Source organism: Belnapia mucosa (genome assembly GCF_016775475.1).
Classification (GTDB): Bacteria; Pseudomonadota; Alphaproteobacteria; order Acetobacterales; family Acetobacteraceae; genus Belnapia; species Belnapia mucosa.
Genome location: NZ_JAEUXJ010000001.1, coordinates 496,650 through 553,565, shown reverse-complemented (window position 1 = coordinate 553,565; position 56,916 = coordinate 496,650). Strand labels below are relative to the sequence as shown.

Below are 56,916 nucleotides of genomic sequence, written 5' to 3'. Positions count from 1 at the left end.
CCGAGGCTCCGCAACTCGGCCAACTCCCGCGGGGTCGGCGCGCTGCGGCCGAGCCGCCCGGCAGCGGCGCGCAGCAGCCGCGCCGCGCTTTCCAGCCGTTCCAGGTAGCGGCCGAGCCAGAAGAAGTTGTCGGCGACCCGGCTTGGCAGGTCGGCGGTGGTGCGGCGGATCGCCACCGCCCGCACCGCGCTGCCCCGCGGGCCTTGGATGGTCGCAGCATCCTCGGCCGGCACCCAGACATCCTTGGACAGCGCCGCGCCGCGACCGCCATCGAGCACCCGCGCCAGCCCGCCCTGGAGGCCGCGCCAGCGCTGCCCGTCCCAGACCAGGAACAGCCGCAGCATCACCGGCCGCGGCACCAGCCCCGCCGGCCCGGCGCAGGGGGCGACCGAGGGCCGCAGCACTTCGGAAAGGGCGAATTCATGCGGCGCCGCGGCGATCCGCCTCAGCAGCGCGGCGCGCGCTGGCGGATCAAGCGCGGCGGGGCGGATGGAGCGGATGGTGCCGTCGGTGGCGCAGCGGACCAGCCAGCGATCCAGCCCCTCCCCCAGCTCCGCCCGGGCGGCGGGATCGCCGAGCCAGAGGGTGCGGGCGCCAGGGATGCGCAACTCCTCACCGAGCAGGCGCCCGGCCAGGTCGGGCAGGAAGGCGGCGAGGCCGGGCGCCTCGGCGCAGCCGGTGCCGGGGTCGTTGACGATCTTCACCGCCCCGCCCCGCGCCGCATCCAGCAGGCCGGCGATGCCATGGGCCATGCTGGATTCGAGCTCCAGCGGGTCGATGGTGCGGCCATCCTGGCGGCGCAGCAGTACATCCACCGGCTCCAGCCCACGCAGCGTCTTCAGATAAAGCGCGCCGTCGCGCACGGTGAGGTCGCCGCCCTCGACCAGGGCACAGGACAGTTCCCGCGCCAGGATCACCTGCTCGAACCAGAGCGGGTTGGCATGGCCGGTGGCCAGCAGGGCGACGGCGGGATTGCCCTCGACGGAAGCGGGCGCCAGGGCCTGCAAGGCTTCCTGCCAGATATCGAAGAAGGGCCGGTGCCGGCGCAGCTCCAGCGAGCGCAGGAATTCCGGCATGTGCCGCGCCAAGGCCCGACGATTCTCCAGCACATGGGCGAGGCCGGTGGGGCTGGCGGTGCGGTCTGCGACCACGCGCCAGCTGCCATCCGGGGCCCGGGCGAGGTCGGCGGCATAGAGATGCAGCAACGGCCCCTCGCGCCGCCCTTCCGGGTTGCGGCAGGGGCGAAGGAAGGCCGGATTGGCATGCACCAGGGCGGGCGGCAGGGCGCCCTCTGCCAGCAGGTGCTGCGGGCCGTAAATATCCTGCAGCACCGCCTCCAGCAGGGTGGCGCGCTGGGCGAGGCCGGCTTCCAGCGCATCGAATTCCGCGGCCGGGAGGATCAGCGGCACCGGGTCGCAGCGCCAGGAGGGCGGCGCATCGCCGGCCGGCGGGGGGAGCAGGCTGGTCACACCCTCATCGGCCAGGAAGCGCTCGATCAGCAGGGCGCGCTCGGCCAGCGCCTCCGCCCCGAGATCCGCCAGCGCGCCCAGCAGGGCGCGCCAATGCGGCCGGAAGCCGCCGGCGCCATCCACCATCTCATCGAGCGGCGCCGCGGCCTCCACCCTTACCCGACCCGCCGCAGGTCGAGGCTGCGCGGCGCCTCCTTGGCCGGCACGGGGACGGGCGGCGCCATCGGCCCCGGCGTATGGCCGAAGGGCTGGAAGCGGGTGCGGCGGCGGGCCTCGGCCTCATTCGCATTGACCGGCAGGGTGGCGTAGTTCCGCCCGCCCGGATGCGAGACATGATGGGCGAGGCCGCCGAGGCTGCGCCCGGTCCAGCGGTCATAGAGGTCGAACACCAGCGGGCCCTGGGCACGCACGGTCGGATGCAGGGCCGAGGGCGGATCCCAGGCCTTGAAGCGGATCCCGCCGACATACTCGCCCTGGGTCTCGGTCGGCACCAGCGGGACCTCGTATCCGTTGCAGGCGAGGGTATAGCGTTCCGCGACCCAGCCCGCCACGCGGGCCTGGAGCCGTTCGGTGCTGCTATCCACATAGCGCGCGGTGCCGCCGGCGGCCGGCTCCTCGCCCAGCACGTGCCAGGGTTCCAGCGCGTGCCGCAGCTCGATGGTGGTGCCGCGCAGCGTCACCTCGCCGATCCGCGGGAAGCGGAATTCGAGATGCGGCGCGAACCAGGCCGGATCGAGCGGGAAGCCGAGCGCGCGAAGCTCGTCGAGGGACTCGGTGAAGTCCTGCTCGACATAATGCGGCAGCATGAACTGGTCATGCAGCCTGGTGCCCCAGCGGACCAAGCCGCGGTCATAGGGGTGTTGCCAGAAGGCGGCGATGGCGCTCCGCATCAGCAGCATCTGCGCCGCCGACATCCGCGCATGGGGCGGCATCTCCAGCGCGCGGTATTCGACGAGGCCGAGCCGACCGGAGCTGGTCTCCGGTGCGAAGAGCTTGTCGATGCAGAATTCGGTCCGGTGGGTGTTGCCGGTCATGTCGGCCAGCAGGTTGCGGAACAGCCGGTCCACCAGCCAGGGCGGCGTCTCCTTCCCCGGCTCGATCTTGCTGAAAGCCACTTCCAGCTCGGCGATCGCGTCCTGCCGCGCCTCGTCCACTCGCGGATGCTGGCTGGTCGGTCCGATGAAGAGGCCGCTGAACAGGTAGGACAGGCTCGGATGGTTGTGCCAGAAGCCGAGCAGGCTCTTCAGCAGGTCCGGCCGCCGGAGGAAGGGGCTATCCGTCGGCGAGGCAGCGCCCATCACCACATGATTGCCGCCGCCCGTGCCGACATGGCGGCCATCCAGCATGAATTTCTCGGCCGAGAGGCCGAGCTGGCGGGCTTCCTCGTACAGCACCTCGGTGCGCTCGATATGCTCGGCCCAGGAGGCGCTGGGGTGGATGTTCACCTCGATCACGCCCGGATCGGGTGTGACGGAGAAGTGGTTCAGCCGCTCGTCGCGGGGCGGCAGGTAGCCTTCCAGCACCACCTTGCGCCCGGCCTCCGCCGCGGTTGCCTCGACGGCGGCGGTGAGGTCCAGCCAGTCCTCGGCGGCCATCAGCGGCGGGTAGAAGATATGGATCTTGCCGTCGCGCGCCTCGACCGTGAGGGCGGTGCGAACGAGGCCCGGCTCGCCCTGGCCGACCACCGGCAGGTCCTGCGGCACGGGGCGGAAGCCCTCGGCGCCGGCGCCCATGGTGCTGGTGCCTCGCAGGCGGGCGAAGGCCTGGTGCGGCGGCAGGGGGTCCTTCGGGGCCATGGGATCGGCTTCGAACTCGCCCTCGATGCTGGCGGGATCGGCCCAGGGCAGGCTCTCCAGCGGCAGGCGGAAGCCGATCGGGCTGTCGCCGGGGATGAGGAAGAGGGTGTCGTCGCGGAAGAACCAGCGGCCGGACTGCCAGCGGCGCTCGCCATCCTGCATCACCCGGCGCAGCGGCAGCACGCTGCCGACCGGTGCGGCCAGACCCTGGCCGAAGACGCGGGCGAGGCGGGCGCGCTCCAGCGGGTCGCGCAGCCGCGCATCCTCGGCGACGACATTGGCCGGCAGGCGCTTCTCCCGCCACAGGTAGTAGTGGATGTCCTCATGCGCCGGGTTGACCAGCGAGGGATCGACCTGGAGGCGCTCGGCCAGCATCCCGGCGAAGCGCGCGGCATCGGCGGCGGTCGCCGTATCCGTGTCGTCATCCGAGGCCAGGAGGCCGGGGTCGCGCCAGACCGGCTCGCCGTCCCGCCGCCAATGGGCATGCAGCGCCCAGCGGGGGAGCTGCTCGCCGGGATACTGCTTGCCCATGGAGTATTGGAGCGCGGCGCCGGGGGCCCAGAGCTCGGCCAGGCGGCGCAGCAGCCGGCCGGCATAGCGGCGCTTGGTCGGGCCCATCGCGTCGGTGTTCCATTCCGGCGCGTCCATGTCGTCGGTGGCGATGAAGGTCGGCTCGCCGCCCATGGTCAGGCGGACATTGCCGGCCTGCAGCGCCCGGTCGACCCGCTCGCCCTGGGCGCGGATGTCCTGCCATTGCCGCTCGGAATAGGGCTTGGTCACGCGCGGCGTCTCGCGCACCCGCGTCACCGTCATGGCGAAGTCGAAGCTGGTCTCCGCCTTTTCGGCGAGGCCGGTGATGGCGGCGGCCGAGGCGGGCTCCGGGCTGGCGGCGAGCGGGATATGCCCCTCCCCCGTCATCAGGCCGGAGGTGGCGTCGAGCCCGACCCAGCCGGCGCCCGGCAGATAGACCTCGGCCCAGGCATGCAGATCCGTGAAGTCGCTGGTTGGTCCCTCAGGCCCGGTGACGGGCTTCTGGTCGGCGACAAGCTGGATCAGGTAGCCGGAGACGAAGCGTGCCGCATAACCCAGATGCCGCAGCACCTGCACCAGCAGCCAGGCGCTGTCGCGGCAGGAGCCCCGTGCGTTCCCCAGCGTCTCCTCCGGCGTCCAGACACCCGCCTCCATCCGCACCACATAGGCCGTGCGCTCCTGGATGCGGCGGTTCAGCCCGACCAGCATATCGACGGTCGGCTGCTCGCCGCGGGGAATCTCGGCCAGGAAGGCCGAGAGCAGCGGCCCCGCCGGCTCGGTGCGGCGGAAGGGGGCGAGTTCCTGCTCCAGCACCGGGTCGTATTGGAAAGGCCAGCTCTCCGCCTGGGGCTCAAGGAAGAAGTCGAAGGGGTTGATCGTCGCCATGTCGGCGACGAGATCGACCGTCACGTCGAAATGGGTCACCCGCTCCGGGAAGACGACGCGCGCCAGGTGGTTGCCCTGCGGATCCTGCATCCAGTTGAGGAAATGCGGCCGCGGTTCAATGGTCAGGGCATAGCTGACGATCGGCGTGCGGGCATGCGGCGCCGGGCGCAGGCGGATGGTCTGCGGACCCAGCGTGATGGCGCGCTCGTAGCGATAGCTGGTCCGGTGGTTCAGGGCGACGTGCAGCGGCATCGGGGGTGTCCGGAGAGCGGTTTGGGGGCGCTTACAGCAAAGCAGCGGCGAATGCAGGCCCGGGCTTATCGCAGCCGAGCCATGCAGGGCGGCGTCAACGCGACGGCTTGGCCAGGCCGAGATCGCGGGCGACCCCACCCAGCGCGGCATGTTCGGCCCGGATCTGCGCCGCCATTGCCGGCCCCTCCTCCACCCGCCAGGTGGCGCCCTGGCTCTCCACCACTTGGCCGAAAGCTTCCGACCGGGCAGCCTTGAGGAAGGTGGCGGCGATGCGGTCCAGCCGGTCGGCCGGGATGCCGTTGGGGGCGAAAAGACCCCACCAGATGGTTATCGCATGGTCAGCGAGGCCGAGGCTGCCGAGGCCGGAGGCAGCGGGCAGGGCCGGATGGTCCTCCGCCGTCGTCAGCAGCAGGCATTTGGCGGTGCCCGCCCGCACCGCCGGCATCGCCCCCACGACCGAGCCGCCATAGAAGGTGATATGGCCGCCGAGGAAGGCCGGCAGGGTCTGGCCGGCGCCCTGGAAGGGCACCGTCGTCATCGAGAGGTCGAGCCGCCGCAGGATCCGCTCCACGCCGAGATGCATGGCGCCGCCGAGGCCCTCATTGCCCCAGGTGTATTCGCCGGGCCGGGCGCGGATGGCGGCGATGAACTCCTGCAGGGTGTTGGCCGGAAAGCCCGGCTGGGCGCAGAGCGTATAGGCGGAATGGCCGACGCTGAGGATGGAGGTGAAGCTCTCCGGCCCGTAGCGGGTGCCGAGCGTATGCGGCGCCGCGGTGACCGGCGTGTTGAGCAGGAAGCCGAGCGTGTACCCGTCCGGCCGCGCATCCACCACATGCTGCACGCCGATGGTGCCGCTGCCGCCGGGGCGGTTCTCCACCACCACCGGCTGGCCGAGTTCGGGCGCCGCCAGTTCGGCCAGCTTGCGGGCGAAGATATCGGTGCCGCCGCCTGGATTGATCGGGACGATGATGCGGATGGGCCGGTCCGGGAAGGTCTGCGCCTCCGCCACGGCGGCTGGCAGGATCAGGCAGACGAGCAGCGCGAGACGTTGCAGCATGAGGTCGAGGCCTCTCCCCTTGGGCGCTCCGGGTGATGCAATGCCGGTGCCAGCGCGGCTGGACAGGCGATGCCCGGCGCCCATACTCGCCGCTTCCCGACGGAAGGGCCCGCCATGCCGCTGATCGACCTGTCGCGCGACATCACCCACAAGATGCCGCGCCTGCCGAACCATCCCATGGTCATCATCTCCGACTTCACCACGCATGAGGAGAAGCGGGAGGCGGATGGCTATGTCTTCTCCTCGGCGGTCACCTCGCTGAACATGGGCGACCATTCCGGCACCCATGTCGATGCGCCGCGGCATTTCGACGAGCGGCCGGGGGCCAAGGGCATCGATGAGATGCCGCTCGAGAATTTCTTCACCGAGGCGGTCTGCCTCGACCTCTCGCACAAGCCGCTGAAGAGCGACATCTCGATCGAGGACCTTCAGGCCGCGGAGCGGGCGGCCGGCATCGAGATCCGCCGTGGCGACACGGTCCTGCTGCATATGGACCACTACCGCCGCACCTGGGGCACCGAGGGCTTCATCACCGACTTCCCCGGCCTGACCAAGGAGAGCGCGACCTGGCTCGGCCAGAAGGGGATCATGATGTTCGGCGTCGAGGCGGTGAGCCCGGGCCGGCCGGGGCGCAGCAATTTCGAGGTCCATCATGTCTGCCGCGACATGGGCTTCACCCATATGGAAGGGCTGGTGAACCTGGATCAGCTCGTCGGCAAGGGGCGGTTCCGCTTCATCGGCTTCCCGCTGAAGATCAAGGGCGGCAGCGGCAGCCCGATCCGCGCGGTGGCCTGGCTGCCGGACTAAACTCCCCACAAAACCGCTGCGCGGCTTTGCGGGGGCCCCGGATTCCCTGTGCTCCCAGGGCTTCGGCAAGCCTTCCGCGGCAAAGCCGCGGAAGGACACCAAGCATAAGGTCGGCGTCGAGGGGTGTCGTCAGTCCCCTGCCCGCCAGCGATAGCGGTCGAGCCGGGCGCGGTCGGGCATCGCGCCATGGCCCGGCCCGGGCGGGACCTGCCATTGCCCGCCCACAAGGCGCGGCGAGACGGCGACGGCATCCTCGGCCAGCAGGCCATGGGTCAGGCTGACGCCCCAGCCGACCTCCTCCACCGCCGCCGCGGCATGGGCCATGGCGGCAGCGCCGATGCCGCTCTCGGCAATCTTGCAGGCGAGCGTGGTGCGCAGCCCCTGCCGCCGCGCCAGCGCATCGGCCACCATCAGCGCCTGTAGCCCGCCGAGCTTGATCGCCTTCAGCCCCAGGCCATCGGCAGCACGGCGCGCGGCATGGGTGGCGATATCGGCCATGCCATGCAGCCCCTCATCGACGCAGATCGGGCAGGCGCCGGCGGCGACCGCGGCGGCCATGCCATCCAGGTCGTCATCGGCCACGGGCTGTTCGAGATAGTCGAGCGTCCCGGACGGCAGCGCGGTGAGGAAGCGCAGCGCCTCCTCCCGCGTCCATGCCATGTTGACGTCGCCCGAGAGATGCGCCCCGGCCCCGAGCCGGGCGCGGGCGGCGATGCAGAGCGCGACATCGGCCTCGGGCGAGGCACCCATACCGAGCTTCAGCTTCACATGGCTGAAGCCGGCCGCGGCCCCGACCGCGGCGAGCGTCGCCGCCGGATCCGCCTCCCCCACCATCCGGATCGCCGGCACCGCATCGCGCCGGGCGCCCCCGAGCAGCGCCGAGAGCGGCAGGCCGGCGCGGCGGGCGATCAGGTCGAGCAGCGCCGTCTCCACCGCTGATTTGGCGCCGGCGTTGCCGCGGATGGCGCGGTGCAGGCGGCGCGCGCCCTCCTCCGGCCCCGCGATCGGCGCGGCAAGCAAGGCGGGGCCGAGAAAGCGCGCGACGGCGGCCGCCATGCCCGGCAGCAGCTCCCCGGTCATGGTGGGGGCGCTGCTCGCCTCGCCCCAGCCCTCCTGGCCATCCTCGTCCATGATGCGGACCAGCAGCGTCTCGGCCACCGCCACGGTCTCGCTCGCCAGCCGCATCGGGTGGCGGAGCGGCAGGGCGAGCGGCCAGGGCTCGACGGCGGCGAGGCGGAGTGATGCGGGCATCGGTGCAGCGCAGCATGCCGGGGCGGGCGCCGCAAGCTGGACGCCGGGCCGCGGCTGGGCGAGGCTGCCGGCAAGGCTGCGGGAGGAACGGCATGGGCCAGCGAAGCAAGGTCTTCGGCAATTTCACCGAAGCGGTGGCGGATATCCCGGATGGCGCGGCGGTCGCCTTCGGCGGCTTCGCCGGGCCGGGCACGCCCTACAACCTGACGCGGGCTCTGCTGGCGCAGGGGGCGAAGCGCCTCACCTGCATCGCCAATACCACCGGCGGGGCGCATCAGCCACGCATGCCGGATATCGGGATGCTGGTGGAGAATGGGCAGGTGGCAAAGGTGATCTGCGCCTTCACCGCCGCGACGCGGCCGACCGATGTGCTGCCTTTCACCCCCTTCTACGAACGCGGCGAGGTGGAGGCGGAGCTGGTGCCGCAGGGCACGCTCGCCGAGCGGTTGCGCGCCGCCGGCGCCGGCATCCCCGCCTTCTACACCCCGACCGCGGTCGGGACCGAACTCGCCGAGGGGCGCGAGACGCGCGTGATCCATGGCCGGGAATACCTGCTGGAATACGCCCTGCCCTGCGATGTCGCGCTGATCCGCGCCTGGCGCGCCGATGCGGCGGGCAACCTGCAATTCCGGCTCTCGCAGCGGAATTTCTGCCCGCTGATGGCGATGGCGGCGCGGACCACGATCGTCGAGGTGGAGGAGCCGGTCCTCCCCGCCGGCGCGATCGACCCCGACCAGGTCCACCTGCCCGGCATCTTCGTGCATCGCCTGGTGCCGATCCCGCCGGCGCCCGAGGGACTCTGGACGACCCGCCGGCAGGAGCGCGCGCGATGAGCGGATGGGACAGGCAGCAGATGGCCGACCGCCTGGCACGGGAGTTCCAGGATGGCTGGATCGTCAATCTCGGCGTCGGCATCCCGACGCTGTGCAGCAATACCGATATCGGCGACCGCGACATCCTCTACCACGCCGAGAACGGGGTCATCGGCTATGGCCCGGTGCTGCCGGCGGGGCAGGAAGACCTGCATCTGGTCAATGCCGGCGGGCAGAATGTCTCACTGAATCCAGGCGCGGCGATCGTCCACCATGCCGACAGCTTCGGCATCATCCGCTCCGGCCGGATCGACGTGACGGTGATGGGCGCCTATGAAGTCGCCGCCAGTGGCGACTTCGCCAATTGGAAGCTGGCCGGCCAGCTCGGCGGCGGCATCGGCGGCGCCATGGACCTTGCCGCCTGTGCACAGCGGGTCTTCATCATCCTCGAACACACGACACGGAAGGGCGAGCCGCGGCTGCTGCGGCAATGCAGCCTGCCGGTGACGGCGCGTGGCGTGGTGACGCTGGTCGCCACCAATCTCGGCCTCTTCGCCCCGGCGGGCGAGGGCTTCGCGGTGCGGGAGCTGGCGCCGGGCGTCAGCTTCGAGGCGGCGCAGACAGCGACCGGCGCGCCGCTGCTGCCGGGGTGAACCAGCCGGTCTTCCGGACTGCGCGGCTGCTGGTCCGGCCGCGCCGGCCAGGGGATACCGAAGCCTGCCTCGCCATGGACCGGGAGCCGGAGGTGACGCGCTTCATCGACGGCCCCTGGGGCGAGGAAGCCAACCACCGCGCCTTCATCGAGGCGCGGACGCGCGGGCCCTGGCCGCCCGGCCTCGGCTACTGGACCATCGAGCGGGCGGGCGAATTCCTGGGCTGGGTGCTGCTGATCCCGGAGGATGCGCAGGGGCCGGCCATCGAGATCGGCTGGCGCCTCCGCCGCGCCGCCTGGGGACGGGGCATCGCCACCGAGGCCGCAGCGCCGCTGCTGCGGCATGGCTTCATGACGCTGGGCCTGCCCGCCATCATCGCCGGGATCGACCCGGAGAATGCCGCCTCGCTCCGCGTCGCGGCCAAGCTTGGGCTGGTGGCGCGGGAGCGCGCCGGCCGCTACCTTCGCCATGCGCTGCGCCGCGAGGAGTGGCTGGCATCGCGGGAGGACTAAGATGGCCCTGCATATCGACTACTACGCCTCGCTGAACTCGCCCTGGACGCATCTCGGCGCCGCGCGGATCGAGGCGCTGGCGGCGCAGCACGGCGCCTCCCTGCGGATATGGCCGGTCGATTTCGGCACCATCTTCGCCGGCTCGGGCGGCTTGCCGCTGCCGAAGCGCAGCCCGCAGCGCCAGGCCTACCGACTGCAGGAGCTGGCGCGCTGGCGTGACCATCTCGGCATCCCGATCCAGATCCAGCCGAAGCACTTCCCGGCCAAGGAGCTGCCGGCCGCCACCTGCGTGATCGCGGTGCGGGAGACGATGGGCGACGCCCCCGCCATCCGTCTGGCGCATCGCGTGCTGAAGGCCTGCTGGGAGGATGAGCTCGACCCGGGCGACGACGTCGTGCTGGGCCGGCTGATCGGGGAGGTCGGGCTGGATGGGCCGGCGGTGCTGGCGCTGGGGCGGGAACCGCGCTGGGCGGAAATGCGCGCTGCCGATAGCGAAAAGGCCCTGGCCCGCGGCGTCTTCGGCGCCCCCACCTATGTCGTTGGGGATGACATGTTCTGGGGCCAGGACCGGCTGGAATTCGTGGCGAAGCGGCTGGCGCGGGGCTGAGGCCCCGGCTCAGATCACGAAGTTCAGCGGCTCCGTCACCGGGCGCTTCACCCCGGCGGCGGCGGCCCGCTTGATCAGGTCGGCGACGCTCAGCCGGGCGAGGTGGTCGCGGCAAAGCCCCTCCAGCTCGCCCCAGAGCGGCGCGACCACGGCAGCCTGGAGCCGGCCCTGAGGCGTCTCCGGCGCGGCATCCTCGTCGAGGGCGGTGGCGACGATTTCGGCCAGGCGCAGGTCGCGCGGCGGCCGGCCGAGCCGGTAGCCGCCCTTCGGGCCGCGGATGCTGTCGAGGAGACCGGCGCGGGACAAGGCCTGGAGAACGGGTTCGATGCCGCGCCGCGCCTGGCCGAGCCGTTCGGCGATATCGGCGGCGCTCACCGCCTCGCTGCGGCCGGCATGGAAGGCGACATCGAGCATGATGGCGATGGCCGTCATCGCCCTTTCGCGCCGCAACAGCATTCGAACGATCTCCCAGGGGCGCGATTCAACGCCCTGGGACCGTGATATGCCGGGCGGCGCCGGCCGGCAAGACCCGGGCCGCAGGGGCGGCCCGGGCATTCCGGATCAGTCGCGGGTCAGGGTGGCCGCTTCCGGCCCCTTCTTGCCCTGGACGACCTTCATGACCACCGCCTGGCCCTCGGCCAGCGGGGTCAGGCCGCTACGCTCCAGCGCCGTGGCATGGACGAAGACATCGCGCCCGCCACCCTCGGGGGAGACGAAGCCGAAGCCCTTCTCCGGGCTGTACCACTTGACGGTGCCGCGCATTTCTTGCGCGTCGCCCTGGGGCATGAAGCCACCGCCGCCGCCGCCCGGGGCACGGGGCGGACGCGGGCCGCCGAAGCCACCCCCGCCGCCACCGCCGGCCCCATAGCCGCCGGCCATGCCGCCACCGCTGCGCGGGGCCTGCGCCTCGCCGGGGCTGGTGATCTCGATGACCTCGGTAACCTGCTGGCCCTTCTGGCCGGGCCCGACGCGGACACGCAGCCCGGCGCCCGGGTTCACCGCATCGCTGCCGGCCCGCTGGAGCACGGAGACATGCAGGAAGGCATCGCCCGAGCCGTCGCCGAGCTCGACGAAGCCGAAGCCCTTCTCCGGGTTGAACCACTTCACCGTGGCCTTCAGCTCCGGACCGGAGGCGAAGACGGAAGGTGAGCGGGACATCGGCGGACCGCCGCTGGAGAAGCTGGGCGGCGGTGGGGCCCAGCCGCCCGGGAAGTCGGGTGTGTCGTCGTCGAAGCCGCGCTTGCGGGGCTTACGGGGGCGCCAGCTCTCGTTCTTGGCCATATCGGAAACTCTTCGGTGCTCCTACGGCCATGCCCCTTCCTTGGTGCACGGCCTGCCACCTCGGCACCTTGCGGGCCGAGGTCAGGCAAGTCGCAAAGGTCGCGGCACAGCGCCTCGCGGTCAAGGGGCAGATGGGCGTCAAGGTGATGACAAGGCCAGAAATCCGTGCGCGCTACCGTTTCGGGGTGCTGAACTGGTAGGGCGCCGCCGTCGTCACCAGCGGATCGAGCGCCAGGCGATGCTCGAGCGGCGGAAATGCGCGGCTGCGGCAATCCAGCCGGTCGCAGAGCCGGCAGGACAGGCCGATCCCGACCATCGCCTTCTCCAGGTCCAGCCCATCGCCATAGACCACCTCCGGCGCGCGGGCGATGTCGCAGCCCATGGCGACGACCTGCACCGCCGCCGGCTCGCCCCAGCGGGTCGGCGCGCCCTGCACGGTTCGGGCGAAGCAAAGGAAGGCGGCGCCATCCGGCAGCTGGGCCAGCTGCACCCGCACCGTGCCCGGCGTGGCGAAGGCGTGGTGGACGATCCATTTCGGGCAGCTGCCGCCGAACCGGGCGAAGGGGAAGCCGGCGGCGCTGAAGCGCTTGTCCACATTCCCGGCCGGGTCCACGCGCAGGAAGAAGAAGGGCAGGCCCCGCGCACCCTCCCGCTGCAAGGTGGTCAGGCGGTGGCAGGCCTGTTCGAAGGAGGTGCCGAAGCGTGCGGCCAGCGCCTCGACATCATGGCGCAGGCCGCGCGCCGCGGCGAGGAAGGCGTCGTAGGGCATCAGCAGCGCGCCGGCGGCGTAGTTCAGCAGGCCGATGCGGATCAGCGCCGCCGCCTCCGCGCTCGATGGCTCGAAGCCGCCGAGCGCGGCCTGCACCGCCTCCCCCGCCTCCAGCAGCATGAGCTGGAAGGCCAGATGGAAGCCGCGACTCTCGCGCGGCAGGGCCTCCGAGAGTTCGAGCCGCCGCCCGGCCGGATCGTAGCGGCGGAGTGCCCCGGGCAGCGGGCCGACGATGACGGTCAGCCCATGCCGTTCGCGCAGCCGCTGCGCCACGGCATGGTTCATCTCCGCGGGCAGCGTCGTGCGCATCTCGGCAGCGATGGCCTCGGCCTTCGCCTCCAGCGCGGGGAAATGGTTGGCGCGGTCATGCACGAAGTCGCGCGCCTCCTCGGTCGGCAGCAGCAGGCGACGGCCGGTCGGCAGGGCGATGCCCCCCGAATCCTCCCACGCCACGCGCCAGGCGCGGTAGAGCGCCAGCATCGCCCGGCCAGCCTGCGGCGCGCTGCCGGCGATTAGCGCCACCTCTTCCTCCGGCACCTCATCCAGCCCGAGCAGCGGGTCGGACAGCACCTCGCGCAGCCCGGTCTCCAGCGCCTTCTCGCGGATGCCCGAGAGCGCGGCGATATCGACCTGCAGGGCTTCGGTCAGCTTGATGAGGAGCGAGGCGGTGACAGCGCGCTGATCGTGCTCGATCAGGTTCAGATAGCTGGCCGAGATGCCGAGCCGGGCGGCCAGCGCCTGCTGCGCCAGCCCCTTCTCCTGCCGCAGGCGCCGGATGGTCCGGCCGATCAGCGGTCGCGTCATGCTTCACAGCCTTTTACTGTTTTCACAGATTTTCTGTAACAACAGCGACCGGTTTGCCGCTCATCCGGTGTTTAAGCGCTGAACTTCGCTCCCGCAATGTGAATTATTCACTCGTCCGACGAACAGACAGGACGGAGAGAGACCCATGCGCCAGACACCCAGCCCCTGCTTCGCGCCCGATGGCAGCTTCGGGGGCGACCGGCCGGAGCCCGGCCGTTTCGACGGCATCCGCCGCGACTACACGCCGGCCGATGTCGCCCGGCTCGCCGGCAGCTTCCGTATCCAGCACACCCTGGCGGATCGTGGCGCGCGGCGGCTCTGGCAGCTGCTGAAATCCGAGCCCTATGTGAACACGCTCGGTGCGCTGACCGGCATGCAGGCCTTGCAGCAGGTGAAGGCCGGGTTGCAGGCGATCTATCTCTCCGGCTGGCAGGTGGCAGCGGATGCCAACACCGCCGGCACCATGTATCCGGACCAGTCGCTCTATCCCGTCGACAGCGTCCCCAATGTGATCCGCCGTATCAACAACGCGCTGCGCCGCGCCGACCAGATCGCGGTGCAGGAGGGCGCAAATGGGAAGAATGGGGGCGACGACACCCATTACATGGCGCCGATCGTCGCCGATGCCGAGGCCGGCTTCGGCGGCGCGCTCAACGCCTATGAGCTGATGCGCGCCATGATCGATGCCGGCGCCGCCGGCGTGCATTTCGAGGACCAGCTGGCCTCGGAGAAGAAATGCGGCCATCTCGGCGGCAAGGTTCTGGTGCCGATCCAGCAGCACATCCGCACGCTGAACGCCGCCCGCCTCGCCGCCGATGTCGAGGGCGTGCCGACCGTCCTCCTCTGCCGCACCGATGCCGAGAGTGCGCAGCTGCTCACCGCCGATATCGACGAGCGCGACCGGCCCTTCATCACCGCGGATCGCACGCCGGAAGGCTTCTTCCGGATCAAGCCGGGGATGGGCAAGCAGTACGCCATCGCCCGCAGCCTGGCCTACGCGCCGTATGCGGACCTGCTCTGGTGGGAGACCTCCGACCCCGACCTCCAGGATGCGCGCGACTTCGCCGAGGCGATCCAGCGCGAATTCCCCGGCAAGATGCTGGCCTATAACTGTTCGCCCAGCTTCAACTGGCAGCGGAAGATGGGCATCGAGGCGGCGACGCGCTTCCAGCGCGAGCTGGGCGCCATGGGCTACAAGTTCCAGTTCGTGACGCTGGCCGGCTTCCACAGCCTGAACCTCAGCATGTTCAAGCTGGCACGCGGCTACAAGGACCGCGGCATGGGCGCCTATTCCGAGCTCCAGCAGGCGGAATTCGCCGCCGAGGCGGAGGGCTTCACCGCCATCCGCCACCAGCGGGAAGTGGGCGTCGGCTATTTCGACGCGGTCGCCACCGCGGCGGGCGGCGGCCAGTCCAGCACCACGGCGCTGGCGACCAGCACCGAGGCGGCGCAGTTCCACGACCAGGAGCCGGTGCCGGCGAAGTAAGCCCCGGGGCCCTGTGCCGCGGCGCAGGTCCCCTCCCCCACCCATCCCCGGAGAAGAGGAGCCTTCCCATGCCCGACGACCTCTATGACGACGGCTTGGTCCATTCCCATCACTGGGCGACCGAGCCGATGCCCTTCCGCGGCGACGACCAGCCGATGCCTGCCGCCCCGCCCGGCCTCATCGTCCATGCGCCGGATGACGATGCCCATGACGAAGGGCTGGTCCATTCCCATGGCTGGGCCTGTTCCGAGCGCGGTCGGATGGCCCATGGCTGAGACGCCGGGCGGCCGGGCCCTAGGTAAAAAGCCCGGCCGCCAGGTTCACCGCGGCCGCCAGGATGACCGCATTGAACAGGAAGGCGACCAGCGCATGGATCAGCGTCAGCTGGCGCAGGAGCCGCGCGCTGACCGCCACATCCGAGGTCTGGAAGGTCATCCCGACGGTGAAGGCGAAATAGAGGAAGTCGCTGAACTCGGGCGGCCCCTCACCCTCCGGACCCTTCGGGAAATCGAGCCCTGCGCCGCCCATCTGCCAGTATTCATGGGCGTAGCGCACCGCGAAGAGGTGATGCACGAAGCCCCAGGACAGGGCGATGGTCAGCAGGGCCAGCGCCACCTGCTCTCCGCCCGGCTTGCCCTCGGCAGCATCGAGGTACCAGAGGACGGCGCCGAGCGAGGCGATGGCGGCGGCGAGGCTGGCGAACAACACGCCCGTCTCGCCTTCGTCCAATTGCTCCGCCCGGCGGCGGATGGATTGCGGCGTGGCGCGGCGCATCAGGGCGAAGGTCGGGATGGCCTGGCCGAGCACCGCGGCGCACCAGCCGAACAGCACCGCGCTCGGTCCGCTGATGCCGAACAGCCGGCAGCCCAGTCCGACCGCCAGTCCGAGCAGCGCCGCCGCGGCCAGGATCGGGCGGCGGCGCAGCCCGGCTGGGATCACGCCGCGGCCTGAAGCGCCCGGGCGAAGACCGCTGGATCGACATTGCCGCCGCTCAGCACGATGCCGCAGCAGCGGCCGCGCGCCGGCAGCTTGCCGGCCAGCAGCGCGGCCAGCGCCACTGCCCCGCCCGGCTCCACCACAAGCTTCAGATGGTCGAAGGCGAAGCGCATGGCACGCAGCACCTCCGCCGCCGTCACCGCCACGCCACCGGCCAGCAGGCGGCGGTTGATGGCGAAGGTCAGCACGCCCGGCTGCCGCGAGAGCAGCGAATCGCAGAATCCGTCGCCGCCCTCGGCGGGCAGGCGCTCGCCGGCTTCCAGGCTGCGGCGAGTGTCGTCCCAGCCCTCCGGCTCCGCCGCCCAGAGCTCGGTGCCCGGCGCCAGCGCCTCGGCCGCCAGGGCGCAGCCGGCGATCAGCCCGCCGCCGCCGGTGCAGACGGCCAGCAGCTCCGGCCGGAAGCCGGCGGCCCGGGCATCCTCGATCAACTCCAGCGCCACGGTACCCTGCCCGGCGATGACATGCGGATGGTCGAAGGGCGGGATGACCGTGGCGCCTCGCTCCGCCGCCAGCCGCACTGCCAGCGCCTCCCGGTCCTCGGCATGGCGGTCGAAGCGATGGATCGCGGCGCCCCAGCGGCGCGTGCTCTCGACCTTAATGGCGGGTGCGTCGGCCGGCATGGCGATCAACGCCGGCAGGCCGAGCATATGCGCCGCACAGGCCAGGGCCTGGCCGTGATTGCCCGAGGAATGCGTCACCACCCCGCCCTGCCGCGCCTCCGGCCCCAGCAGCAAGGCGGCATTGGTCGCGCCGCGCAGCTTGAAGCTGCCGGTGCGCTGCAAGGGCTCCGGCTTCACCAGGATGGTGCCGCCGCTCAGTTCATCGAGCAGCGGGTGGCGCAGGAGGGGGGTGTGGGTAACGCGGCCGGCGAGGCGCGCGGCGGCGGCCTCGACATCGGCGAAGCCGGGCAGTGGGGCGGGTTCCATGCACGCATGCTCGCCCCCCTGCCCGGCAACCGCAAGACGGGGATCAGGCCTGTGGATCGCCGCCCTTGCTGCCGTTCTCGCGCAAGGCCTGCAACGCCTCTTCGGCCTTCTCCTCGGGCACGAGGAGGGTGACCAGGATGCCGGCGCCGCCGCCTTCGCTGCGGAAGCCGTGATGGTCCTCGGACCGGCGATCCGTGGTGTGGGCCGAGACATTCTCGGCCCCGGCGGCCTGGACCTGGATCCGTTCCCGCTCATAGCCGAGGTGCTGAACGAGGGTTTCGACGGCGCGCTCGGCCTCGGCGCGGGAATCGAACAGGCCGGTGATGGTGCGCATCCTCGAGGGTTCCTTTTGGCTGCGATGCCCGCCCCAAACGGCCGGCCGAACCCCACGTTCCCGGCAGTTCCGTTCCTCCCCCGTTGTCAGCCGGGGGCGGAGATGCCTAACCTGCGGGCCGGGGCCGGGACAGGTCCGCGACAGGGAATGGTGCGGGCTGAACCGAAGCCCGCTGGGGAAGGACGACAAGGATGGCAGTCAAGGGAATGACCCGGCGCGGGGCACTGCGCGCGGGTGCCGGCGTGGTTGCGGCGGGCGCTCTCGGGGCGCCGATGGTGCATGCCCAGGGGACGGGCGGCAGTCTGCGGGTCGCCTTCTGGGATCACTGGGTCCCGACCGGCAACGACGCGATGCGCGCCCTGGTCAAGGACTGGAGCGAGAAGAACCGCGTCGATGTGACGCTGGACTTCATCAACACCACCGGCAACCAGCTTCAGCTCGCCGGTGCCGCCCAGGCCCAGTCGAAAAGCGGCCATGACATCATCTCCCTCGCCCCCTGGGATGTCGGCACCTATGCCAATGTGCTGGAGCCGGTGGACGACGTCATCAACCGCCTCATCGCGAAATACGGCCCGATCAACCAGGTTGCGGAATACCTGGCGAAGCGCGACGGCGCCTGGCGCGGCGTTCCCGCCGTCTCCGGCACCCAGAACAAGCCGGCCTGCGTCCGCTTCGACCTGATGCAGGAACATGCCGGGCTTGATGTGCGCGCCATGTGGCCGGCCAGCGGCGAGGCCGGGCCGGGCGCCGACCAATGGACCTGGGACACCTTCCTGACCGCGGCCGAGAAGTGCCACAAGGCCGGCTATTCCTTCGGCCTGCCGCTCGGCGCCTTCTCGGATGCCGTGGACTGGGTGGGTGCGCTGTTCCTGAGCTACGGCGCCTCCATGATGGATGAGAAGGGCAAGGTCACCGTCCGCGGCAACCAGAAGCTCCGCACCGTCATCGAATATGCCGTGCGCCTGTCGAAGGCGCTGCCGAATGATGTCTGGGCCTGGGACGACGCCTCGAACAACCGGGCGCTGATCTCCGGCAGGTCGGCACTGGTCTTCAACCCGCCCTCCGCCTGGGCGGTGGCGAAGCGCGACCAGCCGCAGGTGGCCGAGAAGTGCTGGACCATCCCGATGCCGGCCGGGCCGGAGGGGCGGTTCCTCGCCTATCTGCCCTGGACCTCGGGCATCTGGAATTTCGGCCGCAACAAGACGGCGGCGAAGGCGCTGCTGGAATTCCTCTCCGAGCGGTCCTCGGCCGAGGCGCTGACCAGCAAGACCAGCGGCTACGACATCCCGCCCTTCGCCAGCATGAGCGACTTCAAGATCTGGGAGACCGAGGGCCCGCCGACCGGCACGGTCTACAACTACCCGCTGAAGCCGCACCACAAGGCGAAGCCCTCCATCGCCTTCGCCCCGGCGCCCGGCGAATTCGCCGCCCAGATGTATGTCCAGGCGCTGAACACCAAGGTCATCGCCCGGGTTGCCCAGGGCGGCGACACGGTGGATCAGGCGCTGGGCTGGCTGGAACGTGAATTGAACACGATCGTCCGCGGCGGCTGACGATACCAAGGCGGGCGGCCCCGGCCGCCCGCCCCTTTCGGTGATTCCAGGAGTATCGCGCATGGCCGCGGACGGCACCCTCGTCGCCGGCGTACCGGCATCGGCCTCGACCGGCCGCGCCAATGGTCTGCAACGCTTCGCCCGACGGCGATCGACCATCGCCTTCCTGATGACGCTCCCGCTGATCGCGCTGATCGGTGGGCTGGTGGTCTATCCGGCCGGCTATGCCATGTGGCTCTCGACGCTGAACCGGCGGATGACGGCCAATATCGGCCTCGGCAATTTCGAGCTGCTGCTGGAGAACGACACCTTCCGCGCGGTCATCTGGCAATCCTGCATCTTCGCCGTCGGGGCCGTGGTGCTGAAGGCGCTGATCGGCTTCTGGCTGGCGCATATGCTGCACCACATCCCGGCCAAGGGGCAGCGCAAGTGGCGCGGCATGCTGCTGGTGCCCTGGGTCATCCCGCCGGCGCTGTCCACGCTCGGCTGGTGGTGGATGTTCGACCCGTCCTATTCCTCGATCAACTGGCTGCTGAGCATCTTTGCGGTGCCGGCCGTGCCCTGGCTGGGCGAGCCCTGGTGGGCGCGGCTCTCGGTCATCATGGTCAATGTCTGGTACGGCTCGCCCTTCTTCATGATCATGTATCTGGCGGCGCTGAAATCGGTGCCGGACCAGCTCTACGAAGCCGCCGCCATCGACGGCGCCACCGGCTGGCAGGGGCTGCGCTATGTGACGCTGCCGATGATGCAGAACATCATCTCGATCACCGTGCTGTTCAGCCTGATCGTGACCTTCGCCAATTACGACATCGTCCGGGTGCTCACGAATGGCGGGCCGCGCGACCTGACGCAGGTCTTCGCCTCCTATGCATTCCAGGTCGGCATCCTCTCCGGCAACCTGCCGCGCGGTGCGGCGGTCAGCCTCTTCATGTTCCCGGTGCTGGCGGTCTTCGCCTTCTTCATCCTGCGCGGCATCAACCGCCGCAACAAGGAGCAGATGTGATGTCGGCGAGCGCCGCCCCCGTCCCCGCCTCCTATACCGGGCGGAAGCTCGGCAGCCTGCGCGCCGAGCGGCGCTGGGCGCTGTGGACCGCCTATGCCTCGCTCATCGTGGCGGCGATCACTTTCCTGGCGCCGCCCTTCTACATGCTGGTCACCAGCCTGAAGAGCAGCGCCGAGATCTCGAACCTCTCGGGCAATCCCTGGATCGTCCGGGCGCCGACGCTCGAGAACTATATGGAGCTGATCGCCAACCCGCTGTTCCGCGGCTTCTTCGTCAACAGCGTCGTCATCACCGCCTGCGTCGTCGTCATCTCGATGGTGATCTCGGTGCTGGCGGCCTTCGCGCTGGCGCGGATGAAGTTCTGGGGCAGCCAGGCCCTGGCGACCGGCGTCTTCCTCACCTACCTGGTGCCGGACACGCTGCTGTTCATCCCGCTTTATCAGATCGTCGGCAGCCTCGGCCTGCTGAACTCGATCTGGGGCCTGATCCTGATCTACCCGACGCTCACGGTGCCCTTCTGCACCTGGATCATGATCGGCTACTTCGCCTCCATCCCGAAGGAGCTGGACGAGGCGGCGCTGATCGACGGTGCCAACTGGATGCAGATGCTGACGCGGATCTTCATTCCCGTGGCGCTGCCCGGCATCATCGCCGCGACGATTTTCGCCTTCACCGTCTCCTGGGCGGCCTTCGTCTACCCGACCGCCTTCGTCACCACGCCGGACCAGATGCCGCTGACCATCGGCGTCGTCTCGCAGCTCATCCGCGGCGACACCTTTGCCTGGGGCCAGATCATGGCCGGGGCGCTGATGGCGGCGCTGCCGCCGGTCGTCGTCTACGCCTTCCTGATGGACTACTACATCGCCGGCCTGACCGCCGGTGCGACGAAGGGATAAGGCCCCGCCATGGCACAGGTGCATCTCCGCAAGATCGTCAAGGAATACGAGGGCGGCGTCCAGGCGGTGAAGGGGATCGACCTCGACATCGCCGACCATGAATTCGTTGTGCTGGTCGGCCCCTCCGGCTGCGGGAAATCGACCACGCTGCGGATGATCGCGGGGCTCGAGGAGATCTCCGGCGGCGAGATCGATATCGGCGGCACCATCGTCAACGACGTGCCGCCGCGCGACCGGGACATCGCCATGGTGTTCCAGAACTACGCGCTCTATCCGCACATGACCGTCTACGACAACATGGCCTTTGGCCTGACCTTGCGGAAATTCGACAAGGCGGAGATCCGCCGCCGGGTCGAGAACGCGGCGAGGATCCTCGATATCGGCATGCTGCTCGACCGCAAGCCGAAGGCGCTCTCGGGCGGCCAGCGGCAGCGCGTCGCCATGGGCCGTGCCATCGTGCGCGACCCGAAGGTCTTCCTCTTCGACGAGCCGCTGTCGAATCTCGACGCCAAGCTGCGCGTGCAGATGCGGACCGAGATCAAGAAGGTCCACCAGACCGTCCGTACCACGACCGTCTATGTTACCCATGACCAGGTGGAGGCGATGACGCTCGCCGACCGCGTGGTGGTGATGAACCACGGCAAGATCGAGCAGGTCGGCCCGCCGCAGGAGCTCTACCATCATCCGCGGACGCGCTTTGTCGCCGGCTTTATCGGCAGCCCGTCAATGAATTTCATTCCCGCCCGGCTGGAAGAGGCCGGCTCAGGCCTCGTCGTCCGAATGACGGATCGGGCAGTGCTGCCGGTTCCGGCCGCCCGCACCGCCCGCTATGCGGCCCATCTGGGGCGGGACCTGCTCTTCGGCATCCGCCCGGAGCACCTGACTGAGCCGCACCCGAATGAGCACCGGCCGAACATCGCCCATTTCGAGGCCGCCCCCGAAGTCGTCGAGCCGATGGGAATGGAGACGCTGCTGCATTTCTGGGTCGAGGGGCATGAGATCTGCGCCCGCTTCGACCCGGCGGTGGAGGTCGCGCCGGGCAAGCTCGCCGCCATGGCTGTCGACATGGATCAGATGCATCTGATCGACCCGAAGACCGACCTCGTCCTGTAGCCGGGGCGCCGGGCGCGCGGTAGGATCGGGGCATGGCAAGCTATGAACCGGTGCTGATCGGCGCCCGCCCCCTCACCGCCCTCGTCGGCAATATCTTCCGTGCCTCCGGCTGCGACGCGGCCGAGGCGGACCGCATCGCCGAGCACCTGCTCGGCGCGAATCTCGCCGGGCATGACAGCCATGGCGTCGCCCGCGTGCCGCGCTATGTCGAATGGCAGCAGGCCGGCTATGTGGTGGCCGGCCAGCAGGCCGAGATCGTCACCGATGGCGGCGCCTTCGCCGTGCTCGACGGGCATTTCGGCTTCGGCCAGACGGTGGCGCCGCAGGCCGTGGCGCTCGGCATCGACCGCGCCCGGCAGCACGGCACCGCCATCGTCGCGCTGCGCAATGCCGGCCATGTCGGCCGCATCGGCGCCTATGCCGAACAGGCGATCGCCGCCGGGCTGATTTCGATCCATTTCGTCAATGTCGCCGGCAGCGTGCTGGTCGCGCCCTTCGGCGGGACGGAACGGCGCTTCTCCACCGCCCCCTTCTCGGTCGGCGTGCCGACCAGCCCGCCGGTGGTGCTCGATTTCGCCACCTCGCTGGTCGCCGAGGGCAAGGTGCTGGTCGCCTCCAATGGCGGCAAGGCGCTGCCGCCGGATGCGCTGATCGAACCGGATGGCCGCCTCTCGGGCGACCCGCATACCCTCTATGGCGAGTATGAGCAGGTGGGGCCGCGCAGCCCGGCCAACGGCCTCGGCGCCATCCGCGCCTTCGGCGAGCACAAGGGCAGCGGCCTCGCTTTCATGTGCGAGCTGCTGGCCGGCGCCTTCACCGGCGGTGGCTGTTCCGGCCCGATCGACGCCCGCGGCCGCATCGCCAATGGCATGCTCTCGATCTACATCTCGCCGCAGCATTTCGGCACCGAGGCGGAGTTCAAGAAGACCGCCGAGGATTACGTCACCTGGGTGAAGTCCTGCCGCCCCGCCGCCCCGGGCGGCGAGGTGCTGGCGCCCGGCGAGACCGAGGCGCGACTGAAGGCCGAGCGCCTGGCCAATGGCGTGCCGCTGCAGCCGGATACCTGGGCAGGCATCGTGCAATGCGCCCGCCAGCTCGGCGTGACTGTGCCGAATTGAGCGACGCGACCGCCGCGGCCCGCTATGGCCGCTACGCCGCCATCCGCCGGCGCATCCTGACCGAGGCTTCGCAGCGCATCCCGCTGGCGAGCCTCGCCCAGCAGGCGCGCGCCCTCTCGCTTTGGGACGGCAAGCAGGTGGCGCCGTCGGATGAGATGCAGCTCGCCGTGGTCTTCGATCTCGGCGTGCTCGATCCGCTGGGCGGGCATGGCCGCGGCATCGACCGCCAAGCCAAGGCCGAGGCGCCGGTGCCGAGCAGCGAGGAGTACCGGATGCTGGGGGCGCTCGCCACCGCCCCCTTCGGCCTCTGGCGCATCCTCGGCCCGCATCCCGAAGGCGGGGTCCGGGCCGAGAGCTTCCCGGATGGCGAGCCTCTGGTGATCTGGGACCGTTTCCTCGATCGCGGCCGGGCGCCCGGCGCGCTGATCGGCGCCCGCATCGCCCGACCCGAGGAGGACCTGCCGATGACCTGCGGCGCCGTGGTCTCGCTCGATTCCCGGGCGGTGGAGCGGCTGCTGCTGGGCACGCCGCCGGGGCGCGGCCCGGTCATCCCCACGCAGCCCCTGCCGGATGAAGGGCCGGCGCTGGAACGGCTGGTGGCCGAGCCGGCGGCGCGGCTCCGCCTCGCGGCGCTGGCGCGCAGCCCCGGCTTCGCCGCCATGGTCTACCGGGTGGCGATCGATCTCGGGCTGATGGGGCCGGTGGCGGGACGCACGCCGACCATCTGAGCCGCTTGCCGCGGCGGCACGTCCGGCTAGTCTCCCCGGCAACGAAGCCGAGGATACGATCCATGCGCCGCCTGCTGCTTGCCTTGCTGCTGCTCCTCGCCGCCGCGCCGGCATGGGCCTTCCCCGATCGTCCCATCACCCTGGCGACAGGCTATGCCCCGGGCGGGTCGACCGACATCGCTGCCCGGCTGCTGGCGGACCGGCTGGCCGCCAATCTCGGGCCCGAGGCACGGGTGGTGGTGGAGAACCGGCCCGGCGCCGCCGGGATTGTCGCCAGCGAATGGCTGCGGCGGCAGGCGCCGGATGGGCACACCATCATGCTGGTCGAGAGCTCCTCCCACGCCATCGCCCCGGCGGCGCTGGTGGGCGGCACGCGCTACAATCCCATCACGGATTTCTCGCATCTCGGCGTCATCGGCACCGCGCCGCTGCTGATGATCGTGAACAAGGACTTTCCAGCCACCACGGCGTCCGAAGTGCTTGCCCGGCTGCGCTCCGCCCCACCGGAAACATACGCCTACGCCACCTCCGGCGTTGGCACGATCGTGCATCTGGCGCCGGAGATGCTGGCGCTCGACCTCAAGACCCGATTCGTCCACATCCCCTATCGCAGCGGCGGGCAGATGCTGACGGCGATCTTCCAGGGCGAGGGGCAGTTCGGCATCGCCGTGCTGGCCTCCGCCGCGCAGCAGGTGCGGGACGGGATGGTGCGGGGCATCGCGGTCACGGGCAACCGCCGCTTCCCCTCCTTCCCCGACCTGCCGACGCTCGCCGAGGCGGGCGTGCCCGGCTACGACATCGCCACCTGGAACATCATCCTCGGCCCGCCCGGCATGCCGGCGCCGGTGCAGGCGGCGCTGAACCGGGCGCTGGCCGCTTCACTGGCCGAGCCGGCGCTGCAACAGCGGCTGCTGACGGCCGGCGTCGATGCCTGGACGGCGCCGAACGGCCCGGCCGATGCGCGGGCGTTCCTGGAGCGCGAGGTCGCCAAGTTCCGGGTCGTGGTGGAGCGGACCGGGGTGAAGCTGGAGCCCTGAGCCTAGGTCTTCTGCTGATCCGAAGGCGTGGCGGCCGGACCGACCAGCCGCCGGATCGCCGCCAGCATGGCCGGCGAATCCCAGGGCTGGTCGCCTTCCGCCCGCGCCCTCTCGCGCCCCTGGCGATCCACCACCAGCGTGGTCGGCAGGCCGCGGGCGCCGAGCGCCCGGCTCGCCGCCCCGCGCGGATCGAGCCAGAGGCCGAGCTGGCGGATCCCCTTGTCGCGGTAGAAGGGCTCGACCATCGCCTTGCCACCGCGGTCGGAGGAGAGCGCGAGGATCACCACTCCCTCCCCCGCCAGCGCCGCCTGGGCGCGGTCGAGGGCGGGCATCTCCGCCACGCAGGGCGGGCACCAGGTGGCCCAGAGATTGATCAGCAGCCCTTTGCCGGCGAAGTCGGCGAGTGTGTGCGGCTTGCCCTCGGCATCGGTGAAGCCGAATTCCGGTAGCGGCTTCGGGCCTGACTCCGCCAGCCCGGCCGCGAGGGCTTTGCGCCCGAAGGCCGCGCCCGCTAGGGTCCCGGCCGCCGCCAGGGCGATCGCCCGGCGGGTCGCAGGCAGTCCGGAAAGCGCAGCCATCGTGTCAAATCCCACCCCTGGCAACTCCCAATGGGGCGGCCGCTTCGCCGCCGGTCCCTCCGCCATCATGCAGGCGATCAACGCCTCGATCGGCTTCGACCGCAAGATGTGGCGCCAGGACATCCGCGGCAGCCTCGCCCATGCCGCCATGTTGTCCCGGGTCGGGATCATCTCAAGTGCGGACGAGGCGGCGATCCGGCAGGGGCTGGAAGCCATCGCGGCGCGGATCGAGGCTGGGGACTTCCCCTGGGACGAAGCCCTCGAAGACATCCATATGAATATCGAGGCGCGGCTGACCGAAGCCATCGGCGAGGCCGGCAAGCGCCTGCATACCGGTCGCAGCCGGAACGACCAGGTGGCGCTCGACGTCCGGCTCTGGGTCCGCGATGCCATCGACGGGCTGACCGGCCAGATCGAGGATGTCATGCGCGCCCTGGTTGAGCAGGCCGAGGCGCAGGCGGGGACGGTGATGCCGGGCTTCACCCATCTCCAGCCGGCCCAGCCGACCACCTTCGGCCATCACATGCTGGCCTATGTCGAGATGCTGTCCCGCGACCGCGGGCGGCTGGCCGATTGCCGGAAGCGGCTGAACGAGAGCCCGCTCGGCGCCGCCGCCCTCTGCGGCACCGGCTTCCCGATCGACCGGCACATGACGGCCGAGGCGCTCGGCTTCGACGGCCCGACGCGCAACAGCCTCGACGCCGTTGCCTCCCGCGACTTCGCCGCCGAATTCCTCTTCGCCTGCGCCATGTGCGCCACCCATCTCAGCCGCTTCGCCGAGGAGGTGGTGATCTGGACCAGCCCCTATTTCGGCTTCGTCAAGCTCTCGGATGCCTTCACCACCGGCTCCTCCATCATGCCGCAGAAGCGCAATCCGGATGCGGCCGAGCTGGTGCGCGGCAAGACCGGGCGGGTGATGGGCGCGCTGATCGGCATGCTGACGGTGCTGAAGGGCCTGCCGCTGACCTATGGCAAGGACATGCAGGAGGACAAGGAAGGCCTGTTCGACGCGGCCGAGACCATGACCCTTTGCCTCGCCGCGACGGCCGGCATGGTCCGCGACATGAAGCCGGATGCCGCGCGCCTGCGGGAAGCGGCGGGGGCCGGCTTCTCCACTGCGACCGACCTCGCCGACTGGCTGGTGCGGGAGCTGAAGATGCCCTTCCGCGATGCCCACCACGTCACCGGCCGGCTGGTCGCCAAGGCCGAAGCCAAGGGCACCGACCTCGCGGGCCTGACGCTGGCCGAGATGCAGGCCGAGGAGCCGCGCATCACCGACGGCGTCTTCGGCGTGCTGAGCGTCGAGGCCTCGGTCGCCTCCCGCGCCTGCTATGGCGGCACCGCGCCCGAGAATGTCCGGCGGATGGCGGCCGAGTGGCGGGAGCGGCTGGCGTGATCCGCCCCCTGCTGGCCCTGCTGGCGCTGCTGCCGCTCCTCGGCTGCGGCCGGGCCGGGCCGCCGCATGCGCCGGGGCCGAGGGAGCAGCTCATCTACCCCCGCGCCTATCCGAAGCCTCCGCCGCCGCCAGTGGCAGGCGAAACCAACTCCCGCTAGGGCGCAACCGCGCCCGATCCCCGGCCGTTCCTCCGCGCAGGAGGACACGGCATGCGGATTCACCACCTCGATTGCGGCCCCGCCCGACCGTTCGGCGGCGCCCTCATGGATGGCGCCAGTCCTGGCGCGGTCGGCCGGCTGAGCTGCCACTGCCTGGCGATCGAGACCGACAGGGACGGCATCGTCCTGGTCGATACCGGCCTCGGCCTCCGGGACATGGCGCGGCCCTGGTCGCGGCTGCCGGCAGTGAATACGGCGCTGCTGCGCTTCCGCTTCGACCCCGACCGCACCATGCTGCGGCACCTGCGCCGGCTGGGCCATTCGCCGCATGATGTCCGGCATATCATCATGACCCATCTCGATTTCGACCATGCCGGCGGGCTGGTCGATTTTCCGCATGCCACCGTCCACCTGATGGAGTCGGAAGCGAAGCGGGCGCGCAGCCGGCCAACCTGGCTCGACCGCATGCGCTACCGCCCGGCGCAATGGGGCGATACGCGGCGCTGGCAGCTCTATTCCGACCGGACCAGCGGCCGCTGGTTCGGCTTCGATGCGGTGACCGAGATGGAAGGATTGCCGCCGGAGTTCCTGCTGGTGCCGCTGCCGGGCCATACGCCGGGCCATGCCGGCGTCGCCATCGAGGGCCCGCGCGGCTGGATGCTGCATGCGGCGGACAGCTACTTCAACCGCGCCGAGATCCACTCCCCCCTCCCCGGCTGCCCGCCGGGGGCCGCGGCCTATGAGCGGGTGATGGCCTGGGATGCGCGGCTGGCCTGGGCCAACCAGGCGCGGCTGCGCAGCCTGCTGGCCGAGCCAGACAGCTCCCTCGCCGTCTTCTGCACCCATGACCCGGTCGAATATGTGGCGATGGCGGTCTGGCAGGGGAATGCGCCCGCCGCGGCCCAAGATCGGCAGGTGGCGAGCGCCGCCTGATGGGGCTAGCCTTCCTCCACCCGATTGGAGGGGAGGAAGGCTTGGCACGCCATGTCGTTGCCGCGGTCGGCGAGATTCCGCCGGGAGGGCGCAAGCTGGTCGAGGTGCGGGGACGGCCGATCGCCCTCTTCCGCCTCGGCGAGGAGTATTTCGCCCTCTCGGACCGTTGCCCGCATGAGGGCGGCAGCCTCTGCGCCGGCCGCCTCACCGGCCTCGTCCGCTCCTCCGAGCCGGGGCGCTACGAATATTCGCGGCCGCAGGAGATGCTCGCCTGTTCCTGGCATGGCTGGGAGTTCGACATCCGCACCGGCCAGAGTTACTGCGACCCCGACAGCATCCGCGCCCGCAGCTACCCCGTGAGCGTCGAGCCGGGCGAGGCGCTGGCCAAGGGCCCTTTCGTCGCCGAGACCTTCCCGGTTTCGGTCGATGGCCAATACATCCTGGTGGAGATCTGATCGCCCATGGCCGAATGGCACCGCGTCGCCGAGGAAGGCGACCTCGCCGAGAACATGCCGCTGCCGGTCCGCCTCGGCGATCTCTGCATCGCCGTGGTGCGGCTGCAGGATGGCATCTTCGCGGTCAACGACATTTGCACGCATGAATATGCGCTGCTGTCGGATGGCTATTGCGAGGACGGCAAGCTGGAATGCCCGCTGCACCAGGCCTGCTTCGACATCCGCACCGGCGCCGCCCTGAACGAGCCGGCGGAGGTCCCCGTCGCCACCTACCGGGTGAAGGTCGAGGGCGGCGGGGTCTTCGTCGAGGTCTAGAGCATGATCGCCGAAGGCTGGAACAGCCGGAGGCGTGCATCATGCGACCAAACAAAAGCCTGGACCATGATCCGCGATCCAGTGATCGCGGATCATGGTCCAGGCCTCAGCCGAAGCGGTTGGACTTCGGGAAGCCGTTCGGCGGCATCTTGCCGGCGCCGGCGCGGTTGCCGCGCCAGGGGGCAAGATCCGTCTCCACCCGGATGCGTTCGCCGAGCCGCCAGCTCAGCCCTTCCTTCCGGACGAAGACCTTGGCATCGGCCAGCCCGCCTTCCTTGTAGGATTGCAGCTGGACGCCGCGGCCGCGCGTCATCTCCGGCACCTGGTCGAGCGGGAAGAGCAGCAGCTTCCGGTTCTCGCCGATGATGGCGATCATGTCGCCCTCGGCCCGGATGCAGACCGCCGCTTCCTTCCCCGGCTCCAGCACCAGCACCTGCTTGCCGGTGCGCTTCTCGGCCAGGAGCTCGGCGCCCGGGACCAGGAAGCCGCGGCCATCCTGGCTGGCGACGAGGTAGCGGGCGCCCTCCACCGGCAGGAAGAGCTCCAGCACGGCATCCTCATTGGTCATCTCGACCATCAGCCGCACCGGCTGGCCATCGCCGCGGCCGCGCGGGATCGCCTCGGCCTTCAGCGTATAGGCGCGGCCATTGGTGGCGAAGAGGATGAGGCGGTCGGTGCTCTGCGCATGCACCATGCGGTGCAGCGCATCGCCCTCCTTGAAGCGGAGCTCGGCATCCTCGGGCAGGTGGCCCTTCTGGGCGCGGATCCAGCCCTTCTCGGACAAAATCACGGTGATCGGCTCGCGCTCGACGAAGGCGCTCTCGTCGACCGCGACTGCCGGAACCGCACCGCCCGAGACGGTACGCCGCGCGCCGAGCGCGCCATCGCCGAAGGCCTTGCGGGTCTCCTCGATCTCGGCCTCCAGCGCCTTCCAGCGCTTCGCCTCGGAGCCCATGAGGCCCTGCAGCGCCTTCTGCTCCTTGCTGAGCTTCGTATGCTCGCGCCGGATCTCCATCTCCTCCAGCTTGCGCAGGGCGCGCAGCCGCATGTCGAGGATGGCATTCGCCTGCAACTCGGTCAGCGAGAAGGTCGCCATCAGCGCCTCCTTCGGCTTGTCCTCCTCGCGGACGATGCGGATGACCTCGTCGAGGTTCAGGTAGACGATCAGGTAGCCATCGAGAATCTCCAGCCGCCGCGCGATGGCGGCCAGCCGGTGCTCGGTGCGGCGGACCAGCACGACATGGCGGTGGTCCAGCCAGGCGCGCAGCACCTCCTTGAGGCTCATCACCCGCGGCGTGCGGTCGGCATCGAGCACGTTGAGGTTCAGCGGGATGCGATTCTCGAGCTGGGTGGCGCGGAACATCGTCTCCATCAGCACCGCCGCATCGACATTGCGCGTCTTCGGCTCGATGACGATGCGGACCTTGTCCGTGCTCTCGTCGCGGATATCGCCGAGCAGCGGGAGCTTCTTCTCCTCCAGCAGTTGGGCGATCTGCTCGATCAGCTTCGCCTTGGCGACCTGGTAGGGGATCTCCTCGATGATGATCTGGTAGGCGCCGAGCTTGCCCTCTTCCTTCCGCCAGCGGGCGCGCACCCGGAAGCCGCCGCGGCCGGTGGCATAGGCCTCGCGCAGCGCCTCGGCGCTTTCGACCAGCACGCCGCCGGTCGGGAAGTCGGGGCCCTGGATATGGCGGAGCAGGTCGTCGATTTCCGCCTTCGGGTTGCGGATCAGTTCCAGCGCGGCGCCGCAGAGCTCGCCGGCATTGTGCGGCGGGATGCTGGTCGCCATGCCGACCGCGATGCCGGTCGCGCCATTGGCCAGCAGGTTCGGGAAGGCGGCCGGCAGCACCACCGGCTCCTGCTCCTCGCCGTCATAGGTCTGGCGGAAATCGACGGCATTCTCGTCGATGCCCTGGAGCAGCGCTTCGGCGACGGTGGTCAGCCGCGCCTCGGTGTAGCGCATGGCCGCGGCGTTATCGCCGTCGATATTGCCGAAATTCCCCTGCCCATCGACCAGCGGGTAGCGGGCCGCGAAGTCCTGCGCCTGGCGCACCAGCGCCTCGTAGATCGAGGCATCGCCATGCGGGTGGTATTTGCCCATCACGTCGCCGACGATGCGGGCGCATTTCTTGAAGCCCGCATCGGGGTCGAGCTTCAGCTGGTGCATGGCCCAGAGCAGCCGGCGATGGACCGGCTTCAGCCCGTCCCGCACATCCGGGAGGGAGCGGGACATGATGGTCGAGAGGGCATAGGCCAGGTAGCGCTCGGAGAGCGCATCGGCCAGGCGGGTGTCGCGCATCCCGCCGCCATCCGGGGCGCCGGGCAGGGTCTTGATGTCGTCGGGCATGGCGTTTTTCTGGATTTGTTCTCGTTCTTCCTAGCCGATCCGGCCGAAGAATCCTAGTCGGTCGCGTGATTCACGCTTCCGGCCGTTCCAGCCTCCGGCGACCACGCTCAGCGGGGACGCCGCGCCAGCAGGATGCCGGCGGCGTAATGGAGGCCAAGAAGCGTGTCGCGGGAGAGCAGCGGCCGGCCGGGCCCGAGCCCGTGGCAGAGGAGTCCCATCCCCGCCACCTGGTCGAGGAACTCGCCCAGATCGACACCCGCCGCCCGGATCTGGCCGGGGGACCATTCCATGACGATCTGCAGGTCCGGGTTGGCGGCAATAGTCGCAGCAGCGCCGGCGAGGACCAGCGGCTCCGCCCCTTCCACATCCACCTTCATCACATCGACCCGCCCGCCCCAGGCCTCGGCCAGCCGGTCCACGGTCGTGCCGGCCACGGTGAAGGGCTGGTTCGGCGGCTCCCCCAGATGGTCCGTGAAGCTCTCCGGCATGGAGACGATGCTGGTATTGGCCGAGCGGCCGAGACGGCGGAACAGCGTCACCTCCCGCTCCGCCTCGCAGGCCGCGGCATGGCGGGCGGCGGCATGACCGCCGAAGCCGTTGATATGGATATTGTCCCGCAGGATGCCGAAGAGCTTGGCATCCGGCTCCACCCCGATCACCTGGCCCTCTGGGCAGAAGCGGGCGAAGAGGCAGGTGAAATAGCCGAAATTCGCCCCGATATCGAGGCAGCGATCGCCCGGCCGGAGGGTCGCGGTGAAGAAGTCGGTCAGCTCCGTCTCATAGCGGCCGGAGACGATAAACCAGGGGCTGATCAGCCGGTCCTCGGCCTCGACCAGGAAGCCGAATTGGGCGCCCTCGACCACGGTTTTCACCAGGATCAGGCCATTGCCCATATAGGTGCTGCGGCCCCCCTGCACGGCTTCCTCGAGCCGCGCCAAGCGCTGGTCGATCGAATGCAGCACCGCGAGCCGGCGCAGCCAGCGCATTCGCTTGGCGCCGGTGCCGAAGCTGCGCAGAAGCTGGTCGATGCGCGCACCGGGCGACAGCTTGGACTGGGACAAAGGCAGGAATTCCCCGGGCCGGCATCAGGACGGGTCTGATAGAGCGGCCAGCGCCTGGGGGGAAGCCGCCAGCCGCGCCACCCGGTCCTGCAACAGGCCGCGTGCCGCGGGCAGCCCGCCCGGCCGGTCGCCGAAGGCATCGCGGGCGAGGAAATGCCCGGTCAGGCGCAGCCCGGCCAGGCATTCCCCCGCCTCGGGCGGCCCGGACTGGCCGAGCAGGAAGCGCGGCAGGGGCAGCAGCCGCCCGGCCCAGGGCTCGGCCGCCACGGCGCTGACCGCCCGGCCGGTGCGGGGCGAGACGAAGGCCAGATCCTCCACCCCGCCGGTCAGGGCGCAGCGGGCGAGGTCGAGGCCGTAGCCGAGCTCGGTCAGCAGCTCCGCCTCCCAGCGGATATAGTCGGGCAGCGCCGCCAGGGCACTGGCCGGCAATTGGGCAATGAGGGCAAGCAGCCCCTGGAAGCAGCGCGGATGCGGCTCCCTCTCCGGCAGGGCCGCCTCGGCCAGGGCGCAGGCGGAGGCGAGCAGCGCCAGGGCCAGCGGATCCTCCAGCGCCAGCGAGGCCGCCGGATGCACCAGCTCCGCCGAGAGGGCGCCGAGCTGGTCCGGCAGGCGAGCGACCCAGCGCGCCTCGACCAGATTGCCCGGCTGCCAGAGCGCCGATTGCGCACGCGAGGCGCCGCCTTTCGCCAGGCCGGCATGGCGGCCCAGCGCCTCCGTCAGAAGTGTCACCACGGCACCCGATTCGCCATGCGGCCGGGCGCCGAGGACGATGGCCGGGCCTTGCCACTCGGTGCTCATGGGAGAACAGATGGGGGCTACCCGTTGCGCTTGCGAGGGAGAACCGCGCTGCTGACCATCCACCCCGCCCAGCCGGCGGAGGCCGTCTGGCTCGACCTGCTGGACGGCACGCCGGAGGAGAAGGCGCTGGTCGCCCATGCCACCGGCTTCCGGGTGCCCGACCGCGCCCAGCTGGAGGAGATCGAGAGTTCCAGCCGGCTGGGGACGGAGGGCGAGGTGCTCTATCTCAGCCTGCCGGTCATCGCCCGGGGCGGCGGGCTGACGCCGATCGGCCTGGTGCTCTCGCCGCAGCACCTGCTGACCGTGCGCTTCGCCGCGGTCGGTGCGGTGGAGGCCTTCGCCGCCCAGCCAGGCCCCACCGGCAGCTTCGCCGCCTTCGTCGGCTTGCTGGAGGTGGTGGTGGACCGCATCGCCGATGCGCTGGAACGGCTGCGGGCGGAACTCGACAGCCTCTCCCATGCCGCCTTCCAGGCGGATCAGCCGGCGGCCGGACGGCCGGCGGAGATGGACCGGCGGCTGCGCCACGCGCTGCGGGAGATCGGCCGCACCGGCGACCAGGTCTCCGCCCTGCGCGATACGCTGCTCGGGGTGGAGCGGATCCTGCCCTTCGCGGCGGAGCAGGCGAAGCACTGGATCCCGCCCGAATACGACCACCGGGTGCGAACCCTGCGGCAGGACATCGCCTCGCTGAACGACTACGACGCCCGGCTCTCGGACAAGGTGCAGTTCCTGCTCGATGCGACGCTCGGCTTCATCAGCATCGAGCAGAACAACACCATCAAGATCCTCACCGTGGTCTCGGTGGTCGGCATCCCGCCGACGCTCGTCGCCAGCATCTACGGCATGAATTTCAAATACATGCCGGAGCTGGACTGGCTCTGGGGCTACCCATGGGGACTGGCGCTGATCCTGCTCAGCGCCATCCTCCCGCTGGTGGTCTTCCGGATCAAAGGCTGGCTGTAGCGGCAGCGACGTCGCAACCTCACAAGTAACGCGACGTTCGGGGTCGGCTGGTCGGGGGATGGACCTCGGCTTGATCACGAAAGCCCCCGAATGCGCCGACAGACACCCCGAACCACCTCCTTCATCGCCCTCGCCGCGGCGCTCGCCCTGGCCGGTTGCGGCGCGGCCAAGACCGCGACGGGCACAGGCACGGTAGCCGGTGCCTCCGCCGGCGGTGGCGGGCCGAGCGCGGGTGGCCAGGCCACGGCGGCGCGGACCGATCCCGACATGGCGGCGGTGATCCAGTCCCTGTCCGGCCTCGGCGCGAAGCCGGTGGAACTGCTCTCGACCGAGCAGGCGCGGAGCCAGCCGAGCTTCGCCGACGCCTATCGCCAGGTGCTGCGGCAGCAGGGCGCGACCATGCCGGGCGCCGAGATCCGCACGACCAACCTCACTATCCCCGGACCGGGCGGCGCCATCCCGGCGCGGCTTTATGCTCCGCCGGGGGTGCGGGCCGGTGCGCCGCTGATCGTCTACTGGCATGGCGGCGGCTGGGTCATCGCCGATCTCGATACCTATGATGCGACGCCGCGGGCGCTTGCCGCCCGGACCGGCGCGGTCGTTCTCTCGGCGCATTACCGGCAGGGGCCGGAGAACCGCTTCCCCGCCGCCTTCGACGATGCTGTCGCGGCCTATCGCTGGGCAGTGACGAATGCCCGTCGGCTCGGCGCCGACCCGGCCAGGGTCGCCGTGGCCGGCGAGAGCGCGGGCGGCGGCTTGGCGCTCGCCACCGCTGTCGCGGCGCGGGATGCGCGGCTGCCGATGCCCGTCCACATGGCCTTGGTCTATCCGGTGGCCACCACGGATACGAACACGCCCTCGAAGCGGGAGAACGGCTCCGCCGTGCCGCTCTCGGCCGCGGGGGTGCAGTGGTTCGTGAACCACTTCACCAGTTCCTCCGCCGATCTTGCCGATCCGCGCCTCGACCCGGTGCGGCGCGGCGCGCTGCGCGGCCTGCCGCCGACCACCATCATCAATGCCGAGGTGGACCCGCTGCGCTCGGAGGGCGAGGCGCTGGCGGCCCGGCTGCGGGAGGCGGGCGTCGCGGTGGAGCAGCGCACCTATCCCGGCGTCACGCACGAGTTCTTCGGCATGGCGCCGGTCGTCGCCGATGCGGTGGCCGCCCAGAGCCTGATGGCCGAGCGGCTGCGCGAGGCCTTCGGGGCCGGCCGGGTAGCCACGCGCTAGGATGGCAGGCCGGCCGCCTCAGCCGAGGCTGCCGGCCAGCAGCGCCGCGACCTGACGGGCGAAGCCCGCCGGGTCGCGGGGCACGTCGCCATCCTGCAAGCGGGCGAGGTCGAGTAGCGTGCCGGCCTCGGCCTTCAGGTCGCCCTCCATCCCCGCCAGCTTGCGGATCAGCGGGTGGCGCGGATTGACCTCCAGCACCGGCTGGCCGGCGCCGAAGCTGCGCCCGGCCCGCCGCAGCAGCCGCTGCATCTGCAGGTCCGGCCCGCCCTCGGGCGCGGCCAGCACCACGGCGCTGTCCACCAGCCGGTCCGTGGCGCGGACCTCGGAGACCTCGCCCTCCAGCGCCGCCTTCAGCAGCGGCAGCAGCTTCGCCACGTCCGCCGCTTCGCCCGACGCATCGGCGCCGGCGATCTTGGAGAGGTCGATGCTGCCCTGGGTGATGCTGCGGATCGGCTTCTCTTCGAAGCGGTCCAGCCGCTCCGGCCAGAAGGCATCGACCTGGTCGGAGAGCAGCAGCACCTCGACGCCGCGGGCGCGGAAGCCTTCGAGCTGGCTCGACTTCGCCAGCGCCTCCGCGTCGTCGCCGACCAGGATGTAGATCGCCTCCTGCCCTTCCTTCATCCGCGAGACGTAGTCGGGCAGCGAGGTCCAGCCCTCCACCGCCGAGGAGCGGAAGCGCAGCAGCGGCGCCAGCTCCTTGCGGTATTCGGCATCCTCCCAGGCGCCCTCCTTCAGGACCGGCCCGAAATTCTCCCAGAAGCCGGCATAACCCTCGGCATCCTTGGCCTTCGATTTCAGCTCCGACAAGACGCGGCCGGTGACCGCCTTGCGGATGCGGGCCAGCGCCGGGGTCGATTGCAGCATCTCGCGCGAGACGTTGAGGGGCAGGTCCTCGGTATCCACCACGCCCTGGACGAAGCGCAGCCAGGGCGGCAGCAGCCCGGCCTGGTCGGTGATGAACATCCGCCGGACATGCAGGCGGACGCGGCTCTCGCGGTCGCCCTCCACCGGCATGAAGGGCTTCATGCCAGGGATGAAGAGCAGGGCGGCGAATTCGGTCGTGCCCTCGGCCCGCCAGTGCAGCGTCGCCCAGGGCTGGTCGAAGGCATGGGCGACGTGGCGGTAGAACTCGGCGTATTGCTCCTCGGTGATCTCCGCCTTCGGCTTCCGCCAGAGCGCGGTGCCCTCATTCGCCGGCTCGTCCTTGCCGTCCTGGGCGATGGTGATCGGGACGGTGATGTGGTCGGCCCATTTGCGGATGATGGTCTGGAGGCGGATCGGCTCCAGGAACTCCTCGGCATCCGCCTTGATGTGGAGGGTGATGGTCGTGCCCGGCTCCTCGCGGCTGGCGGGTGCGAGGGTGAAGTCGCCCTGGCCGGCGGAGGCCCAGGCCCAGGCCTCCTCGGCACCGGCGCGGCGGGAGGTCACCTCGACCCGCTCGGCGACCATGAAGGCGGAGTAGAAGCCGACGCCGAATTGCCCGATCAGGCTCGGCCGCTCGCCCGGCTTGGCATCCGCCAGCGACTGGGTGAAGGCGCGGGTGCCGGAACGGGCGATGGTGCCGAGATTCCGCGCCAGCTCCTCCTTCGTCATGCCGATGCCCTGGTCGCTGATGGTCAGCGTCCGGGCCGCCTTGTCGGGCAGGATGCGGATGGAGGCGCCCTCGGGCAGCGCCGGCACCGCCTGGGTCAGCGCCTCGAAGCGCCGCCGGTCCATGGCATCGGCGGCATTGGCGACCAGCTCGCGCAGGAAGATCTCGCGGTCCGAATAGAGGGCGTGGACCACCAGATCCAGCAGGCGCCCCACCTCGGCGCCGAATTCATGCCGCTCAACCGTCTCGCTCACGCTTGGTCCTCCAAGAAGGAATGCCTATCGGCGGGGCGATATGCAGAAGCCAAGCCGGCGATTCAAGGCCTTGGGCCCTGTTCGAGAGTGGCACGACCGCGCCTGATCCGCGGCATGGCCGGAACGCCCGGCGCGGCCTAAGCTATCCGCCTGGCTCGGCCGCAATAAAAAACAGGGAGAACGACCATGACCCGCAGGATGGTAGCCGGCTTGTTCATCGGTGCGCTGCTTTTCGTGCCGCCCCAAGGACGAGCGCAACAGGCCGGTTCGGCGAATATGAGCTTCTTCGTCACCAGCGCCAACCCGGGCCAGGGCGGCGACCTGGGCGGCCTGGAGGGCGCAGATGCCCATTGCCAGCGCCTGGCGCAGGCCGTCGGCGCCGGCGGGCGTTCCTGGCGTGCCTATCTCAGCACGCAGGGCGTTGGGGCGGTGAATGCGCGCGACCGCATCGGCCGCGGACCCTGGCGCAATGCCAAGGGCGAGGTCGTCGCCACTGATCTGCAGCAACTGCACGGCCAGAACAACCTGTCCCTGCAAACAGCGCTGACAGAGCGGGGCGAGCCGGTGAATGGGCGCCGCCAGCAACCCAATACCCACGATGTCCTCACCGGCTCGCAGCCGGACGGCACGGCCTTCAGCGGCGCCGAGGACCGCACCTGTCGCAACTGGACCAGCGGAGGCGAGGGCTCGGCTGTCGTCGGTCACCACGACCGCGAGGGCTTGCGGGACGACGATGCGTCGCGGTCGTGGAATTCCTCTCACGCCTCGCGCGGCTGCGGCCTTGAGGCGCTGCGGGCGACCGGCGGGGCAGGTCTGCTCTACTGCTTCGCCGTGGAATAAACCGTCGCTGCCGGGTGACCCGGACGAGCTCCTAGGCCGCGGCTGCCAGTTCCTGGTGCAGCCCGGCCAGGATGGCGTAGGACCGCTTGCGCAGCTCGTGGTCATGGATCGCCGCCGTGACCATCAGCTCATCCGCCCCGGTCTCGGCGACGAAGTCCCTAAGCCCCCGCCGCACCGTCTCCGGCCCGCCGACGATGGCGCATGCCAGCGCGTTGTCCAGCATGGCCCGGCCATGCGGGTCGAGCCGGCTGTCCATATCCTCGACCGGCCGCGGCAGCTTGCCCGGGCGGCCGCGGCGGAGGTTGAGGAAGCTCTGCTGGAGCGAGGAGAAGAGGAAGCGCGCCTCGGCATCGGTCGGCGCCGCGACGATGTTCACCCCGAGCATGACATGGGGCTTGGCCAGTCGGGCCGAGGGCTTGAAGCGCTCCCGGTAGATCGCCATCGCGTCCTGCATCTGCGCCGGGGCGAAATGCGAGGCGAAGGCATAGGGCAGGCCGAGCGCCGCCGCGAGCTGCGCCCCATAGGTCGAGGAGCCGAGGATCCAGACCGGGATGTCGAGCCCCTCCCCCGGCACCGCGCGCAGCGCCTGGCCGGGCTGGGCCGGCTCGAAATAGGCCATCAGCTCCATCACGTCGCGCGGGAAGTCGTCCACATCGCCGGCGAGGTTGCGGCGGATCGCCATCGCCGCCCGCTGGTCGGAGCCGGGCGCGCGGCCGAGGCCGAGATCGACCCGGCCGGGATGCAGCGCGGCCAGGGTGCCGAACTGCTCGGCCACCATCAGCGGGGCATGGTTCGGCAGCATGATGCCGCCGGCGCCGATGCGGATGGTGCTGGTGGCGGCGCCGACATGGGCCAGGGCCACGGCCGTCGCGGCACTGGCGATGCCGGGCATGTTGTGGTGCTCCGCCATCCAGAAGCGCTGGTAGCCGAGCGCCTCCGCATGGCGGGCGAGATCGGCCGAGTTGCGCAGAGCCTGGCCGGCCTCGCTGCCCTCGGGGATGGGGGAGAGGTCGAGGATGGAGAGCGGGATCATGCCCCCCATGTCGGGCCGGGACGGCTGGGTTTAAAGGCGGCGGCCGGCATCACGCCCGGGCACCGGTCGCCTTCATCCCGAAGCCATAGCTGCGCCCGCGCAGCACCAGCCAGGCGGCGATGGCCATGGTCACCGCATTCCAGGCGAGGCCGTTGATCACGGCCATCTGGTAGGAGGCGGTGGCATCGAAGATGGCGCCCGACATCCAGCCGCCCAGCGCCATCCCCACCAGCGTCGCGGAGAGCACCAGCCCGACCCGCAGCCCTGCTTCCCGCGGTGGAAAGCTTTCCCGCACGATGATCGCATAGCTCGGCACGATCCCGCCCTGGAACAGGCCGAAGATCGCCGAGATGGCATAGAGCGAGTTGAGCCCGTCGAAGGGCAGGAAGAGCGACAGGGCGACGGCCTGGAGGGCGGCCCCGAGCAGGAGCGTCGCCCGGCTGCCGATCTTGTCGAGGATCCAGCCGGAGGCGAGGCGGCTGACCACGCCGCAGGCGAGCATGAGGGAGAGCATCTCCGCCCCGCGTGCCGCGCCATAGCCGAGATCGACGCAATAGGCGACGATATGGACCTGCGGCATCGCCATCGCCACGCAGCAGGCGATGCCGGCGACCATCAGCAGCGCCTGCAGGACATTGGGCGGCAGGCCCAATGTTCTGCCGTTCGTGCCGCGATTGCCGCCCTCGGCCGGCGCCACCGGCGCCTGGGCCGGGGGACGCCGGCGCAGCAGCAGCGCCAGCGGCAGCATCGTCACCAGGCACACCAGCCCGATGCCGATATGCGTCTGCCGCCAGCCCACCGTTTCCATGAAATGCGAGATCACCGGCGGCCAGAAAGCGCCCGCGAAGTAATTGCCGCTGGCGCAGAGCGAGACCGCCAGCCCCCGCCGCTTGGCGAACCAGAGCGAGGTATCGGCGACCAGCGGCCCGAAGGTGGCGCAGGAACCGAGCAGGCCGACCAGTACCCCATAGATGACCGCGAATTGCCCCATGCTGGCGGCGAAGGCGCTGCCGACATAGCCGGCGGTGAGGGCCAGCGTGCCCAATAGGACCGGCACCATCACCCCGAACCGGTCGGCCAGCTTGCCCATGGCGATGCCGCCGACCGCGAAGCCCAGCGTCGTCAGCGTATAGGGCAGCGAGGCACCCGCCCGCAGCGTGCCGAATTCCGCCTGCACCGCCGGGAGCGCCACCACGATCGACCAGAGCCCGACGCCGCCCAGCATGCTGAGGCAGACCGAGACGATGAGGCGGAGCCAGGCATAGCCCGAATCCACGCCGGGGGGCGGCGTCGCAGCCATGCGGTTTCCTCCTGACATTTTTTGCAGCATGCCAGGGGCGCAGGTCGAGTGCGAGGGGGCCAGTCGCTTGACCACTGCCGCAACAGGCTTAGCCTCAGCCGATCAAGGGAGACGTGCCATGACCGCGGAGATCGACCGGGCGATGGGCTTCGCGCCCGATTACGACAGCCCGATCCCCTATATGCAGCGGACCCGCGAATATTACCGGGCCATCGGCTACGATCCCTATCGCTGGGCGCATTACCGGGAAGTTCCCTTCTCCCCCCTGCGCAAGCCCCTGGCCGAGAGCCGCGTCACCCTCATCACCACTGCCGCCCCCTATGACCCGGAGAAGGGCGACCAGGGCCCCGGCGCGCCCTACAACTCGTCCGCCAAATTCTACCAGGTCTATTCCGGCCGGACCGATGAGGAGCATGACCTCCGCGTCTCGCATATCGCCTATGACCGGAAGCACAGCCCGGCCACCGATTTGCGCGCCTGGTTCCCGCTCCAGGCCATGCGCGACGCCGCCGCCGCGGGGCGGATCGGCGCGCTGACCGAGCATTTCCACGGCGCCCCGACCAATCGCAGCCACCGGCATACGGTCGAGATGGATTGCCCGGAGATCCTCTCCCGCTGCCTCCGCGATGGCGCGGATGTCGCGGTGCTGGTGCCCAATTGCCCGGTCTGCCACCAGACCGTCAGCCTGACGGCCCGGCATCTGGAGCAGCACGGCATCCCGACCGTGGTGCTCGGCTGCGCCAAGGACATCGTCGAGCATTGCGGCGTGCCGCGCTTCCTGTTCAGCGACTTCCCGCTCGGCAATGCGGCGGGCAGGCCGCATGACGCGGAAAGCCAGGCGGCGACGCTGGAGCTGGCCCTTCGCCTGCTCGAAACCGCGGTCGGCCCGCGCAGTACCCTGCAATCGCCCCAGCGCTGGGACGAGAGCGGCGAGTGGAAGCTCGACTACCTGAACCTCGAGCAGATCGGCGCGGAGGAGCTGGCCCGGCGCAAGGAGGAATTCCTCCGCCAGAAGGCCATCGCCAAAGGGCTGCGCGAGCAGGCGGCATGAGCGCCCGTCCCTTCGAGGGTGTCCGCATCCTCGACTTCACCCAGGTCCTGGCCGGGCCCTTCGCCAGCTACCAGCTCGCACTCCTCGGCGCCGAGGTGGTGAAGGTGGAGCGACGGGAAGGCGAGGATATGCGCCGCACCCCGCTTTCCCGCGAATGGGCCGAGCGCGGCATGGCCTCCGCCTGGCAGGCGGTGAACGGCAACAAGCGCAGCCTCACCCTCGATCTGCAGAAGCCCGAGGCGCGGGAGATCCTGCTCCGCCTCGCCGCCGAGGCCGATGTGGTGATGGAGAATTTCCGCCCCGGCGTGATGGACCGGCTCGGCCTCGGCTACGAGGCGCTGTCGAAGGTCAATCCGCGGCTGATCTTCTGCAGCGTCTCCGCCTTCGGCCAGACCGGGCCGGACCGGCTGGAAGCCGGCTATGACGGCCGGATCCAGGCCATGTCCGGCATCATGGCGATGACCGGCCATCCGGGCGGCGACCCGCTGCGCGCCGGCTTCGCCGTCTGCGACCAGCTTTCGGGGATGACGGCGGCCTTCGCCGTCGCCTCGGCGCTGTTCCAGCGGACGCATACCGGGCAGGGCCAGCGGCTCGATGTCTCGATGCTGGAATCGACGCTGGCCTTCCTCGGCGGGCAGGTGGCGGATTGGACCGTCGCCGGGCACCAGCAGCGCCCCTGGGGCAACCAGGCGGTCAGCCGGAAGGCGACAGCCAACCTCTTCCGCGCCCGGGACGGGCATCTGCTGCTCGCGGTGAATACGGATAAGCAGTACGAGTCACTGATGCGCGCCATCGGCCGGGCGGATGCGCTGGAGGAGCCGCGGCTGGCCGATTGGTTCCTCCGGCTGGAAAATGCCGCCCTGCTGCGGGAGGTGATCGAGGGAGCCCTCGCCGCCGGCGATGCGGCGGAGTGGGAGGAGCGGCTGAACGCCGCCGGCGCCCCCTGCGCCCGCATCTGGCGCGTGGATGAGGTGATCGAGCACCGCCAGATCCGCGCCCGCGACGCCCTGCAGGAGGTGGAGACGCCCTGGGGCCGGCTGCGCTTCGCCACCACCGGCTTCCGCATGGCGCATGGTGGGGCGCGGCTCGACCGGCCGGCCCCGGCGCTGGGCGCGGATACCGAAGCCGTGCTGGCGGCCGCGGGCTATGACGCGGCGCGGATCGCGGCCTTCCGCGAGGCGGGCGTCATCTAGCACGCCCCAGCAGCATCACCCCCGCCGCCGCGGCCTGGATCGCGGCGGCGGCGATGAAGAGCAGCGGCGCGCCACCCTCGCCAAGCGTCCGCAGCATCCCGAAAGCGGCCGGGGCGAAGGCATAGGCCGCCTGGCTGCAAGCCGTTACCAGCGCCACCGCCCGCGCCGTTTCGGCGGGTGCGAAATCCTGCTGCGCGATCAGCGGCGGTAGCGAGGTCGCATTGCCGAGGCCGAGCCCGAACAGCACCACGCCCAGCAGCAGCAACGGCACCTCCGTCCCGCCCGCCGCCAGCAGCACCAGCGATCCGGTGACCTGCAATGCGAAATTCGCCGCGGCCGCCCGCCGCCGATCCGCCCCGGCCGGCAGCAGCCAGCCGAGCCCGGTTCGGCCCGCAATGGCGCAGGCCGTCGCCAGCCCCGCGGCGAAGCCCGCCCCCTGCGCCCCGAGCGCCGGCAGCAGCAGCGAGAAGAGATGCGCGATCAGCCCGATCTGCGCGAAGAGGCCGAGCGAGGTGGCCGCCGCCAGGGAGATGAAGCGCCGGTCCCGCCACATCGCGCGGCCCGGCCGCATCGCCGGCCCGGACGGCAGCGGGGCACCCGCCGCCTCGCCATCCGGCGCCTGTCCCATCCCCGCCGGCGTCGGCGCGAAATAGCGGCCCGAGAGCCACCAGAGCGCCAGCACCATCACCCCGCCCACCAGCGCCGCCGCGCCCGCGAAGCCGAGTGCCGCGATCAGCGCCACCCAGAGCGGCGAAAGCGCGATGCCGCCAAGGCTCGCCCCGTTATAGGCGGTGCTCAGCGCCGCGGAGCGCCGCCGGACGAACCAGGGCGAGACCATGGCATTGATCGCCGCCGCCCCGGTCGCCGCCCAGCCGAAGCCGCTCAGCAGGGTCGCCGCGAAAAGCTGCCAGGGCTCCGTCGCCAGCGCCCAGCCGAGGAAACCGAGCGCGCTTGCCACCGCCGCCGCCCGTGTCACCGCGACCAGGCCGAAGCGCCGGTGCAGCGCCGCCAGATTGGCGACGACCACGGCGCCCAGCAGGAAATGACAGGTCACCGCGGCGGAGACCAGCGCCACCGGCCAGCCACGCTCCGCCTGGATGGCAGGGAGGAAGATCGGGGGCCCATAGAAACCGACACCCCAGCCGAAGGCCGCGACGGTGAAGGCCGCCCAGACGACCCGCCAGCCGAAGAACGGCGCCTGCTGCGGAAGGGCAGAAGTGGTAGCGAGCGACATGCGGAGGCGTCCCGTGAAGGTTGACCGCCGCACCCTGCCCGGTTCCGCCGCCGCCATGCTTCGTTGCGGGGTGAAGCCGCAGCGGGCTGCTACCCCTCATCCTCCAGGCCGAGGGCCCGCAACCGTCCCCGCTCCTCGTCCCAGCCCGGCCGGTCCTTGACGTTCAGGAACAGGTGGACCCGCCGTTCCAGCAGCCCCTCCAGCTCCCGCCGCGCGCTCTGCCCAATGGCCTTGATGCGCGCCCCGCCATCGCCGATCAGGATCGCCTTCTGGGTCGGCCTTCCGACATAGACGGTGCAGTCCACCCGGACGCTGCCATCCTGCCGCTCCTGCCAATTCTCCGTCTCGACGGTCGCGTGGTGCGGCACTTCCTCATGCGTCTGGCGGAGGATCTGCTCGCGCACGATCTCGGCCACCAGCATGCGGTTCGGCAGGTCCGACAGCTCGTCCTCGGGGAAGAGATAGGGGCCGGGTGGCATGGCAGCGGCGAGGCGTTCCAGCAGGCGGTCCAGGCCGCGCCGCTTCTCAGCCGAGATCATGAAGGTCTCCTCGACCGGCACCAGCGCATTCAGCTCGGCCGAGAGCGGCAGCAGCCGCGGCGGGTCGATCAGGTCCACCTTGTTCAGCGCCAGCCAGATCGGCTGCCCCGCCTTGGCCAGGCGCTCGGCGATGGCGCGGACCGCATCGGTCAGCCCGGCGCGGGCATCGACGATCAGCAGCGTCCGGTCGGCATCCTGCGCCCCGCCCCAGGCAGCGGCGACCATGGCGCGGTCGAGCCGCCGGCGTGGGGCGAAGATGCCGGGCGTATCGACCAGGATGATCTGCGCCCCGGCATGCATCACCACCGCGCGGATGCGGAAGCGGGTGGTCTGCGGCTTCGGCGAGACGATCGTCACCTTGGCCCCGGCCAGCGCATTCACCAGGGTCGATTTGCCGGCATTCGGCGCCCCGACCACGGCCACCAGGCCGCAGCGCGTCCCCTCCCCGCTCATGGCTTGCCGATCCCGGCGAGCCAAGCTTCGGCCGCCTGCTGTTCCGCGGCGCGCTTGGAATCGGCCATACCCTCTGCCTCCCGCCCGGCCGCCGCGACAGCGACAACGAAGACCGGCTGGTGATCAGGGCCGGAGGAAGAGACCAGCCGGTATTCCGGCAGCCCGAATCCCCGCCCCTGCAGCCATTCCTGCAACCGGCTCTTGGCCGAGGCCTGGGGCTGGCCGAGATTGCCCTCCATCGCCTCGGCGAAGGCGCGGCGGTAGAAGGGCCGTGCCGCCTCCAGCCCGCCATCGAGGAAAAGGGCACCGAGCAGCGCCTCGAAGGCATCGGCCAGCACGTTCTGCCGCATGGCGACGCCGGTCCGCACCTCGCCCTGGGCGACCACCAGCATGGGGCCGATCTCCAGCGCCTCGGCAATGCGGGCCAGCGTATCCCAGGCCACCAGCACGGACAGGCGCTTGCCGAGATCGCCCTCGCGCTCATTCGGGAAGCGCTCGGCCAGCCATTCGGCGGTCAGCAGCGCCAATACCCGGTCGCCGATGAATTCCAGACGCTCGTTGGAATCGAGCTGGCCACGGCGCGGATCGCCGGCCGAGCGATGGGTCATCGCCTGACGCAGCAGCGCCGGATTGGCGAAGCGATGCCCGATCCGTTCGGCGAAGGCCTCGAAATCCGGGAGCGGCGGCGGCTCGGCGCCGCGCTTGCGCCGGGTCACGGTCGCGATGCCCAGGTCACCGGACGGCCGAGATCAGCCGCGACCAGCGGATCGCGAAGGGCCATGCCCAGACCTCCCACCAGGCGGCGGAGCCATCGACCGAGAAGAAGATGAATTCCGCCCGACCCACCAGATTCTCCACCGGGATGAAACCCACCGCATTCTGCACCCGGCTGTCGAGGCTGTTGTCGCGGTTGTCGCCCATAGCGAAGACATGGTTCTCCGGCACCCGGTATTCCTGGGTGTTGTCGAGCGGGCCGTCATCCGACTGCTCGACGATCGGATGCGTCCGTTCCGGACTGTTGGCCGAGGCAGGCAGCGTCTCGCGGTAGAGGCGGACGGTCATGCGCGGCCCGTCGCCCTCGACCACATAAGGGCCGGCCGCCTCGCGCCGCACCGGTGTGCCATTGATGGACAGCACGCCGTTCCGGACCTGGATGCGGTCGCCGGGCAGGCCGATGATGCGCTTGATGTAGTCCTGGCTCGGGTCGCGCGGCAGCTTGAAGACGGCGACATCGCCCCGCGCCGGCAGGGAGCCGAAGATCCGCCCATCGAACAGGTGGGGCCCGAAGGGCATCGAGTAGCGGGAATAGCCGTAGGAATACTTCGAGACGAAGAGGTAGTCGCCCACCAGCAGGGTCGGGATCATCGAGCCGGAGGGGATGTTGAAGGGCTCGAAGGCGATGGTGCGGATGCCGATGGCGATCAGCCCGGCATAGAGCACGGTCTTGATGCTCTCCAGCCAGCCGCCGGACTTCTTCTTCGCCATGGAGGTGCTCAAGGTTCTCGGCCCATCGGTGCAGGAGAGAATTCGCCAGGGCGTCGGGCCCCGGTCCCCCGGGATACGGCATCAGGCAAGGCGGGGATGAAGCCTGCCGGGGGGTAGGGTGTCAAGGAAGCCCCGGTTTCGGTCCCCGCCCCAAGGGTTACGGCATGTAGCTGCCGCCACCCACATCGATGGTGGCGCCGGTCAGGTAGCCGGCGGCGTCGGAGGCAAGGAAGCCCGCCACCTCCGCCACGTCCTCCGGCGTGCCGAGCCGGCCGAGGGGGATATTCGCAGCGAAGGCGTCATTGGCTCCCGCCGCGGCGCCGCGGGCCATCGGCGTGTCGATCCGGCCGGGGGCGATGCTGTTGACGGTGATGCCGTCCGGCCCGAGCTCGGTCGCGAGGCTTCGGGCGAAGCCCATCAGCCCGGACTTGGCCGCGGTGTAATGGGCACCCGCAATCTGGCTTTTGGCCCGGGCGGCCTGGCTGGTCAGCATGATGATCCGGCCCCAGCGCCGGGCCCGCAGCGGCGGCAGACAGGCCTGGGAGACGAGAAAGGCGCCGGTGAGGTTGACGGCCAGGACCCGGCGCCATTCCTCGGCCGGCATCTCGCGGATGCGCCGCGCCCGCCCCTCCGGCCCCTTGGGCGAGATGCCGGCATTGTTCACCACCACGCCGAGCCGGTCCCACCACTCCCCGAGCGCCGCCGGCAGGCCGGCCACCGCCGCCTCATCCGCCACATCGAGCGGGATGGCCCGCGCCTCGCCGCCCGCGGCGCGGATGGCGGCGGCGGTCGCCTCCCGCTCCTCCAGCACATCGGCGACCACCACGGGATGGCCGAGCGCGGCAAGCTTCGCGGCGATGGCGGCGCCGATGCCGCGCGCCGCGCCGGTGACGAGGGCGACCCTGTCCTGGTGGATCATGGCGTCAGGATCACCTTGCTGGCGGCCCGCTGCCGGGCCAGTTCAAACCCCTCGATTCCGCGCTCCAGCGGCAGACGGTGGGTGATCATCGGGCGGAATTCCTCCGGCGCGCGGGCGAGGTGGGCGATGACCCGGTCCCAGGTGCGGCGCGCGGCGCCATGGGTGGCGCGGAGCTGGTGGCGCAGCCGGACGAAATCGGTCAGCGGCAGGGTCAGCGCCCCGGCATGGATGCCGGCCACGACCAGCACGCCGCCCCGCTTCAGCAGGCCGAGCCCGTCATTCAGGCTCTCCGGCACCCCGGTCGCCTCCAGCACCACATCCACCGGGCGCCCACCGGTCAGGGCCATCACCCCGTCGCGCAGCGGCGCCTCCGCCACATCGACCAGATCCTGGAAGCCGAGGGCTCGCAGCACCTCGAAGCGGGGCGCATCGGCCCGGCCGGCGACGATCACCCGCGCGGCGCCGGCCAGCCGGGCCATCAGGGCGATCGCCTGGCCGATGGTCCCGGGGCCGAGGACGAGGACGGTATCGCCCAGCCCAACCTCGCCGGTCAGCACCGCCTCGGCGCCGACGCCGAGCGGCTCGGCCAGCGCCGCCAGCTCCATCTCCAGATGGTCCGGGATGGGGACGCAGCAGCGGGCGGGAATGCGGACCTGGCGGGCGAAGCCGCCATCGCGGGTCAGGCCGATCGTCTCCCGCCGGGTGCAGCCGCGCGGGTCGCCGGCGCGGCAGGCGGCGCAATGCCCGCAGGCGATGAAGGGGATGATCGCGACCCGGTCGCCATTGTGGAAGCCGGAGCCGGTGCCGGTGCGCCAGATGCGGCCGGCGAATTCATGCCCCATGGTCAGCGGCAGGCGGGGGACCATGAATTCATAGCCGCCGGTCCATTCATAGGCATGGACGTCGGAGCCGCAGATGCCGGCCGCCTCCACCTGCACCACCACATCGCCCGGGCCGGGCGGCGGCGCCTCCGGCACCTCCTCCAGCGCCAGGCCGAAGCCGGGGGTAGTCTTGCGGAGCGCGAGCATCAGAAGGGCTCCGGATAGTGCCCGGCATAGAAGGAGATGGGCGGCTTGGCGTCGGGGTCCGTCACCATGTCGAGCAGCACCGGATGCCCGGCCTCGAGGGCGGCGGCGAGCGCCGGCCTGATCTCCCCGCTCGCCTCGATGCGAATGCCCTCGACGCCGCAGGCGCGGGCGATGGCGGCATGGTCGACGGCGGTGAAATTCACCGCCTTGGTGTGCTCGCCGAATTTCACCTCCTCGGCATGCTTCTGGTAGCCGAGGATGCCGTTGTTGAGGACGATGGTCGTGACCGGCAGCGCCATGCGGCGCAGCGTCTCCAACTCTGCCCAGCTATGGGCGAAGCCGCCATCGCCGCAGAGGCAGACGACGCGGCCGCCGCGCCCCGCCTCCTCCGCCGCGATCTGCGCGCCGATCGCCATGGGCAGGCCCCAGCCGAGGCCGGCGATGCCGCGCGGCGTCAGGAAGCGCTGCCCGGCCCGCCGCGCGGTCAGGTAATTCGCCACCCAGATCGAGGAATAGGAGGCATCGGCGACGACGATGTCCTCCGGCCGCAGCAGCGCGTCGAGCTCGGCCATCAGCCGCTCCGGCCGCGGCAGCGGGGCGTCGCGGGTGGTGACGCCGGCGATGGTGCGACGCCACTCCGCCAGGCCCGCGACGATCTCGGCTTCGATGCCGGCGCGGGCGGCCTTGTGGGCCGAGAGGTCGCAGGCCTTCAGCGCCTCCGTCAGTGCGGCAAGCGTCAGCTTGGCGTCGCCCACCAGCCGCATCGCCTCGTAATTCCGGCCGACCTCCATCGGGTCCATGTCCAGATGGATGAAGCGCGTGCCCGGCCCGAAGAGCTTCCAGGAATCCGTGCCGTTCTGGTTGGTGCGGTTGCCGACCAGCAGGACGACATCGGCGCGGTCCACCATCGGCCGCAGCGCCTGGGTCCGGCTGCCCTGCCCCATGACATAGCCGATGACGCCGAGGGTGAGCGGATGAGTCTCATCCGCCGAGCCCTTGCCCATGACGGTGGTGCCGACCGGCAGATGCGCCGCTTCCTGCAGCGCCGCGAGCTCGGCCGAGGCGTCGGAGAGATGGACGCCGCCACCGGCGACGACCAGCGGGTGCCGCGCCGTGGCCAGCGCCTCCGCCGCGGCGGCGATGGCGGCGGGGTCCGCGACGACTCGGTCGAGCGGCACCTGCCCGAGCGAGAGGGCACGGGGCCGCAGCAGGGAGGAGAGCGGCGCCGCCGGATCGGTCAGCAGGTCGGCCGGCACCAGCAGCACCGCGGGGCCGGGCCGGCCCGAGGTAGCGGCGGTGAAGGCCATGTCCACATAGTCGTCGAGGCGATCGGCGCGCTCGATCCGTCGCACCCATTTGGCCACTGGCGCGAACATGCCGAGATGGTCCATCTCCTGGAAGGCGTTGCGGTCGGTCGAATCCCGCGTCACCTCCTGCACCAGGGCGAGGACGGGGATGCTGGCCTTCAGCGCCTCGGCCAGCGGGGCAACGAGGAGGGTGGCGGCGGGCCCGTTCTGGGCGGTGACGACGCCAACCTTCCGGCTCACGCGGGCATAGCCATCGGCCATGGCGCCGCCGGCATTCTCTTGCCGGTAAACCTTCTGGTCTATCCCGGCATGCGGCGAGGCCAGGTGGAAGGCCGAGGGAAGGCTCTGGCCGAAGGTCAGGGTCACGCCGTGCCTTGCGAAGGCCTCCGCGAGGCGCAGGGCAACGGTGGCATTCGCCACGGGGCTGGCTTGGTCCGGCATGGGCGTCTTCTCCTCTGCCGGGGATAGGATTCGGCGCCGGGCGCGGCGTCAAGCCGTCGCAGGTTGCGAGCCTGGCTGGTTGCAAGCTGCTTCGCATTTTGCAACGACCAGCGATGCGCAACCTGCGGCGGCGCCGGCGGACCGGCCGCGATGCAATGCCTGCTTGCAAGGGCGCACCGCCGAAATGGCGCAACTCCGGTCCGACCCGGGGCTGCGGCGACTAATTGGTAAGAAACTGGTCATCCTGCTGCCGGAAAGCGCAAGGGCGAGGGAATTCTAAAAAAAGACAAAAAATTCGTTCGGCCATGTGAGGGCTTGGCCCATAAGTTGAATAATAGGCGGTCAGATTCACGCACCGCTCACACAGGGTCTTGCTAATGGCACCGCAGCCGGTCGTCTCCTTCCTGAACGGGTCCACCCAGCAGGCCTTCATCGGCGCCAACCAGGTGCTGACCCTGCGCTTCGACAATGCGGCATCGGGCGCGGAGACCGGCTACACCCCCTATATCGACCTGATCCTGCCGACCAATGGCATGGACGGGACCGGCTTCGGCAATACCCCCATCAACGACGGCGTCAGCTTCGTCTCGGCCACCTATCTCGGCATGAGCCTGACGGCGCAGCAGGTCGAGTTCGATGCGACCGGCCGTGCCATCCATCCCTTCGCCAAGGACGCCAGCGGCAACCCCGTGGTCCTGACCGGCACGCCGGGCACGACGCTGCTGGTGCTCAGCCTGCCCTTCGGCAGCTTCACCACCAGCCAGACGCCGGCCGATATCGCGCTGACGCTGAACGTCTCGAACCTCGCCGATCTCGGCCAAGTCCTGGCGGTGACGGCGAAGGGCGGCTTTGCCTATGGCGCCGACCCCTTCAACAACCCGACCACCGACCCCGTCATCACCGGCCCCGCCGCCAGCCTGTCCATCGACCCGGTCGTGGCGAAGCTGAAGGTCATCTATGTCGGGCCGGAGCAGGAGACGGCGACGGGCCCCTCCTACCCGCGCGAATGGGTGGTGAAGGGCGACCTCGCCAGCGGCCAGAGCTTCACGAATTTCACCCTCAGCGACACCACGCCGGACGGCGTCGTCGTCACGGGCGCGCATCTCGAGATCAACGGCGTCACCATTGCGACGCCGGTGACCATCGTGCAGAACGCGGATGGCACCACCAGCCTGACCGGCATCTTCCCCGGCACCCTCACCGGCGGCAGCCAGGTGCCGACCATGGTGATCGACTGGTACGTCACCGAATTCCTGCATGACGGCACGCCGGTGCTCGACCCCTCGACCGGCAGCTTCCGGCCGATGCTGGACGATGCCCGGCTCCAGGCCGACTGGGCGCCGATCGACACCCGCGACGCCAACCCGACCCGTATCGACCTGAACCCCTCGGGCGCCGAGGACATCGTCACCGCCAAGTCCATCGCCATCCAGAAGAGCGTCGCTTTCATCGGCGGCGATGCCGACCACAATGGCGTGCCGGACTGGCAGCCGCATGGCGTGCTGGCCTATACGCTGAACGGCCAGGTCTCGAACTACTTCGAGCTGGGCGGGCTGGTGGTCAAGGACAGCCTGCGCGACGGCCAGAGCTTCGATGCCAGCTTCGCCCCGACGGTGGTGATCCGCGAGGGCGGGCAGATCATCTATCAGGGCTCGGTGCTCTATACGCTCGGCGCCAAGTCGGCCGATGGCACCACCGCGCTCCAGTTCGACATTTCCCAGACCTTGGCCAATGCCGGGCTGGACCGGGTGCTGGATGGCAATGGCGGCGGGCTCGGCGCGGTGCCGCATGCCGCCACCTACAACCAGGCGACCATCCAGGTGGTGTTTCATAGCACCCTGGACACGACCTGGACCGGGGCGGTGCCAGGCGACCCGATGGTCGACCAGGGCGACACCGTCCGCAACGACGTGCTCTATGACGGCAATGTCTACCTCACGGGCAACACCGCCGAGGATGACAGCCATGCCAGCGTGACGCTGCCGATCAACCATGTCTCGAAGTCGATCTTCGCCATCAACGGCGACACGACGAAGGGCACGACCGGCTTCGCCACCCCGTCCAAGGTGCAGGCCGGCGACCTCATCACCTTCCGCCTCGGCCTCGACATCCCGCTGACCTCCTCGCATGTGGTCAAGCTGAAGGACTACCTGCCGCTGCCGGTCCTGAAGGCGATGGATCCGGATGCGGACGGCACACCGAGCGGCTACAGCTTCCTCGGCACCTTCGATCCGAACGCGCTGATGACCGCGGGCAGCGTCGTCTACGGGCCGACCGACACCTTCCACACCCAGGTCATCGGTGTCACCCCGACCATCACCGCCGATGCGTCCGGCAATTCCCTCACGCTCGACTTCGGCGCGACGACGAACGGCAGCTATCCCGCCACCCATCTCGACCTGCTGGTGACGCTGCGCGTCAACGACCAGGCCTTCGGCGACGGGCTGCTGCTGACCAACCAGGTCACCTCATCCGAGGCCAATTCGCAACTCGGCGGCGCCGAGGACAATGCGATCATCCAGTTCGTCCTGGGCGAGCCGGCGCTGAAGGTGACGAAGGGGATCATCGGCGTCGACAACCCAGCCGGGACCTTCCTCAACGCGACCACCAACGATGCCAGCCTCGGCCCGGTCAGCTTCACCGCGCCGGGCAGCAGCGGCGTGCGCTTCAGCGGAACGATTAACAGCACCAACCTGGCGAGCAAGCCGGTCGATGCCAATCTCAGCTATGCCGATGCGGGCGACCGGATTTCGTTCGCCATCATCGTCGAGAACAAGGGCCAGGGCTGGAAGGGCACCTTTGACACGCTGGTGCATGACACGCTGCCGCCCGGCTTCGTGATCCCGCCTGGCGGGCTGAACCTGCAGGCCACCAACGGCACCGGCGCCATGCTCGCCGCGACCGGCGACCTGTTCGGCGCCGGCCTCGAGATCACCGACGGCACTAACCAGGGCGGCATCGGGGCCTTTGATCCGACCAGCGGCAAGAACATCGCGGTCATCACTTATGACCTCGTGCTGGCGAACAGTCTGGCGACGCCGCAGCAAGGGCTGACCAACACCGCCGCCGTCACCCATTACGCCGCCGAGGAAGGCGGCATCGACCGCACCCCCTACGATACCCTGCCGCTGACCGACACCGCCAAGGTGACGGTGCTGCCGACGATCACCAAGGTCGTCACCAGCACCGGCCTCACCGACACCACCGCGGCCAAGGGCAATGCAGGCATCGCCGACCTCGCCATCGGCGAGACGGTCACCTACACCATCACGCTGCGCATGCCGGAAGGCGTGATGAGCCAGGTGCGGCTGGATGATCTGCTGCCAAACACGACGGAGCAGATCAAGGCGATCTCCGGCACCGTCACCGCGATCGGCAACAATCTCGCCAGCACCGATGACGGTTTCAAAATCGGACAGATTGCGACGCTCGGTGATGCGAACAAAGACGGGGTGAAGGACAAGCTCAGCTTCGACTTCGGCACCGTCACCAATATCGTCGACAATCGGAACGACGCCAATGACACCATCACCGTGCAGGTGGTCGGCCAGCTAACGAAGAGCAGCCTGAACGCTGCCGGCGACGTGGCGGTGAACACCGCGACGCTGAGCGAGGCCGACCCGAACAATCCGGGCGGCCGCCTGTCGCAAAGCGCCACCGCCTCGGTCGAGGTGGTGGCGCCGCATCTCGCCATCAGCAAGACGGTCAGCGCCGGCAGCGTCGATGCCGGCGATACGGTGACCTATACCATCACCATCACCAACCCGCATTCGGCCTCGGGCTTCGATGCGGCGGCCTATGACCTGCGGATCACCGACGATCTGAGCAAGGTCGGCCCGACCCTTCAATACATCCCCGGCACGGCGGTCGTGACCAGCGGCACTGCGACCGTCACCAGCGCCCCGGGCGATGCCAGCCTCCTCGTTTCGGCGGCGAAGCTGGATGTGGACCAGTCGATTGTCATCAAGGCGCAGGCCAAGGTGATCGACACCGCGATCAGCGGCCAGACGATCAACAACACGGCCACTGTCACCGGCTCCTCTCTCCCCGGCAGCGACGATCCGGAGGAAAAGACCTACACCCCCCTCAGCAGCACTAAGGGCGTGCTGATCACCAACTCGACGATCTCCAAGACCGTCTTCGCCACCGGCTATGACGATACGGCCGCCAGCGAGGGCAATAAGTCCTACCAGGACGTGAAGGTGAACGAGGTCGTCACCTTCCGCATCACGCTCACCCTGCCGGAAGGCGAGAGCGTGAACTACCGCATCATCGACCAGCTCGCCGATTCCATCGCCACCGGCACCACCGGCGGTCAGCTTCTCTATATCCCCAACTCGGCGAGGGTCGTCAGCATCGGCGGCAATCTCTACACCGATAGCGCCTTCAGCAGCGCGCTGACCGAGGCCGATGTCAAGATTACGCCGACGAACGGCACTGGCACAAATGTCGATCCTGCCTCGACCGATATCGTCACCTGGTCCTTCGGCAAATGGTCTTCCGGAAGCTGGTCTCCTGGTAATATCTACAACAAGTCAGACAACCAGGCCGGCACCCCGGCCGACCAGATCGTGCTGGAGTTGCAGGCCAAGGCCTCGGACATCGCCGCCAACCAGTCGGGCGATGTGCTGACGAACGACGCCAAGGTGCAATACGACTATCCCAACAGCACCGGCTCCGGCACATCCCCAGCCACCGTCAACGCCACCCAGGTGAAGCTGGATTTCGTCCAGCCGAAGCTCCTTGTCACCAAGACCGCCTCCGCCACCACGGGCGATGCCGGCGACATCTTCACCTATACCGTCACGATCGCGCATGACACGACCACCGCGACGAAGAGCACGGCGGCCGCCTATGATCTCGACCTGACCGATGCCATTCAGCCTGGACTGCAATATGTCGCCGGTAGCCTTACCAAAAACACCGGCACGGCGAGCGTCAACGACGACGGCAAGCTGACCTTCCACCTCGACCATCTCGCCCTCGGCAGTGCCGTCATCCTGACGTATCAGGCGAAGCTGCTCGACAGCGTGGTCAACAGCCAGGTCGTCCCGAATACCGCCTATCTCGACTACCAGACCGCAACGCCGGCCCAGGACGCGACCGGCGGCCGGCAGCTGAATGCCAATGCCAGCCTGCCGGTCAATGTCGTCATCGCCGACACGGTGACGAAGTCGATCATCGCGACGGATAATGCCTATACCACCGGCAGCAACCTCGCGGTCGGCGAGACGGTGACCTACCTTCTCACCGCGACGCTCGGCGAGGGCAGCCAGCACCTGATCCTGAAGGACACGCTGCCGACCGGCCTCACCTATCTCTCCTCGCAGGTGATGGCGATCAATGGCATCACCGGCTCCCAGCTAGCGGTCGGCGCAGCCGGCAGCGTGAGCGGCAATGTCCTCACCTTCGATTTCGGCGACATCGTCAATCCGGGCGACAACAATGCCGCGACCGGCAGCGTGCAGGTGCAGGTGGTGGCGAAGGTCGCGGCCGGGACGGCCGCAGCCACGGTCCTGACCAACACCGCGACCCTGGCGCCGCTCGACGGCAGCAACCCCTATGGGGTCAACCCGAACACGGCGATGACGGTGCAGACCGCGGCCGTCAGCTCCACCGTGGTTGCGGGCCAGATCGGCAATCTCGCCTTCGGGGACCTGAACGCCAATGGCGTGCAGGATAGCGGGGAGATAGGCCTCGCCGGCGTGAAGGTTGATCTCTACAGCGTTGCGACGAATCAGCTCATCGGCACCCAGACGACCGGCGGCAACGGCACTTATCTCTTCACCAACCTCGTCCCCGGCGCCTACCGCGAGGTCTTCACCGCGCCCGGCGGTGCAACCTGGTTCGCCTCGCCGCAGGGAAAAGGCGCGCCCGCGACGGACAGCGACCCGGATTCCGCCGGCAACGGCCCGACGATCACCATCACCGACAGCCAGTCGGACCTGACGCATGACGCGGGCTTCTACCGCAAGGTCACGATCGGCGACCGCGCCTTCGTCGATGCGAATGGCAATGGCGTGCAGGACGCCACCGAGGCGGGCCTCGCCAACGTCACCGTCAACCTGCTGGATGCCTCGGGCAACGCCATCAGCGGCAAGACGACCACCACCGACGGCAACGGGAACTACAGCTTCACCGACCTGATACCAGGCAGCTATGGCGTGCAGTTTGTTGCGCCGGCAGGCGGCCATGTCCTGACCGGCAAGGATGCCGGCGGCGACGACGCCAAGGACAGCGATGCCGATCCGACCACCGGCAAGACGACCTCGCTGCTCTATAACTCCGGGGCGGTGGACAACACGCGTGATGCCGGTTTCTACATCCCGGCCAAGCTCGGCAATTTTGCTTGGGTCGATGCCAATGGCAACGGCACTCAGGACAGCGGCGAGCAGGGGCTGGCCGGCGTCACGGTGAAGCTCTTTGCCTGGGGCTCCAGCACCGCGCTGCAGACGGCGGTGACCGATGCCAATGGCGCCTATAGCTTCGCCGGCCTCAAGCCGGGCGACTATTACGAGACCTTCACCGCGCCGAACGGTTATGTGCTGACCAGGACCGGCCTTGGCGGCGCGGCGGCCGATAGCGATCCGAACGGCACCGGGACGGCGAGTGGCACGGGCAGCAAGATCACCCTCGCCTCGGGCGACAATGATACCAGCCACGATGCCGGCTTCTATGCGCCGATCACCATCGGCGATAAGGTCTTCTACGACCTCAATGGCAATGGCATGCAGGATGCCGGCGAGGCCGGGATCGGCGGCGTCACGGTTACCCTGCTGAACGGCAGCGACCAGGCGCTGACCAGCACCACCACCAACGCCAATGGCCTCTACAGCTTCGGCAACCTCGCGCCCGGTGACTACGCGGTGCGTTTCGCCACCCCGGCCGGCTACACCACCACCAGCCAGGACGCCGGCGCCGACGATCTCGACAGCGATATCAACCAGAATGGCACGACGGTCGCGAAGACCTATGCCTCGGGCGCGAATGACACGACCGGGGATGCCGGTTTCTGGAAGCCGGCCGCCATCGGCGACAAGGTCTTCCTCGATGCCAATGGCAATGGCGTGCAGGACACCGGTGAGCAGGGCGTCGACGGCATCACGGTGCAGCTTTACAAAAGCGGGGTCTTCACCAGCTCGACCGTCACCGGCAATGGTGGTGCCTATTCCTTCACAGGTCTGGTCCCCGGCAACTACCAGGTGAAGTTTGTCACCTCCGGTGGCTATCAGATCACTCTGGCGGATCAGGGCGGTGACGACGCCAGGGATAGCGATGCCGATCCGACGACAGGCCTGACGGGCACCTATGCCCTCGCGGCAGGGACCACCACGACGACTG

General features: G+C 70.0%; 49 protein-coding genes (2 of these 49 running past the window's edge). 25 read left to right on the top strand and 24 right to left on the bottom strand.

Going from position 1 to position 56,916, the window contains the following annotated elements; genetic code table 11:
• The 3 genes from JMJ55_RS02620 to JMJ55_RS02610 form a co-directional block, all read right to left on the bottom strand.
• A protein-coding gene (locus JMJ55_RS02620; protein ID WP_202823924.1) for a circularly permuted type 2 ATP-grasp protein crosses the window boundary here: on the bottom strand, nt 1–1,622 show its 5' portion. It extends 901 nt beyond the left edge of the window; only the first 1,622 of its 2,523 coding nucleotides appear in the window; the start codon lies at nt 1,620–1,622; its stop codon lies off the left edge, out of view.
• Nucleotides 1,623–1,624: 2 nt separating this feature from the next.
• Nucleotides 1,625–4,933 (bottom strand): transglutaminase family protein, encoded by a 3,309-nt coding sequence (locus JMJ55_RS02615; protein ID WP_202823923.1) that lies wholly within the window; start codon nt 4,931–4,933, stop codon nt 1,625–1,627.
• Between the two features lie 94 nt (nt 4,934–5,027).
• On the bottom strand, nt 5,028–5,990 hold the full coding sequence (locus JMJ55_RS02610; RefSeq protein ID WP_202823922.1) for a Bug family tripartite tricarboxylate transporter substrate binding protein: 963 nt from the start codon (nt 5,988–5,990) through the stop codon (nt 5,028–5,030).
• A gap of 69 nt (nt 5,991–6,059) precedes the next feature.
• Between JMJ55_RS02610 and JMJ55_RS02605 the strand changes: the two genes are divergently transcribed.
• Nucleotides 6,060–6,797, top strand: coding sequence for a cyclase family protein (locus JMJ55_RS02605; protein ID WP_236033321.1), 738 nt, complete (start codon nt 6,060–6,062; stop codon nt 6,795–6,797).
• A gap of 129 nt (nt 6,798–6,926) precedes the next feature.
• On the opposite strand, the gene JMJ55_RS02600 is transcribed toward JMJ55_RS02605, so the two are convergent.
• Complete coding sequence (locus JMJ55_RS02600) at nt 6,927–8,048, bottom strand: mandelate racemase/muconate lactonizing enzyme family protein (protein WP_202823921.1); 1,122 nt, start codon at nt 8,046–8,048, stop codon at nt 6,927–6,929.
• A gap of 92 nt (nt 8,049–8,140) precedes the next feature.
• Here JMJ55_RS02600 and JMJ55_RS02595 point away from each other — a divergent pair, with 92 nt between their 5' ends.
• Genes JMJ55_RS02595 through JMJ55_RS02580 form a run of 4 tightly spaced genes read left to right on the top strand, consistent with a single transcriptional unit; the run spans nt 8,141 to nt 10,632 of the window.
• Nucleotides 8,141–8,881: a CoA transferase subunit A gene (locus JMJ55_RS02595; protein ID WP_202823920.1), complete on the top strand. Its 741-nt coding sequence runs from the start codon at nt 8,141–8,143 to the stop codon at nt 8,879–8,881.
• Entirely contained in the window at nt 8,878–9,513 is a 636-nt protein-coding gene (locus tag JMJ55_RS02590; protein ID WP_202823919.1) for a 3-oxoacid CoA-transferase subunit B, read from the top strand. Before JMJ55_RS02595 ends, JMJ55_RS02590 begins: the two co-directional genes overlap by 4 nt.
• Complete coding sequence (locus JMJ55_RS02585) at nt 9,510–10,025, top strand: GNAT family N-acetyltransferase (protein ID WP_202823918.1); 516 nt, start codon at nt 9,510–9,512, stop codon at nt 10,023–10,025. Before JMJ55_RS02590 ends, JMJ55_RS02585 begins: the two co-directional genes overlap by 4 nt.
• A 1-nt stretch (nt 10,026) precedes the next feature.
• On the top strand, nt 10,027–10,632 hold the full coding sequence (locus tag JMJ55_RS02580; RefSeq protein ID WP_202823917.1) for a 2-hydroxychromene-2-carboxylate isomerase: 606 nt from the start codon (nt 10,027–10,029) through the stop codon (nt 10,630–10,632).
• Nucleotides 10,633–10,641: 9 nt separating this feature from the next.
• Here the strand turns inward: JMJ55_RS02580 and JMJ55_RS02575 are convergent, their stop codons facing one another.
• The 3 genes from JMJ55_RS02575 to JMJ55_RS02565 form a co-directional block, all read right to left on the bottom strand.
• Nucleotides 10,642–11,088: an RrF2 family transcriptional regulator gene (locus tag JMJ55_RS02575; RefSeq protein ID WP_202823916.1), complete on the bottom strand. Its 447-nt coding sequence runs from the start codon at nt 11,086–11,088 to the stop codon at nt 10,642–10,644.
• Between the two features lie 105 nt (nt 11,089–11,193).
• On the bottom strand, nt 11,194–11,913 hold the full coding sequence (locus JMJ55_RS31880) for a cold-shock protein (protein ID WP_202823915.1): 720 nt from the start codon (nt 11,911–11,913) through the stop codon (nt 11,194–11,196).
• Between the two features lie 172 nt (nt 11,914–12,085).
• Nucleotides 12,086–13,486, bottom strand: a complete 1,401-nt coding sequence (locus JMJ55_RS02565; RefSeq protein WP_202823914.1) for a helix-turn-helix domain-containing protein — start codon at nt 13,484–13,486, stop codon at nt 12,086–12,088.
• 145 nt (nt 13,487–13,631) lie between these two features.
• Between JMJ55_RS02565 and aceA the strand changes: the two genes are divergently transcribed.
• Together aceA and JMJ55_RS02555 are read left to right on the top strand one after the other, a co-directional pair.
• A complete protein-coding gene (gene aceA, locus JMJ55_RS02560; RefSeq protein WP_202823913.1) occupies nt 13,632–14,972 on the top strand; it encodes an isocitrate lyase in 1,341 nt (446 codons plus the stop codon).
• A gap of 68 nt (nt 14,973–15,040) precedes the next feature.
• Nucleotides 15,041–15,247 (top strand): hypothetical protein, encoded by a 207-nt coding sequence (locus JMJ55_RS02555; RefSeq protein ID WP_202823912.1) that lies wholly within the window; start codon nt 15,041–15,043, stop codon nt 15,245–15,247.
• Between the two features lie 19 nt (nt 15,248–15,266).
• On the opposite strand, the gene JMJ55_RS02550 is transcribed toward JMJ55_RS02555, so the two are convergent.
• Genes JMJ55_RS02550 through JMJ55_RS02540 form a run of 3 tightly spaced genes read right to left on the bottom strand, consistent with a single transcriptional unit; the run spans nt 15,267 to nt 17,228 of the window.
• On the bottom strand, nt 15,267–15,911 hold the full coding sequence (locus tag JMJ55_RS02550; RefSeq protein ID WP_202823911.1) for a DUF1345 domain-containing protein: 645 nt from the start codon (nt 15,909–15,911) through the stop codon (nt 15,267–15,269).
• Nucleotides 15,908–16,894: a threonine ammonia-lyase gene (locus tag JMJ55_RS02545; RefSeq protein ID WP_202823910.1), complete on the bottom strand. Its 987-nt coding sequence runs from the start codon at nt 16,892–16,894 to the stop codon at nt 15,908–15,910. The genes JMJ55_RS02550 and JMJ55_RS02545 overlap by 4 nt, the downstream gene beginning before the upstream one ends.
• Before the next feature lie 43 nt (nt 16,895–16,937).
• Nucleotides 16,938–17,228 carry a hypothetical protein gene (locus JMJ55_RS02540; RefSeq protein WP_202823909.1) on the bottom strand — a complete coding sequence of 97 codons (291 nt, stop codon included), beginning with the start codon at nt 17,226–17,228 and terminating at the stop codon, nt 16,938–16,940.
• 191 nt (nt 17,229–17,419) lie between these two features.
• Here JMJ55_RS02540 and JMJ55_RS02535 point away from each other — a divergent pair, with 191 nt between their 5' ends.
• The 7 genes from JMJ55_RS02535 (at nt 17,420) to JMJ55_RS02505 (ending at nt 24,676) form a co-directional block, all read left to right on the top strand.
• Entirely contained in the window at nt 17,420–18,781 is a 1,362-nt protein-coding gene (locus JMJ55_RS02535; protein ID WP_202823908.1) for an ABC transporter substrate-binding protein, read from the top strand.
• 61 nt (nt 18,782–18,842) lie between these two features.
• Nucleotides 18,843–19,784: a carbohydrate ABC transporter permease gene (locus JMJ55_RS02530; protein ID WP_202823907.1), complete on the top strand. Its 942-nt coding sequence runs from the start codon at nt 18,843–18,845 to the stop codon at nt 19,782–19,784.
• A complete protein-coding gene (locus JMJ55_RS02525; RefSeq protein ID WP_202823906.1) occupies nt 19,784–20,680 on the top strand; it encodes a carbohydrate ABC transporter permease in 897 nt (298 codons plus the stop codon). Before JMJ55_RS02530 ends, JMJ55_RS02525 begins: the two co-directional genes overlap by 1 nt.
• A 9-nt stretch (nt 20,681–20,689) precedes the next feature.
• Nucleotides 20,690–21,793 (top strand): ABC transporter ATP-binding protein, encoded by a 1,104-nt coding sequence (locus tag JMJ55_RS02520; protein ID WP_202823905.1) that lies wholly within the window; start codon nt 20,690–20,692, stop codon nt 21,791–21,793.
• A gap of 32 nt (nt 21,794–21,825) precedes the next feature.
• The gene (locus tag JMJ55_RS02515) at nt 21,826–22,911 is read left to right on the top strand and encodes a malate/lactate/ureidoglycolate dehydrogenase (RefSeq protein WP_202823904.1); all 1,086 of its coding nucleotides are present in this window, start codon (nt 21,826–21,828) and stop codon (nt 22,909–22,911) included.
• Nucleotides 22,908–23,639 carry a hypothetical protein gene (locus tag JMJ55_RS02510; protein WP_202823903.1) on the top strand — a complete coding sequence of 244 codons (732 nt, stop codon included), beginning with the start codon at nt 22,908–22,910 and terminating at the stop codon, nt 23,637–23,639. The genes JMJ55_RS02515 and JMJ55_RS02510 overlap by 4 nt, the downstream gene beginning before the upstream one ends.
• Before the next feature lie 62 nt (nt 23,640–23,701).
• Nucleotides 23,702–24,676: a Bug family tripartite tricarboxylate transporter substrate binding protein gene (locus JMJ55_RS02505; RefSeq protein WP_202823902.1), complete on the top strand. Its 975-nt coding sequence runs from the start codon at nt 23,702–23,704 to the stop codon at nt 24,674–24,676.
• A 2-nt stretch (nt 24,677–24,678) separates the two neighbouring features.
• Here JMJ55_RS02505 and JMJ55_RS02500 read toward each other — a convergent pair whose 3' ends face one another.
• Complete coding sequence (locus JMJ55_RS02500; protein ID WP_202823901.1) at nt 24,679–25,254, bottom strand: TlpA family protein disulfide reductase; 576 nt, start codon at nt 25,252–25,254, stop codon at nt 24,679–24,681.
• A gap of 1 nt (nt 25,255) precedes the next feature.
• Between JMJ55_RS02500 and argH the strand changes: the two genes are divergently transcribed.
• The 5 genes from argH to JMJ55_RS02475 are packed head-to-tail and all read left to right on the top strand — an operon-like array spanning nt 25,256 to nt 28,511.
• The gene (argH, locus tag JMJ55_RS02495; protein ID WP_328702559.1) at nt 25,256–26,650 is read left to right on the top strand and encodes an argininosuccinate lyase; all 1,395 of its coding nucleotides are present in this window, start codon (nt 25,256–25,258) and stop codon (nt 26,648–26,650) included.
• A complete protein-coding gene (locus tag JMJ55_RS02490; RefSeq protein ID WP_202823900.1) occupies nt 26,647–26,808 on the top strand; it encodes a hypothetical protein in 162 nt (53 codons plus the stop codon). Before argH ends, JMJ55_RS02490 begins: the two co-directional genes overlap by 4 nt.
• Nucleotides 26,809–26,859: 51 nt before the next feature.
• Nucleotides 26,860–27,741 (top strand): MBL fold metallo-hydrolase, encoded by an 882-nt coding sequence (locus JMJ55_RS02485; RefSeq protein ID WP_202823899.1) that lies wholly within the window; start codon nt 26,860–26,862, stop codon nt 27,739–27,741.
• 41 nt (nt 27,742–27,782) lie between these two features.
• Nucleotides 27,783–28,196 (top strand): Rieske (2Fe-2S) protein, encoded by a 414-nt coding sequence (locus tag JMJ55_RS02480; RefSeq protein WP_202823898.1) that lies wholly within the window; start codon nt 27,783–27,785, stop codon nt 28,194–28,196.
• Nucleotides 28,197–28,202: 6 nt separating this feature from the next.
• Nucleotides 28,203–28,511 carry a non-heme iron oxygenase ferredoxin subunit gene (locus tag JMJ55_RS02475; RefSeq protein ID WP_202823897.1) on the top strand — a complete coding sequence of 103 codons (309 nt, stop codon included), beginning with the start codon at nt 28,203–28,205 and terminating at the stop codon, nt 28,509–28,511.
• 106 nt (nt 28,512–28,617) lie between these two features.
• Here the strand turns inward: JMJ55_RS02475 and parC are convergent, their stop codons facing one another.
• The 3 genes from parC to recO form a co-directional block, all read right to left on the bottom strand.
• Nucleotides 28,618–30,858, bottom strand: a complete 2,241-nt coding sequence (parC, locus tag JMJ55_RS02470; protein WP_202823896.1) for a DNA topoisomerase IV subunit A — start codon at nt 30,856–30,858, stop codon at nt 28,618–28,620.
• Between the two features lie 107 nt (nt 30,859–30,965).
• The gene (locus tag JMJ55_RS02465; protein ID WP_202823895.1) at nt 30,966–31,919 is read right to left on the bottom strand and encodes an FkbM family methyltransferase; all 954 of its coding nucleotides are present in this window, start codon (nt 31,917–31,919) and stop codon (nt 30,966–30,968) included.
• Between the two features lie 24 nt (nt 31,920–31,943).
• Nucleotides 31,944–32,717 (bottom strand): DNA repair protein RecO, encoded by a 774-nt coding sequence (recO, locus tag JMJ55_RS02460; RefSeq protein ID WP_202823894.1) that lies wholly within the window; start codon nt 32,715–32,717, stop codon nt 31,944–31,946.
• Nucleotides 32,718–32,747: 30 nt separating this feature from the next.
• Between recO and JMJ55_RS02455 the strand changes: the two genes are divergently transcribed.
• Nucleotides 32,748–33,680, top strand: coding sequence for a magnesium transporter CorA family protein (locus JMJ55_RS02455; protein WP_236033320.1), 933 nt, complete (start codon nt 32,748–32,750; stop codon nt 33,678–33,680).
• Nucleotides 33,681–33,770: 90 nt separating this feature from the next.
• Entirely contained in the window at nt 33,771–34,907 is a 1,137-nt protein-coding gene (locus JMJ55_RS02450) for an alpha/beta hydrolase (RefSeq protein ID WP_202823892.1), read from the top strand.
• Between the two features lie 18 nt (nt 34,908–34,925).
• On the opposite strand, the gene htpG is transcribed toward JMJ55_RS02450, so the two are convergent.
• Nucleotides 34,926–36,752 carry a molecular chaperone HtpG gene (gene htpG, locus JMJ55_RS02445; RefSeq protein WP_202823891.1) on the bottom strand — a complete coding sequence of 609 codons (1,827 nt, stop codon included), beginning with the start codon at nt 36,750–36,752 and terminating at the stop codon, nt 34,926–34,928.
• 186 nt (nt 36,753–36,938) lie between these two features.
• Between htpG and JMJ55_RS02440 the strand changes: the two genes are divergently transcribed.
• Nucleotides 36,939–37,592 (top strand): hypothetical protein, encoded by a 654-nt coding sequence (locus tag JMJ55_RS02440; protein ID WP_202823890.1) that lies wholly within the window; start codon nt 36,939–36,941, stop codon nt 37,590–37,592.
• A 31-nt stretch (nt 37,593–37,623) separates the two neighbouring features.
• Here the strand turns inward: JMJ55_RS02440 and JMJ55_RS02435 are convergent, their stop codons facing one another.
• Together JMJ55_RS02435 and JMJ55_RS02430 are read right to left on the bottom strand one after the other, a co-directional pair.
• A complete protein-coding gene (locus tag JMJ55_RS02435; RefSeq protein ID WP_202823889.1) occupies nt 37,624–38,625 on the bottom strand; it encodes an LLM class flavin-dependent oxidoreductase in 1,002 nt (333 codons plus the stop codon).
• 49 nt (nt 38,626–38,674) lie between these two features.
• Nucleotides 38,675–39,925 (bottom strand): MFS transporter, encoded by a 1,251-nt coding sequence (locus JMJ55_RS02430; protein WP_202823888.1) that lies wholly within the window; start codon nt 39,923–39,925, stop codon nt 38,675–38,677.
• A gap of 118 nt (nt 39,926–40,043) precedes the next feature.
• Here JMJ55_RS02430 and JMJ55_RS02425 point away from each other — a divergent pair, with 118 nt between their 5' ends.
• Nucleotides 40,044–40,976 carry a hypothetical protein gene (locus tag JMJ55_RS02425; RefSeq protein WP_202823887.1) on the top strand — a complete coding sequence of 311 codons (933 nt, stop codon included), beginning with the start codon at nt 40,044–40,046 and terminating at the stop codon, nt 40,974–40,976.
• Nucleotides 40,973–42,169, top strand: coding sequence for a CaiB/BaiF CoA transferase family protein (locus tag JMJ55_RS02420; RefSeq protein WP_202823886.1), 1,197 nt, complete (start codon nt 40,973–40,975; stop codon nt 42,167–42,169). Before JMJ55_RS02425 ends, JMJ55_RS02420 begins: the two co-directional genes overlap by 4 nt.
• Here JMJ55_RS02420 and JMJ55_RS02415 read toward each other — a convergent pair.
• The 7 genes from JMJ55_RS02415 to JMJ55_RS02385 form a co-directional block, all read right to left on the bottom strand.
• Nucleotides 42,162–43,403, bottom strand: a complete 1,242-nt coding sequence (locus JMJ55_RS02415; protein ID WP_202823885.1) for an MFS transporter — start codon at nt 43,401–43,403, stop codon at nt 42,162–42,164. The two genes, JMJ55_RS02420 and JMJ55_RS02415, sit on opposite strands and share 8 nt — an antisense overlap.
• Before the next feature lie 89 nt (nt 43,404–43,492).
• Nucleotides 43,493–44,395 (bottom strand): GTPase Era, encoded by a 903-nt coding sequence (gene era / locus JMJ55_RS02410; protein WP_202823884.1) that lies wholly within the window; start codon nt 44,393–44,395, stop codon nt 43,493–43,495.
• Nucleotides 44,392–45,111, bottom strand: a complete 720-nt coding sequence (rnc, locus tag JMJ55_RS02405) for a ribonuclease III (protein WP_202823883.1) — start codon at nt 45,109–45,111, stop codon at nt 44,392–44,394. Before rnc ends, era begins: the two co-directional genes overlap by 4 nt.
• Before the next feature lie 16 nt (nt 45,112–45,127).
• Nucleotides 45,128–45,880 (bottom strand): signal peptidase I, encoded by a 753-nt coding sequence (lepB, locus tag JMJ55_RS02400; protein WP_202823882.1) that lies wholly within the window; start codon nt 45,878–45,880, stop codon nt 45,128–45,130.
• A 157-nt stretch (nt 45,881–46,037) separates the two neighbouring features.
• Nucleotides 46,038–46,799, bottom strand: a complete 762-nt coding sequence (locus JMJ55_RS02395) for an SDR family oxidoreductase (RefSeq protein WP_202823881.1) — start codon at nt 46,797–46,799, stop codon at nt 46,038–46,040.
• On the bottom strand, nt 46,796–47,827 hold the full coding sequence (locus JMJ55_RS02390) for a zinc-dependent alcohol dehydrogenase (protein ID WP_202823880.1): 1,032 nt from the start codon (nt 47,825–47,827) through the stop codon (nt 46,796–46,798). The genes JMJ55_RS02395 and JMJ55_RS02390 overlap by 4 nt, the downstream gene beginning before the upstream one ends.
• Nucleotides 47,827–49,575: an acetolactate synthase catalytic subunit gene (locus JMJ55_RS02385; RefSeq protein WP_202823879.1), complete on the bottom strand. Its 1,749-nt coding sequence runs from the start codon at nt 49,573–49,575 to the stop codon at nt 47,827–47,829. The genes JMJ55_RS02390 and JMJ55_RS02385 overlap by 1 nt, the downstream gene beginning before the upstream one ends.
• 377 nt (nt 49,576–49,952) lie before the next feature.
• Here JMJ55_RS02385 and JMJ55_RS02380 point away from each other — a divergent pair, with 377 nt between their 5' ends.
• On the top strand, nt 49,953–56,916 hold the 5' portion of the coding sequence (locus JMJ55_RS02380; RefSeq protein ID WP_202823878.1) for an SdrD B-like domain-containing protein. The gene runs 3,599 nt beyond the window's last position; 6,964 of the gene's 10,563 nt are visible here — the first part of the coding sequence; the start codon lies at nt 49,953–49,955; its stop codon lies beyond the right edge, outside the window.

Bases quoted from the DNA above. Each gene is read 5' to 3' on its own strand.
- JMJ55_RS02615 (WP_202823923.1), bottom strand. From the start codon at position 4,933: ATGCCGCTGCACGTCGCCCTGAACCACCGGACCAGCTATCGCTACGAG.
- JMJ55_RS02610 (WP_202823922.1), bottom strand. From the start codon at position 5,990: ATGCTGCAACGTCTCGCGCTGCTCGTCTGCCTGATCCTGCCAGCCGCC.
- JMJ55_RS02605 (WP_236033321.1), top strand. From the start codon at position 6,060: ATGCCCGGCGCCCATACTCGCCGCTTCCCGACGGAAGGGCCCGCCATG.
- JMJ55_RS02600 (WP_202823921.1), bottom strand. From the start codon at position 8,048: ATGCCCGCATCACTCCGCCTCGCCGCCGTCGAGCCCTGGCCGCTCGCC.
- JMJ55_RS02595 (WP_202823920.1), top strand. From the start codon at position 8,141: ATGGGCCAGCGAAGCAAGGTCTTCGGCAATTTCACCGAAGCGGTGGCG.
- JMJ55_RS02590 (WP_202823919.1), top strand. From the start codon at position 8,878: ATGAGCGGATGGGACAGGCAGCAGATGGCCGACCGCCTGGCACGGGAG.
- JMJ55_RS02580 (WP_202823917.1), top strand. From the start codon at position 10,027: ATGGCCCTGCATATCGACTACTACGCCTCGCTGAACTCGCCCTGGACG.
- JMJ55_RS02575 (WP_202823916.1), bottom strand. From the start codon at position 11,088: ATGCTGTTGCGGCGCGAAAGGGCGATGACGGCCATCGCCATCATGCTC.
- JMJ55_RS31880 (WP_202823915.1), bottom strand. From the start codon at position 11,913: ATGGCCAAGAACGAGAGCTGGCGCCCCCGTAAGCCCCGCAAGCGCGGC.
- JMJ55_RS02565 (WP_202823914.1), bottom strand. From the start codon at position 13,486: ATGACGCGACCGCTGATCGGCCGGACCATCCGGCGCCTGCGGCAGGAG.
- aceA (WP_202823913.1), top strand. From the start codon at position 13,632: ATGCGCCAGACACCCAGCCCCTGCTTCGCGCCCGATGGCAGCTTCGGG.
- JMJ55_RS02555 (WP_202823912.1), top strand. From the start codon at position 15,041: ATGCCCGACGACCTCTATGACGACGGCTTGGTCCATTCCCATCACTGG.
- JMJ55_RS02545 (WP_202823910.1), bottom strand. From the start codon at position 16,894: ATGGAACCCGCCCCACTGCCCGGCTTCGCCGATGTCGAGGCCGCCGCC.
- JMJ55_RS02540 (WP_202823909.1), bottom strand. From the start codon at position 17,228: ATGCGCACCATCACCGGCCTGTTCGATTCCCGCGCCGAGGCCGAGCGC.
- JMJ55_RS02535 (WP_202823908.1), top strand. From the start codon at position 17,420: ATGGCAGTCAAGGGAATGACCCGGCGCGGGGCACTGCGCGCGGGTGCC.
- JMJ55_RS02530 (WP_202823907.1), top strand. From the start codon at position 18,843: ATGGCCGCGGACGGCACCCTCGTCGCCGGCGTACCGGCATCGGCCTCG.
- JMJ55_RS02525 (WP_202823906.1), top strand. From the start codon at position 19,784: ATGTCGGCGAGCGCCGCCCCCGTCCCCGCCTCCTATACCGGGCGGAAG.
- JMJ55_RS02520 (WP_202823905.1), top strand. From the start codon at position 20,690: ATGGCACAGGTGCATCTCCGCAAGATCGTCAAGGAATACGAGGGCGGC.
- JMJ55_RS02515 (WP_202823904.1), top strand. From the start codon at position 21,826: ATGGCAAGCTATGAACCGGTGCTGATCGGCGCCCGCCCCCTCACCGCC.
- JMJ55_RS02505 (WP_202823902.1), top strand. From the start codon at position 23,702: ATGCGCCGCCTGCTGCTTGCCTTGCTGCTGCTCCTCGCCGCCGCGCCG.
- JMJ55_RS02500 (WP_202823901.1), bottom strand. From the start codon at position 25,254: ATGGCTGCGCTTTCCGGACTGCCTGCGACCCGCCGGGCGATCGCCCTG.
- JMJ55_RS02485 (WP_202823899.1), top strand. From the start codon at position 26,860: ATGCGGATTCACCACCTCGATTGCGGCCCCGCCCGACCGTTCGGCGGC.
- JMJ55_RS02475 (WP_202823897.1), top strand. From the start codon at position 28,203: ATGGCCGAATGGCACCGCGTCGCCGAGGAAGGCGACCTCGCCGAGAAC.
- parC (WP_202823896.1), bottom strand. From the start codon at position 30,858: ATGCCCGACGACATCAAGACCCTGCCCGGCGCCCCGGATGGCGGCGGG.
- recO (WP_202823894.1), bottom strand. From the start codon at position 32,717: ATGAGCACCGAGTGGCAAGGCCCGGCCATCGTCCTCGGCGCCCGGCCG.
- JMJ55_RS02450 (WP_202823892.1), top strand. From the start codon at position 33,771: ATGCGCCGACAGACACCCCGAACCACCTCCTTCATCGCCCTCGCCGCG.
- JMJ55_RS02440 (WP_202823890.1), top strand. From the start codon at position 36,939: ATGACCCGCAGGATGGTAGCCGGCTTGTTCATCGGTGCGCTGCTTTTC.
- JMJ55_RS02435 (WP_202823889.1), bottom strand. From the start codon at position 38,625: ATGATCCCGCTCTCCATCCTCGACCTCTCCCCCATCCCCGAGGGCAGC.
- JMJ55_RS02430 (WP_202823888.1), bottom strand. From the start codon at position 39,925: ATGGCTGCGACGCCGCCCCCCGGCGTGGATTCGGGCTATGCCTGGCTC.
- JMJ55_RS02425 (WP_202823887.1), top strand. From the start codon at position 40,044: ATGACCGCGGAGATCGACCGGGCGATGGGCTTCGCGCCCGATTACGAC.
- JMJ55_RS02420 (WP_202823886.1), top strand. From the start codon at position 40,973: ATGAGCGCCCGTCCCTTCGAGGGTGTCCGCATCCTCGACTTCACCCAG.
- JMJ55_RS02415 (WP_202823885.1), bottom strand. From the start codon at position 43,403: ATGTCGCTCGCTACCACTTCTGCCCTTCCGCAGCAGGCGCCGTTCTTC.
- era (WP_202823884.1), bottom strand. From the start codon at position 44,395: ATGAGCGGGGAGGGGACGCGCTGCGGCCTGGTGGCCGTGGTCGGGGCG.
- lepB (WP_202823882.1), bottom strand. From the start codon at position 45,880: ATGGCGAAGAAGAAGTCCGGCGGCTGGCTGGAGAGCATCAAGACCGTG.
- JMJ55_RS02395 (WP_202823881.1), bottom strand. From the start codon at position 46,799: ATGATCCACCAGGACAGGGTCGCCCTCGTCACCGGCGCGGCGCGCGGC.
- JMJ55_RS02390 (WP_202823880.1), bottom strand. From the start codon at position 47,827: ATGCTCGCGCTCCGCAAGACTACCCCCGGCTTCGGCCTGGCGCTGGAG.
- JMJ55_RS02385 (WP_202823879.1), bottom strand. From the start codon at position 49,575: ATGCCGGACCAAGCCAGCCCCGTGGCGAATGCCACCGTTGCCCTGCGC.